At 60.7% G+C, this 55,842-nt stretch carries 54 protein-coding genes and 1 riboswitch (1 of these 55 only partly in view); of the genes, 19 read left to right on the forward strand and 35 right to left on the reverse strand.

From position 1 onward, the window contains the following. The 3 genes from GSQ92_RS02125 to GSQ92_RS02135 form a co-directional block, all read right to left on the reverse strand. On the reverse strand, window positions 1–1,201 hold the 5' portion of the coding sequence (locus GSQ92_RS02125; protein ID WP_158804139.1) for a regulator. It extends 377 nt beyond the left edge of the window; the window shows 1,201 of its 1,578 coding nt (coding positions 1–1,201); the start codon lies at window positions 1,199–1,201; its stop codon lies off the left edge, out of view. Window positions 1,202–1,210: 9 nt separating this feature from the next. After that, entirely contained in the window at window positions 1,211–1,897 is a 687-nt protein-coding gene (locus GSQ92_RS02130) for a cysteine hydrolase family protein (protein ID WP_254065745.1), read from the reverse strand. A 316-nt stretch (window positions 1,898–2,213) separates the two neighbouring features. Further along, window positions 2,214–3,425, reverse strand: coding sequence for an alpha-hydroxy acid oxidase (locus tag GSQ92_RS02135; protein WP_159012918.1), 1,212 nt, complete (start codon window positions 3,423–3,425; stop codon window positions 2,214–2,216). Window positions 3,426–3,585: 160 nt separating this feature from the next. Here GSQ92_RS02135 and GSQ92_RS02140 point away from each other — a divergent pair, with 160 nt between their 5' ends. After that, complete coding sequence (locus GSQ92_RS02140) at window positions 3,586–4,272, forward strand: RraA family protein (protein ID WP_158804137.1); 687 nt, start codon at window positions 3,586–3,588, stop codon at window positions 4,270–4,272. Window positions 4,273–4,317: 45 nt separating this feature from the next. Here GSQ92_RS02140 and GSQ92_RS02145 read toward each other — a convergent pair whose 3' ends face one another. From GSQ92_RS02145 to GSQ92_RS02165, 5 genes are all read right to left on the reverse strand, one after another. Further along, window positions 4,318–5,406 (reverse strand): Ldh family oxidoreductase, encoded by a 1,089-nt coding sequence (locus GSQ92_RS02145; RefSeq protein WP_158804136.1) that lies wholly within the window; start codon window positions 5,404–5,406, stop codon window positions 4,318–4,320. Between the two features lie 71 nt (window positions 5,407–5,477). Further along, a complete protein-coding gene (locus GSQ92_RS02150; protein ID WP_159012919.1) occupies window positions 5,478–6,449 on the reverse strand; it encodes an ABC transporter permease in 972 nt (323 codons plus the stop codon). A 38-nt stretch (window positions 6,450–6,487) separates the two neighbouring features. Beyond that, complete coding sequence (locus GSQ92_RS02155) at window positions 6,488–7,987, reverse strand: sugar ABC transporter ATP-binding protein (RefSeq protein ID WP_159012920.1); 1,500 nt, start codon at window positions 7,985–7,987, stop codon at window positions 6,488–6,490. Window positions 7,988–8,008: 21 nt separating this feature from the next. After that, window positions 8,009–9,154 (reverse strand): substrate-binding domain-containing protein, encoded by a 1,146-nt coding sequence (locus tag GSQ92_RS02160; protein ID WP_159012921.1) that lies wholly within the window; start codon window positions 9,152–9,154, stop codon window positions 8,009–8,011. Between the two features lie 247 nt (window positions 9,155–9,401). Then, on the reverse strand, window positions 9,402–10,145 hold the full coding sequence (locus GSQ92_RS02165) for an FCD domain-containing protein (protein ID WP_159012922.1): 744 nt from the start codon (window positions 10,143–10,145) through the stop codon (window positions 9,402–9,404). Between the two features lie 263 nt (window positions 10,146–10,408). On the opposite strand from GSQ92_RS02165, the gene GSQ92_RS02170 reads away from it, so the two are divergent. The 6 genes from GSQ92_RS02170 to GSQ92_RS02195 are packed head-to-tail and all read left to right on the forward strand — an operon-like array spanning window position 10,409 to window position 17,101. Next, window positions 10,409–11,362 carry an alpha/beta hydrolase gene (locus GSQ92_RS02170; RefSeq protein ID WP_159012923.1) on the forward strand — a complete coding sequence of 318 codons (954 nt, stop codon included), beginning with the start codon at window positions 10,409–10,411 and terminating at the stop codon, window positions 11,360–11,362. After that, window positions 11,359–12,384: an aldo/keto reductase gene (locus GSQ92_RS02175; RefSeq protein ID WP_159012924.1), complete on the forward strand. Its 1,026-nt coding sequence runs from the start codon at window positions 11,359–11,361 to the stop codon at window positions 12,382–12,384. Before GSQ92_RS02170 ends, GSQ92_RS02175 begins: the two co-directional genes overlap by 4 nt. Continuing rightward, the gene (locus tag GSQ92_RS02180) at window positions 12,381–13,961 is read left to right on the forward strand and encodes a sugar ABC transporter ATP-binding protein (protein WP_216856721.1); all 1,581 of its coding nucleotides are present in this window, start codon (window positions 12,381–12,383) and stop codon (window positions 13,959–13,961) included. The genes GSQ92_RS02175 and GSQ92_RS02180 overlap by 4 nt, the downstream gene beginning before the upstream one ends. Next, window positions 13,958–15,007, forward strand: a complete 1,050-nt coding sequence (locus GSQ92_RS02185) for an ABC transporter permease (protein ID WP_158804129.1) — start codon at window positions 13,958–13,960, stop codon at window positions 15,005–15,007. Before GSQ92_RS02180 ends, GSQ92_RS02185 begins: the two co-directional genes overlap by 4 nt. Beyond that, window positions 15,004–15,969, forward strand: coding sequence for an ABC transporter permease (locus tag GSQ92_RS02190; RefSeq protein WP_158804128.1), 966 nt, complete (start codon window positions 15,004–15,006; stop codon window positions 15,967–15,969). Before GSQ92_RS02185 ends, GSQ92_RS02190 begins: the two co-directional genes overlap by 4 nt. A 37-nt stretch (window positions 15,970–16,006) precedes the next feature. Further along, window positions 16,007–17,101, forward strand: coding sequence for an autoinducer 2 ABC transporter substrate-binding protein (locus tag GSQ92_RS02195; protein ID WP_159012925.1), 1,095 nt, complete (start codon window positions 16,007–16,009; stop codon window positions 17,099–17,101). A gap of 138 nt (window positions 17,102–17,239) precedes the next feature. Here GSQ92_RS02195 and GSQ92_RS02200 read toward each other — a convergent pair whose 3' ends face one another. The 7 genes from GSQ92_RS02200 to GSQ92_RS02230 form a co-directional block, all read right to left on the reverse strand. Then, window positions 17,240–18,184, reverse strand: coding sequence for an ABC transporter permease (locus GSQ92_RS02200; RefSeq protein WP_159012926.1), 945 nt, complete (start codon window positions 18,182–18,184; stop codon window positions 17,240–17,242). A 2-nt stretch (window positions 18,185–18,186) separates the two neighbouring features. Beyond that, window positions 18,187–19,185, reverse strand: a complete 999-nt coding sequence (locus tag GSQ92_RS02205) for an ABC transporter permease (RefSeq protein WP_254065744.1) — start codon at window positions 19,183–19,185, stop codon at window positions 18,187–18,189. Continuing rightward, complete coding sequence (locus GSQ92_RS02210) at window positions 19,178–20,629, reverse strand: ATP-binding cassette domain-containing protein (RefSeq protein ID WP_159012927.1); 1,452 nt, start codon at window positions 20,627–20,629, stop codon at window positions 19,178–19,180. Before GSQ92_RS02210 ends, GSQ92_RS02205 begins: the two co-directional genes overlap by 8 nt. A 46-nt stretch (window positions 20,630–20,675) precedes the next feature. Then, window positions 20,676–21,698 (reverse strand): ABC transporter substrate-binding protein, encoded by a 1,023-nt coding sequence (locus GSQ92_RS02215; protein WP_158804223.1) that lies wholly within the window; start codon window positions 21,696–21,698, stop codon window positions 20,676–20,678. A 215-nt stretch (window positions 21,699–21,913) separates the two neighbouring features. Beyond that, on the reverse strand, window positions 21,914–23,110 hold the full coding sequence (uxuA, locus tag GSQ92_RS02220) for a mannonate dehydratase (RefSeq protein ID WP_159012928.1): 1,197 nt from the start codon (window positions 23,108–23,110) through the stop codon (window positions 21,914–21,916). A gap of 3 nt (window positions 23,111–23,113) precedes the next feature. After that, entirely contained in the window at window positions 23,114–24,586 is a 1,473-nt protein-coding gene (locus GSQ92_RS02225; RefSeq protein WP_159012929.1) for a mannitol dehydrogenase family protein, read from the reverse strand. Further along, window positions 24,579–24,728 (reverse strand): hypothetical protein, encoded by a 150-nt coding sequence (locus GSQ92_RS02230; protein ID WP_159012930.1) that lies wholly within the window; start codon window positions 24,726–24,728, stop codon window positions 24,579–24,581. The genes GSQ92_RS02225 and GSQ92_RS02230 overlap by 8 nt, the downstream gene beginning before the upstream one ends. A gap of 152 nt (window positions 24,729–24,880) precedes the next feature. Between GSQ92_RS02230 and GSQ92_RS02235 the strand changes: the two genes are divergently transcribed. Continuing rightward, the gene (locus GSQ92_RS02235) at window positions 24,881–25,591 is read left to right on the forward strand and encodes a GntR family transcriptional regulator (RefSeq protein WP_159012931.1); all 711 of its coding nucleotides are present in this window, start codon (window positions 24,881–24,883) and stop codon (window positions 25,589–25,591) included. A 52-nt stretch (window positions 25,592–25,643) separates the two neighbouring features. On the opposite strand, the gene GSQ92_RS02240 is transcribed toward GSQ92_RS02235, so the two are convergent. Together GSQ92_RS02240 and GSQ92_RS02245 are read right to left on the reverse strand one after the other, a co-directional pair. After that, entirely contained in the window at window positions 25,644–26,561 is a 918-nt protein-coding gene (locus tag GSQ92_RS02240; RefSeq protein ID WP_159012932.1) for an aminotransferase class IV, read from the reverse strand. Between the two features lie 160 nt (window positions 26,562–26,721). Beyond that, window positions 26,722–27,660: an NADP-dependent oxidoreductase gene (locus tag GSQ92_RS02245; RefSeq protein ID WP_158804119.1), complete on the reverse strand. Its 939-nt coding sequence runs from the start codon at window positions 27,658–27,660 to the stop codon at window positions 26,722–26,724. A 442-nt stretch (window positions 27,661–28,102) separates the two neighbouring features. Between GSQ92_RS02245 and GSQ92_RS02255 the strand changes: the two genes are divergently transcribed. Then, window positions 28,103–29,047 (forward strand): M24 family metallopeptidase, encoded by a 945-nt coding sequence (locus GSQ92_RS02255; protein ID WP_216856722.1) that lies wholly within the window; start codon window positions 28,103–28,105, stop codon window positions 29,045–29,047. 122 nt (window positions 29,048–29,169) lie between these two features. On the opposite strand, the gene GSQ92_RS02260 is transcribed toward GSQ92_RS02255, so the two are convergent. From GSQ92_RS02260 to GSQ92_RS02285, 6 genes are all read right to left on the reverse strand, one after another. Continuing rightward, window positions 29,170–30,183, reverse strand: a complete 1,014-nt coding sequence (locus tag GSQ92_RS02260) for a zinc-binding alcohol dehydrogenase family protein (protein WP_159012933.1) — start codon at window positions 30,181–30,183, stop codon at window positions 29,170–29,172. A gap of 59 nt (window positions 30,184–30,242) precedes the next feature. Next, window positions 30,243–30,881, reverse strand: coding sequence for an ABC transporter ATP-binding protein (locus GSQ92_RS02265; protein ID WP_254065762.1), 639 nt, complete (start codon window positions 30,879–30,881; stop codon window positions 30,243–30,245). A 90-nt stretch (window positions 30,882–30,971) separates the two neighbouring features. After that, window positions 30,972–32,765: an ABC transporter permease subunit gene (locus GSQ92_RS02270; RefSeq protein WP_159012934.1), complete on the reverse strand. Its 1,794-nt coding sequence runs from the start codon at window positions 32,763–32,765 to the stop codon at window positions 30,972–30,974. Between the two features lie 8 nt (window positions 32,766–32,773). Continuing rightward, window positions 32,774–33,646 carry a branched-chain amino acid ABC transporter permease gene (locus tag GSQ92_RS02275; protein WP_158804115.1) on the reverse strand — a complete coding sequence of 291 codons (873 nt, stop codon included), beginning with the start codon at window positions 33,644–33,646 and terminating at the stop codon, window positions 32,774–32,776. A gap of 58 nt (window positions 33,647–33,704) precedes the next feature. Continuing rightward, window positions 33,705–34,931 (reverse strand): ABC transporter substrate-binding protein, encoded by a 1,227-nt coding sequence (locus GSQ92_RS02280; RefSeq protein ID WP_159012935.1) that lies wholly within the window; start codon window positions 34,929–34,931, stop codon window positions 33,705–33,707. A gap of 114 nt (window positions 34,932–35,045) precedes the next feature. After that, window positions 35,046–35,864, reverse strand: coding sequence for an SDR family NAD(P)-dependent oxidoreductase (locus tag GSQ92_RS02285; protein WP_158804113.1), 819 nt, complete (start codon window positions 35,862–35,864; stop codon window positions 35,046–35,048). 206 nt (window positions 35,865–36,070) lie between these two features. Between GSQ92_RS02285 and GSQ92_RS02290 the strand changes: the two genes are divergently transcribed. Then, complete coding sequence (locus GSQ92_RS02290; protein WP_216856723.1) at window positions 36,071–36,907, forward strand: SMP-30/gluconolactonase/LRE family protein; 837 nt, start codon at window positions 36,071–36,073, stop codon at window positions 36,905–36,907. A gap of 104 nt (window positions 36,908–37,011) precedes the next feature. Here GSQ92_RS02290 and GSQ92_RS02295 read toward each other — a convergent pair whose 3' ends face one another. From GSQ92_RS02295 to GSQ92_RS02335, 9 genes are all read right to left on the reverse strand, one after another. Continuing rightward, on the reverse strand, window positions 37,012–37,809 hold the full coding sequence (locus GSQ92_RS02295) for an SDR family NAD(P)-dependent oxidoreductase (RefSeq protein ID WP_254065740.1): 798 nt from the start codon (window positions 37,807–37,809) through the stop codon (window positions 37,012–37,014). A gap of 70 nt (window positions 37,810–37,879) precedes the next feature. Then, entirely contained in the window at window positions 37,880–39,397 is a 1,518-nt protein-coding gene (locus GSQ92_RS02300; protein ID WP_159012936.1) for an ATP-binding cassette domain-containing protein, read from the reverse strand. After that, the gene (locus GSQ92_RS02305; RefSeq protein WP_158804110.1) at window positions 39,394–40,419 is read right to left on the reverse strand and encodes a zinc-binding dehydrogenase; all 1,026 of its coding nucleotides are present in this window, start codon (window positions 40,417–40,419) and stop codon (window positions 39,394–39,396) included. The genes GSQ92_RS02300 and GSQ92_RS02305 overlap by 4 nt, the downstream gene beginning before the upstream one ends. A gap of 11 nt (window positions 40,420–40,430) precedes the next feature. Continuing rightward, window positions 40,431–41,399 carry an ABC transporter permease gene (locus GSQ92_RS02310; RefSeq protein WP_159012937.1) on the reverse strand — a complete coding sequence of 323 codons (969 nt, stop codon included), beginning with the start codon at window positions 41,397–41,399 and terminating at the stop codon, window positions 40,431–40,433. Further along, complete coding sequence (locus GSQ92_RS02315; RefSeq protein ID WP_158804108.1) at window positions 41,396–42,361, reverse strand: ABC transporter permease; 966 nt, start codon at window positions 42,359–42,361, stop codon at window positions 41,396–41,398. The genes GSQ92_RS02310 and GSQ92_RS02315 overlap by 4 nt, the downstream gene beginning before the upstream one ends. Before the next feature lie 49 nt (window positions 42,362–42,410). Further along, entirely contained in the window at window positions 42,411–43,241 is an 831-nt protein-coding gene (locus GSQ92_RS02320; protein ID WP_158804107.1) for an SDR family NAD(P)-dependent oxidoreductase, read from the reverse strand. Window positions 43,242–43,270: 29 nt separating this feature from the next. Continuing rightward, complete coding sequence (locus tag GSQ92_RS02325; protein WP_158804106.1) at window positions 43,271–44,365, reverse strand: substrate-binding domain-containing protein; 1,095 nt, start codon at window positions 44,363–44,365, stop codon at window positions 43,271–43,273. A 45-nt stretch (window positions 44,366–44,410) separates the two neighbouring features. Beyond that, window positions 44,411–45,544, reverse strand: coding sequence for a transketolase family protein (locus GSQ92_RS02330; RefSeq protein WP_159012938.1), 1,134 nt, complete (start codon window positions 45,542–45,544; stop codon window positions 44,411–44,413). An 8-nt stretch (window positions 45,545–45,552) separates the two neighbouring features. Further along, window positions 45,553–46,410 (reverse strand): transketolase, encoded by an 858-nt coding sequence (locus GSQ92_RS02335; RefSeq protein WP_158804220.1) that lies wholly within the window; start codon window positions 46,408–46,410, stop codon window positions 45,553–45,555. 91 nt (window positions 46,411–46,501) lie between these two features. On the opposite strand from GSQ92_RS02335, the gene GSQ92_RS02340 reads away from it, so the two are divergent. From GSQ92_RS02340 to GSQ92_RS02360, 5 genes are all read left to right on the forward strand, one after another. After that, window positions 46,502–47,644, forward strand: coding sequence for a LacI family DNA-binding transcriptional regulator (locus GSQ92_RS02340; RefSeq protein WP_256367068.1), 1,143 nt, complete (start codon window positions 46,502–46,504; stop codon window positions 47,642–47,644). Next, the gene (locus GSQ92_RS02345; RefSeq protein ID WP_159012939.1) at window positions 47,641–48,597 is read left to right on the forward strand and encodes a cyclase family protein; all 957 of its coding nucleotides are present in this window, start codon (window positions 47,641–47,643) and stop codon (window positions 48,595–48,597) included. Before GSQ92_RS02340 ends, GSQ92_RS02345 begins: the two co-directional genes overlap by 4 nt. 220 nt (window positions 48,598–48,817) lie before the next feature. Further along, on the forward strand, window positions 48,818–49,090 hold the full coding sequence (locus GSQ92_RS02350) for a hypothetical protein (RefSeq protein ID WP_158804102.1): 273 nt from the start codon (window positions 48,818–48,820) through the stop codon (window positions 49,088–49,090). A gap of 655 nt (window positions 49,091–49,745) precedes the next feature. Further along, the gene (locus GSQ92_RS02355; protein WP_159012940.1) at window positions 49,746–50,909 is read left to right on the forward strand and encodes an epoxide hydrolase family protein; all 1,164 of its coding nucleotides are present in this window, start codon (window positions 49,746–49,748) and stop codon (window positions 50,907–50,909) included. Between the two features lie 172 nt (window positions 50,910–51,081). Then, window positions 51,082–51,450, forward strand: coding sequence for an AEC family transporter (locus GSQ92_RS02360; RefSeq protein WP_159012941.1), 369 nt, complete (start codon window positions 51,082–51,084; stop codon window positions 51,448–51,450). 72 nt (window positions 51,451–51,522) lie between these two features. On the opposite strand, the gene GSQ92_RS02365 is transcribed toward GSQ92_RS02360, so the two are convergent. Continuing rightward, window positions 51,523–51,813 carry a hypothetical protein gene (locus GSQ92_RS02365; RefSeq protein WP_159012942.1) on the reverse strand — a complete coding sequence of 97 codons (291 nt, stop codon included), beginning with the start codon at window positions 51,811–51,813 and terminating at the stop codon, window positions 51,523–51,525. Between the two features lie 168 nt (window positions 51,814–51,981). Further along, a riboswitch (cobalamin riboswitch) is annotated at window positions 51,982–52,132 on the forward strand. Between the two features lie 31 nt (window positions 52,133–52,163). On the opposite strand from GSQ92_RS02365, the gene GSQ92_RS02370 reads away from it, so the two are divergent. Both GSQ92_RS02370 and GSQ92_RS02375 read left to right on the forward strand, forming a co-directional pair. Next, on the forward strand, window positions 52,164–52,382 hold the full coding sequence (locus tag GSQ92_RS02370) for a CbtB domain-containing protein (RefSeq protein ID WP_158804098.1): 219 nt from the start codon (window positions 52,164–52,166) through the stop codon (window positions 52,380–52,382). Between the two features lie 11 nt (window positions 52,383–52,393). Beyond that, complete coding sequence (locus tag GSQ92_RS02375) at window positions 52,394–53,176, forward strand: CbtA family protein (protein ID WP_159012943.1); 783 nt, start codon at window positions 52,394–52,396, stop codon at window positions 53,174–53,176. Window positions 53,177–53,284: 108 nt separating this feature from the next. Here GSQ92_RS02375 and GSQ92_RS02380 read toward each other — a convergent pair whose 3' ends face one another. Further along, window positions 53,285–54,067, reverse strand: coding sequence for a DUF899 domain-containing protein (locus tag GSQ92_RS02380; protein ID WP_174247795.1), 783 nt, complete (start codon window positions 54,065–54,067; stop codon window positions 53,285–53,287). A gap of 290 nt (window positions 54,068–54,357) precedes the next feature. Here GSQ92_RS02380 and GSQ92_RS02385 point away from each other — a divergent pair, with 290 nt between their 5' ends. Next, window positions 54,358–54,651 (forward strand): DUF1330 domain-containing protein, encoded by a 294-nt coding sequence (locus tag GSQ92_RS02385; RefSeq protein WP_159012944.1) that lies wholly within the window; start codon window positions 54,358–54,360, stop codon window positions 54,649–54,651. A 187-nt stretch (window positions 54,652–54,838) separates the two neighbouring features. Further along, window positions 54,839–55,045, forward strand: coding sequence for a hypothetical protein (locus tag GSQ92_RS02390; RefSeq protein WP_158804094.1), 207 nt, complete (start codon window positions 54,839–54,841; stop codon window positions 55,043–55,045). A 15-nt stretch (window positions 55,046–55,060) separates the two neighbouring features. Here GSQ92_RS02390 and GSQ92_RS02395 read toward each other — a convergent pair whose 3' ends face one another. After that, window positions 55,061–55,441 (reverse strand): hypothetical protein, encoded by a 381-nt coding sequence (locus GSQ92_RS02395; RefSeq protein WP_159012945.1) that lies wholly within the window; start codon window positions 55,439–55,441, stop codon window positions 55,061–55,063. Between the last annotated feature and the right edge of the window lie 401 nt (window positions 55,442–55,842).

Raw genomic sequence — 55,842 nt, forward strand, 5'->3', positions numbered from 1 at the left:
GGCTCTGCGCCCAGTTGGCGATATTGGGCAGCATCGCGAGGATAACCGCCGGAGCATATCGACTGGGCGTCGCCTCGAACGCCTGGGCGCCGATGACGAGGCCGATATAGAGCAGGATCGGCAAGATCGCGACGAGTGGCACGATAGCGAGCAGAAGGGCTGTGAGGCCCAGGAAGCAGACGACGGCAATGACCACGCCTGTAGCAAGCGAATAGCCGATGCGTCCGCCGACAGCCTTCCAGCCCGGATGGCCGATATAGACGGCTGGCGGAAACGGGCTGCCAAGAATGGCACCGGCGACGGCCCCGATACCGTCGGCGAGTAATACCTGGCGCAGATTGTAGTCATCCCCCGCTGCCGAGGCGCTCTCGACGTTGTTCATGCCCTCGGTAAAGTTATAGATCCCGAGAGGGACGGCGGTGACAAGCAGCGGGCCGATATTCGACAGGCCGTGCAGGAAATGCGCGCTCGGCACCGGCAGGTGCAGGCCGAACTGGGCGAAGGCGGAAGCAACCTGGGCGGGCTCCATGACCGGGCTGATGCCGGTGAAGGTCACGATCCAGGCGAGGATCGTGCCGACAACCACAGCGAGGAGGCCACCAGGAATGTTGTAGGGCATGCGGACGCGCGCGCACCAGCTCGCCAGGATGATGCCGAAGGACAGGAAGCCGAGCCACGGAACCTGGAAGTCCTGGAACGCCGGACGCATCGAGATAAAGGCAATGGAAATGCCGGCGAGGGCGCCGAGCATGGCCGCGCGCGGAGTGTATTTGCGCACGGTAGGGCCAACAAAGGCGCCGAGCAGCACGATGACGCCGATGACGAAGGCCCAGGCGAGACCAGCCTCCCAGGCGAGCACCGCGTCATGCGTCTTGATGTAAGTCGGCAGCATGATGACGAAGACGACGAGGAACATATGGGGCACGCTCGGCCCGTATGGCATAGCGGTTACGTCCGACCGTCCGCTGCGCGCCGCCAGCTTATAGGCGAGGTAGGCGTAGAAGAGATTGCCGAGCGGCAGCGCGATGCCGAGCGCGGGCAGGATACGGCCGAATACAATGCCAGCCGGCATCTGGACGACACCAAGGCAGAGCCCCGTCAGTACGATGACGTTCAGCACTACATTGGTAAAGAGACCAAAGAAGCCATTCCAATCGCCGGGAACCCACCACGCCGGTCGCGTCATGACCGTGCTCGACATCGCCTTCTCCTAAACGGTGGAAAGTGCGGAGAGCAGCGCCGTCGAGGGCGCTACCCAGCCGAAGATACCGCCTTGGGCCTTGATCATCGCCAAGCCGGCTTCGTGGAATTCCGGGAAATAGGACCCTGTGCAGTCCGACAGCACAAGGCATTCGAATCCGCGATCATTGGCCTCCCGTACCGTCGTGTTGACGCAAACTTCGGTCGTCACGCCGCATACGATGAGCTGGGTTATTCCTCTGCCGCGCAGGATCGCTTCAAGGTCCGTGGCGAAGAACGCGCCCTTGCCCGATTTGTCTATCACCGGCTCGCCCGCGACGGGGTAGACCTCGGGGATGATGTCGTGCCCCGGCTCGCCGCGCACCAGAATGCGCCCCATTGGCCCGGCATCGCCGATCTTAGTGAGAAAATTCCCGCGCTCATGCTTGCTGGGCGCGAGATCAGAGAGGTCTGGGCGGTGTCCCTCTCGCGTATGAACGACGACCATTCCCGCCGCGCGCGCCATTGCAAGCACGGCGACCAATGACGGCACGGTTTTGCGCAGCAAGGAGACGTCATTCCCCAGGGCGTCGCCGAAGCCGCCTTCCTCCAGGAAGTCTCGTTGCATATCAATAATGAGAAGCGCGGCTTTGTCGCTTGTGAGCGAGAAAGCGTAGGGCTCGGCCTCCACGGTCGCCATCAGCAGCGTGTTGCTCACATCAGTTCCCGACCCAGGTCGATGCGAAGCCTAACTAATAGACAAATCATAATCAATCATGGATTAGCAATCTAGGGCAGCTTAAAATTCAGGCATTTTATGATGATTTAATGAGCAAGTTGTATAGTTGGGTTTCAGCACACGCTACTTTTTCTGCAAGAGCATCAATGCGCCAGGTCGGTGAGGGTCTCGGGTTTTCGGAGAGTGCTCCCGGCGTAAGCCGCGGGAATGATCATTGCTGAGTGTTTGGCTGACGAAGGAATCGCACGCTGCTTTGAACGGCGCCATCGGAGTGCTTGCCTGCGCATGGCCACGTTCAACTTCGAACCAACCTATCTCCGCCCCGACTGGCGTTGGAACCGGACCTGCTCGCCGCCAGACTGGGCCGAAGGAAATGCGGTCCCAGGTCGGCTATCCGGGGGCAGCCAATCTGTCCAAGAACAATCGCTAGTTCTTGCGAAAATATTTCTAGTGTCTTTCTCACTCCTTTGTCGCCACCTGCTGCAACCCCGTAAAGCGCGGGTCGACCGACGAAGACCATTCGGGCGCCCAAACACAGCGCGATCACTACGTCCGATCCTCGACGTATGCCGCCGTCTAATGTGATCTCGATTCTGTCGTCCACCGCCTCACGGATGGCGGGCAACACTTGAAGCGGCGATGGGGCACGGTCCAACTGGCGACCGCCATGATTAGAAACCATGATGCCGTCGACGCCCATCTCGGCCGATCGAAACGCGTCGTCCGGGTGCATGATCCCCTTGATGAAAAGCTTTCGCGGCCACAACCGGCGGATCTTCTCCAGGAAGGTCCATGTCAGATCAGGCGCAGGGAAGACGCTGAACACCAGGTCACCGACCGCCTCGGCAGACGCGCCGCTTGGCGCATAAGGTCTGAAATTGCCCATGTATGGCAGGCCGCCGTTTCGGAGATATTCCAATGTCCAACTAGGATGAGCGATGGCCTGGAGGATCATCGACGGCGTCACTCGCAACGGCTGCGAGAAGCGATTGCGCCGATTGCGTTCCCGATTGGATTGTACCGGGACATCAACCGAGAGGACGAGCGTCTTGACCCCGAGATCGGCTGCCCGGCGTACCATGTCTTCCGTCATTTCCAAACTCTTGACGCCGTAGAGCTGAAACCAGGTGTGCTCCGGTGCCGCTTCTACCGCTTGCTCGATCGACGCATGGCTATTGATGGACAGGACAAAGGGCACATTTGCCGCTGCCGAGGCGCGCGCAAGCAGCCGATCCGCGTCATGGCGAAACATGCCCGCGGCGCCGGTCGGCGCGAGGCCCAGGGGCATGGAGAAAGCTTGCCCCGCCAATTGCGCCGTCATATCCACTTGGGAAACATCCACGAGGTAGCGCGGCATGAGCCGATAGGCCGCGAATGCAGACTCGTTTTCCGCCAAGCCGTCCTCGTCGTCGCAGCCGCCCTCAATGAAGTCGAAGGCCATACGAGGCAACCGCTTCATCGCCAAATGCCGAAGATCCGAGATGTTAATGGCTCGATCGAGGGTCATATCAATCCCTTCCTTCGCGTGCTTCGACGGCAATGCGACACTATGTAGGTCTCACTACCGGCGCCAGCACATGAAGGCCCTAGCGCAGGAGATCCGTCATGTATAGGCGGCGGCGCGATCAAGTGCTTTACTCATAAACTCATCGACCAGGAACTTGAGCATGATCGGCGAGCCGCCCCTCCTGAGAATTCAACGCCACTTCAAGCGGCCAAGTGCCGAGCAGATAGCGGCCTTCACCGGACTCCAGACGGGTTTCGTCGTCGACGCCATGAACGGTCGCGGCGCACTGGATGGACGGATAAAGTCCTTTGGCGCCGTCCACTCCTTCTGCGGCGCAGCCCTGCCCTGCTATACTGGCCCAAACGACAATTTGGCCGCCTTCGGGGCGTTATCCGTCGCCATGCCAGGCGACGTCATCATGTGCGCTACCGACAATTTCGAGCGTTCTGCCGTTACCGGAGACCTTTTGCTCGGGATGATGAAGAATTCGGGCGTAGCGGCCTTCGTTACCGACGGGTTCGTGCGCGACCGCGCCGGCATTCTGGCGACTGGCCTGCCATGCTTCGCCGCCGGTGTGACGCCGAACTCCCCTGTTCGCAATGGCCCTGGAACCGTCGGTCTACCGGCTGTCGTGGGCGGCGTAGCTGTGTCCACCGGCGACATCGTTCTTGGAGACGAAGATGGAGTCGTCATTATTCCGGGAACGCAAATCGATGCCACGATCAAACGGCTCGAGGTCGTGCGAGCCGCCGAGTTAGATCTCGATACCAAGGTAAAGGGCGGGCTGACCGTCCCGGATTTCATCCTCAAACTTATCGCGGCCGGCAAGTTCGAAGAGGTCGATTAACTGAGACCGCGACCCGCTGAGCACATATCCAGCGATATTGCGATGTCACGTGCCGGCTTTGGCTAGAGACAGCGGGATGTCGCATCCCAAACTTGCGGCGGCGGATTGGATTCCTTCGATTGTCTCCCTAGAAAGCAATATGCCCTCCTGCCTATATAGTTCCTGAAATTCAAATTCGAGTTCACCGGGCACGAGGAGGCGGGCCGTCTCGCTCGCTGGCCTCGATTCATGCACCTGCCGCACGATTTCATCGACCCTCGTCTTGACGGCTGAAATTCCCTCAAAAAAGTCGGGGTTGATCACAGCAAAAAAGTGCCCGTCAACGCCCGGCTTCGCGCCATCGATCATATTGCCGGATTGTGTGCCGTAGGCAGCCCCTGACAAAAGCGTTGACAGCATTCCGATCGCCATCGCCAGTCCGACGCCCTTATGCTGCCCAATGGGCTGGATCAAACCTTCCAAGGCAGCCGCGGCAATAGTGGTGGAACGCCCATGCTTGTCGAAGGCCCAGCCTTCCGGGATTGGGCTGCCCTTTTGCTGATAAACCCGGATCTTGCCATGCGCCGTCGCACCGAATGCAAAATCCAGCACGAGGGGAGGTACACTCTCCCCCGAAAAAGCAATGGAAAGCGGGTTAATGCCAATGATTTTATCAATGCCGCCCCAAGGAGCCATAGTCGGCAGCGCATTGGTCCCCGCGATGCCTACCATACCCACACGGGCTGCCATGAGGGTATACCAATCCAGCGCGCCGCAGTGATTGGAACCGCGTACCGCTGCAAAGGCGACGCCGATTTCGCGTGCCTTCTCGATCGCTGCCTGCATCGCAAAGGTTCCAGAGAGCTGACCCATCGCGTTGCACGCATCGATAACAAGCGCCGCACCTTTATCGCGCACAACACGTGGTCGGCCTCGCGGATCAACCCCATCGCGCGTGAGTTTTTTCACATAGTCCGGCACACGGAGCGTGCCGTGTGAATGAACGCCTCGCAAGTCCGCATGAACGAGGGTTCTGGCCAATAGGTCCGCATCCGCCTCCACCATGTTGCAAGCAGAGAAGATGCTGCTGGCGGCCTTCTGCAGGTCCGCAGAATCGACGCGGCGGTCCGTCGTATTGCTTGGGTAAATTGCCATGTTCGCTCCGCGTCGGTCAGATTCGATAGAACTGAGTGGCGTTGCTGCGATAGTTTGTGCAGATCATCCGATCAGCGGCGAGTAGCCTGCCGCTCGCGTCGCCGCGCGGCTGTTACGGAGAGACCGACGGCTAGTACTAACATCAAGCCATTGAACAAGGGTTCGACAAAGAATGGCGCGCCAAGCTGGTTTAATCCGGCAACGGTAACCGCAAGAACGGCGACGGCCAGAAGCGTTCCGATGACATTGGTCCGGCCAGGCCGGATCGAAGTCGCGCCGAGAAGCGCCCCGGTAAACGCCGGCAAGAGGAATTCCTGACCGACAGTGCTCTGGCCTACTTGTAGTTGTGCCTGCAATACAAGGCCGGCAAATGCTGCGATCAAACCGGAGAGCATGAAAGCTCTGGTCACGTACTTCGTGCTGGCAATTCCATTGAGCTCCGCGGCCCTCGGATTCTCCCCGAGCACATAAAGAAAGCGCCCGAAAGGCAGGCGCTCCAGCAAGATCCACAGCAGGGCGCCCATGACCAAGACGTAGACGAAGGCCAATGGAATGACGGTGGATCCGACCCGACCGGCAAGCGCGACGTATGCCGGTGCGAGCGTGCCGATAACCTGCCTCCCCTCCGAGTACCACTGCAAAATTCCGAGCAAGGCGGAGCCTGTTCCGAGCGTCGCAATGAAGGAGCTTATACCGACGCGCGATACCAAGACGCCGTTGACAAGGCCGACAAGGACACCCAACGCGAGGATTAGCATGCACACGAGCCACCAAGGAAGCATTTGCTGGGTCTGCAGCCCGATGGCGAGGATTTGCGAAATGCCGATCATTGATGCGACAGACAAGTCGAACTGATTGGCGGCCATGGGAACCATCACGGCGAGTGCCGCGAGCGCGTAGATTGATCGATTGTTGGCGAGCGAGCTGAAGGTGAAAAGCGTCGGAAAAGTGTGCGGAGCGAGAAGCGAGAAAATCCCGATCAAGAAAGCCAGCAGGATCAGTAGCCCCCAGGTTGAGAGAGCTTTGACGAGTGATGATGACATTCTCTGGCTGCGAGAAGCCATGGCCAGAGGATCTAAGATCATTCCACCGCCCCTGCGGAGAGCGTGGAGACGCGGCCAACGGTCAATTCCGCCGACTCAATCACGGCAATCTGCATGCCGCGGTCAAAAGCGATAGCCCGGTCGCTGAGCCCGACCACTTCATCGAAATCCGAGGATATGAGAACTACCGCTAATCCGTCCGACAGCGCGTCCTCCAGCATTCGATAGATTTCCGACCTGGCTCCGACATCGACGCCAATCGTGGGTTCCTCGAGAACAAGAACTTTGCGGCCTACAGCGAGCCAGCGCGCCAAGACGATTTTCTGCTGGTTGCCGCCGGAAAGCGTAGCGATAAGACGCTCGGCTTCGGGCGGCCGGACATCGAAGTCTCTCAAGACCCCGTCGGACATCGACCTTTCGTGACGCGTTCCTATACTAGCAAGATTGGCGGTGCCGGGATGGATGAATAGGTTCTCGCGCAAGGAGAGACCCATGCAGATGCTTTCCTCGACACGCTTACTCGAAACAAAGCCCAGGCCGGCGGCGATCGAGTCTTCGGGAGACCGGAGGGCCACGGTTTTCCCGTCGACCGAGACACTGCCGCTTACTGGCGTGATATCACCGAAGAGCATCCGTCCCACCACATCGTTCCCAGAGCCACGTAACCCGACGAGGGCAACGACCTCACCTTGTGCGACCGAGAAAGAAGCGGGTCCGACATGAGAGGAGCAAAGATCGCGCACCTCCAGGACGATCTTTCCCGCGCTGCGTGATCTTTTCGCAAAGAGCTGGTCGAGATCCCGGCCGACGATGTGCCTCATCACGCTCTTCGGCGTGAGCTTAGACAGTTCTGCGGTGACCTGGAGTCGGCCGTCACGTAACACGCTGGCGCGATCGGCGAAGCGAAACACCTCGTCCAGCCTGTGGGTGACGTAGAGAATTCCGAGCCCTTCGGCCTTAAGACGAGCCAGCACAGCGTGGAGCGTCGCGACCTCTCGTTCAGGTAAGGTTGCCGTCGGTTCGTCCAGCACAAGGATGCGAGCCCTGACTGCCACAGCCCGAGCAATGGCAACCATCGATTTGTCGGCCGCCGCCAGCCGGCCGACCAGCTCGTCGGTTCGAATATCGCAACCCATCGCGGAGAGCGCGTCTCTCGCCCTGCGATCTGCCATCGACCAATCGATAAGTCCGCCGCGCCGCACGAAACCCGTGCCGAGAGCGATGTTCTCCGCAACGGACATCGTGGGCACAAGACCAAGATCCTGGTGAACGAAGGAGATACCCGGAATAGGCTGCAGTGGCGGCGTGGAGCCGCAAGGGCCCGTGATTTCCCCGCTGTCCGCGGTATAGATCCCGGCGAGTATTTTGATGAGCGTCGATTTGCCTGCGCCGTTCTCGCCGAGAAGCGCATGAACTTCGCCAGAGCGCAGCGTGAAGCTAACACCTTGCAGGGCCTGCGTGCCGCCGAATCGTCTGCTGACTCCCTCGACCAGTAGCAGCACGCCTTCCCCGTCTTGATGGGTAGCTGGCACCGTCATGTTGCGATTATCTCGACAGACTCAGGGTTCGATGCCCCAAATCTCAAGGTAGTGCTTCTTGTAGTCGTTGCTCGGCGCAAATGCGTCTTTGTCGCCCCCCTCAGCGTTAACATTCTGAGGTGTGACAAGATACGGCGCTTGAATAAATCCGCTCGGCGGCATGTTGTGAAGCGCACGGTTCAGCTCATCAATCGCCTGATACGCTTGCATTTCTGTTGGTTCAGACACTGTTACCGCCTGATACTGACCACTACGGATGCGCTCATAGGCTGAGCGCTGTCCATCCGCGCCGATGAGCTTAACAGCCGAATGGTCGATCATCGCGCCTCGCAAAGCGGGAACCTGGAAGTCAAGCGTATAGTCAGCGACGGCCGTCACATAGAGCGGAGTTCCGTATCTCTGTACCCAAGAGAGAACCAGTTGGGGTTGACGCTGGGCGACTTCAGCGATGGGTGAGTTAACATAGTCGAGAAGTTTGCACCCGGCGCAGGCTTTCAGGCGCTCCACAACCGCTCGGCTTTTAGTTTCAGCGATAGCAAATTCATTGTGACTGGTTACGACAACCCTTGCATGGCCATTCGAGTCCGCGATGATCCAATCGGCTTGTGCTTTGCCAATGTCGCGAGGGTCCTCCTGAATGTTCGTGAACAATCCAAGCTCCTTGTCTGGCCCTGGAAGCGCCGCGGCATGAATGCCGACAATTGGAATATTGCGTGCCTCTGCTTCGGCGATCGCATCCTTCAGACTTTTTGCGTCGGCGGAGGTGATGATGCCATCGACCTTCAATGCAATTGCCTGATTAAAGGCCGTGTTCCAGCCTACGGGAGTCGCTTTGCCGTCGATGACAGTCACATCCCAGCCGATTTTCCTCCCGGCTTCGGTGATCGCGACACCCCAGGCATGGTTGGCATCATTGCTTTCATCGTTTGAGATGAACGCGATCTTCTTTCCGGCGATCGGTTTGGGCGCGCTGGTTGGCCCATGCCAGCCATTTTGCGGCCCGGCATAGATGACGAGATCATGCTGTGCGCTCGCAACAATGTCGTCAGCGAAGGCGACGCCCGATATCGTGGAAAGAAGTATCGCGCTTGCGACAAACTTTAACCCCGTTCTCATCCCGGCCTCCCAAAGGGGTCTTTTGCTCAGACCCTTCCACAGCACGCTCATATCAGGCGCGATTGATATATGGTCTTACAGGATTTTTCGCGTTTTTCAAGGGAGATGATAAACCTTCTGGGCTGAGACATGGACGGTTTATTCGCTATCATCAACCGAGACGACGACCACCACCGGCCGAACACTAGTCGGCCTGCCGGTTTCGCCCAGGATGGTCTGACAGGTGTGATTTTCAGCGCACGTGCGAGTTGCCGCCGCCTGACGGGCGGCCCTGTCCAGCGTCAGGCGGCGACCTCGGCTAGTACTCCGTCCCCGTTTCCAGCGGCTGAAGGGCTTTCCAGTAGTTGCGGTACACGGCCGCGAGATGCACCTCCATTGCCGCCTGGGCGCCGACGGGATCGCGGGCGAGGATGGCGTCGTAAACGGCTTTATGCTGTTGATACACCTCCATCCGGGTTGCACCTGCACGCGCAGACATGGAGCGTTGTTCAGCAAGCCATTCGTTCAGGGCGTGGTTTAGCGACGTAAAAATTGGATTGTGGGCGATCATCGCGAGCGTGTAGTGAAACATGAGGTCGGTGTGCTCAAAGGCTTTCTGGCTACCTTCGATAGCCGAGCGATTAGCCTCAAGTGCCTCGCTCAGAGTCGAAAGATCATCGTCACTGGCGCGTAAGGCAACCTCACGCGTAAGACCAATTTCCAGCAGAGCACGGGCATGCTGGAGATGCCGGGCACCATTGGGCTGATTCAGAAAATGGCGGGCAGCGCCTGAGAGATCGCTGACAATCGTTTGCGGCGTCGGCTTGGTCACGCGAGCCGCGGCACCAGCACGAGCCGAGAGAAGTCCTTTGCGCTGAAGTGAGAAGAGCGCTTCCCGCACCGTCGATCGACCAACCCCGAACTGCTCCATCAATTCACGCTCGGATGGAATCTTTTCTCCCTCCAGGAGCCGACCCGAGAAGATCTGCAGTTCAAGGTGTTCCGCAATTTCCTCATAACGTTTGCGGCGCGCGGCTGGAAACCTTGCCGGTGTATCAGCCATCGTCAGTCGCCCTGCCCATGCTTCGAGACCCTTGACCTGTCAGACCAGATTATGCAGTATCGCGCCTAACGATAAAAGCCCCTGTAGAGGGCTAGCGCGGAAAACGGGGGAAATTCTGTGCCAACGCCTTGTTCTGGTCAATGGACCGGAGACTTGTCTCCGATCTGTACAATCGACTACCGGCGTGAGATTAGCCGTCTCGGTCAATATCTCATCAGACCGGATGGACGGAACACGCTCGCAGATCGCTTTGCGGCTTCCCATTGAGCGAGCCGCGCGCCATCGATCTTGACCCAGAGATTGCAAGCTTCGTCCGACTGGCCGAAGGGTTGGGGCAGATTGACGCCAGTGCAGTGCCGTTGGAGACGCTGCGCGAAAGCGCGCGAGCGCTACGGCTCCCCTGGAATGATGGGGGACCAACGATGGCCGCGACGCGGGAGATGGAGCTTGAGGGCCTGCGTTGTCGCCTGCACCATCCCGTTAGCACGGACGCTCTTGAGCCGGCCACGATCTACCTCCACGGGGGAGGATGGACGCTGCTCGACATCGACACGCACGACAACTTGGCTCGAAGGCTTGCACTGGAGAGCGGAAGGCCCGTCATGTTGGTCGACTATCCGCGGGCGCCCGAAAGCTCGTTTCCGCTACCACTGCTCCGATTGCAAGATTTTATCGCAGAGCTTACCCGACGATCCGCCGATTTTGGTTTGGCCAAGAGTTTCGCTCTGTGTGGAGATTCCGCTGGTGCCAATCTTGCGCTGGCCCTCGCGCTGATGTTGCGAGATGCGGCCGAGAACAACCTTCGCGCGCTAGGCCTCATCTACGGTTCTTATGTTGATCGATACGACTCACCATCCCACCGTGCGTTCGGGGGTGGCGATCTACCGCTATCCACAGCGCGCATGCGCTGGTTTTGGGATAATTATGTGCCGAATGCCGCTGAGCGCGGGGACCCGCTAGCGAGCCCGTTGCATGCCGATCTTACTGGCTTGCCGCCGGTCATGATGACCATCGCTCAATACGACATACTCTATGACGAGAACATCGCCGTCGCTGACAGGCTGGGCGCTGCGGGGAACGAACTCTCGGTGAGAGTGTACCCCGGAACCGTACACGGCTTCGTGGAAGCCGCTGGCGCCGTGGGAGCCGTCATAGCTGAGCGCGCTATTCACGACATGGGAAAGTTCCTTCGTCACCAAATCGGAAATCACGAATGATCATCGATCCTCTAGCCACCCGGGAAATCGGAACGACGGGTCTGAGGGTCAGCCAGCTTGGGCTGGGAGGCGCTCCTCTTGGCGATTTCTCGAGCCGTCTGGTCGAGGAGGAGGCTCTCGCGACGGTCGAAGCTGCATGTCAGATCGGGCTGAAGCTTTTCGACACCTCTCCGTTATACGGTCACGGCCTGTCTGAGCATCGCTTCGGCCATGTCCTGCGAAGCAAGGAACGTAACAGCTTTGTTCTGTCAACCAAGGTCGGGCGCTGGTTGCGTCCGCGACCGCCGGGCGAAATCGATCGGGGCTGGTTCGTCGGCGGTCTCAACTTCGAGCCGGTGGTTGACTACAGCTATGACGCCACGCTGCGGTCTCTGGAACAAAGTTTCCAGCGCCTTGGGCTGAACACCATCGACATACTGCATATCCACGATGTCGACGTTTGGACCCACGGACCTGAAAGCTACGAACGGCACTTTCGTGTCGCTGTTGACGGGGCATACAGAGCACTGGAAGAGCTTCGCCGCGCCGGAGTGATCAGGGCCATCGGACTCGGCGTCAACGAGATCGAGCCATGTCTCCGCTTCGCACGCGACTGTGATATCGATTGCTTCCTGCTTGCTGGACGATACACCTTGCTTGAGCATGCGGCGCTCGACGAGTTATTGCCGCTCTGCGAGCGGCGCAACATCAGCATCCTTCTGGGCGGACCCTATAATTCCGGAATTCTTGCAACCGGTGCTGTGGCTGGCGCGACTTATAATTATAAGTCTGCGCCGCCGGAGATCATGGAGCGCGTCTCGGGGATCGAGGCGGTCTGCCGACGTCACCGCGTTCCGATCGCCGCGGCGGCACTTCAATTTCCCTTAGGCCACCCCTGCGTTGCGTCGATGATCCCCGGCGCCATTTCTGCGGAGCAAGTGCAGCGAAACGCTGGCCTCATGCGGACGGAGGTTCCGCCGGATCTTTGGGCCGAGCTAAAGCGCGAAGGGCTGATGCCGGACGCCGCGCGGGTGCCTGCGTGATAGCCACGCCCGGTACGGTGCTGGAAGGTTCAGCCGGATCGGGCGTGGCCCGGCTGTCCGTATCGCAGTTAAGCAAAAGCTTTGGGGGGATTCACGCCCTCCGCGCTGTCAGCTTCGACATTGCGCCGGGCGAAATTCATGCCTTGCTCGGTGAAAACGGGGCAGGAAAATCGACACTGGTCAAGATTGTCTCCGGCCTTCACGTCGCTGACCACGGCGAAGTCTTCCTAGACGGTGTTCCCCGACTATTCCGAACACCCATGGAGGCTCGGCGGGCTGGGGTTGTTGCCGTCTACCAGGACCCGAAGCTGTTTCCACATCTTGATGTGACTGAGAATATCTTCATGGGAGTCCAGCCGCTGCACCGCCTGGGCACTATCGACCGGCGACGTATGTATGACCGCTCTGCCGAACTGCTTTGCGATCTCGAAGCCGGACTTAGCCCAACCGCAATGGTAGCCGGCCTTTCGATCGGGGAGATGCAGTTCGTCGAATTCGCCCGAGCAATGGCCGAAGGCGTCGATCGGCTCCTTTTTCTCGATGAGCCCACGGCGGCTTTGACGCCTTCAGAGACCGAACGCCTTTTTCGGGTGGTTCGGCGACTGCGTGATCGAGGCACCTCGATTGTCTTCATCTCCCATCGCCTTGAGGAACTCGAGGACCTAGTCGACAGTGTCACGGTGTTACGCGATGGTCAGCATGTAACAACAAGGGCGGCAGCCGAGCTCGACGAGGCCGCCGTCGTTCGCCTAATGGTTGGCCGCTCCATTGAGGACCTCTATCCCGGCCGTACCGAATTGGCGGCTGAGACGCCACGCGCTGTGCCGAGCCATCTCGGCGAGGTTCGTCTCAGCGTCCGCGGTCTTGCCCAGCGTGGAGTCTTCGAGAACGTTTCATTCGACGTTCGGGCAGGTGAAGTCGTCGCGATGGCTGGACTGGTCGGCGCAGGGCGTAGCGAGATCGCGCAAACGATCTTTGGCGCGACACCGCCGACTTCCGGGCAAATCTTTGTCGACGGCAAACTGACCAAAGTTTCCAATCCGCGTCAAATGCTATCCCTGGGCCTGGCCTATCTACCCGAGGACCGTGACGGCGAGGGCCTCATTCCCCGCCTCTCCATCATGCGGAACCTTGTGCTGCCGATAATGGGCCGGCTTTCGCATTTTGGTGTCGTAAGCCCGGCCCGAGAGCGGGATGTGAGCCGCCGCTACGCCGCGGACTTACAGATCAAGGCGCAAACCATCGATCAAGCTGTGGCGACGCTCTCAGGCGGCAACCGCCAGAAGGTCGTTCTCGCAAAGTGGCTAGCGATGAATCCGGGCGTGCTGATTCTCGATGAACCGACGCACGGTATAGATATCGGCACCAAGGCGCAGGTCCACGCTATCGTGCGTTCATTGGCCGAGCGCGGGCTCGCCATCTTGCTTATTTCCTCCGACCTGCCGGAAGTTCTGCGGATGGGAGACCGCGTTATAGTGGTTGCGGATGGACGCATCACGGGTGTCTTCAGCCGCGCCGACGCGACGCAAGAGGCTATCATGAGCGCGGCGTCGCGGCGCAGAGAACTGGGCCGATGAAAAGGCGCTCCACACCGGGCGCCCTGCAGGCGGAATCCCTCGTGGTGGCGCCCCTGAACCGGGCAGGCGTTGGCCTATTGCGGAACCGGGCCCTTGGAGTTTCGGTATTCCTGGTTCTGCTCGGATTGCTCTTCTCAGGGCTCGCGCCCAATTTCGCGACCCTCGGCAACGTCAATACCATCGCGCTAAACGGGGCAATCCTGGTCGTCGTCGCTTGTGCTGAGGCGATTGTCGTCATCACGCGGAATTATGATCTTTCCATTGGCTCAACCGTCGCACTCGCCTCGTATGTCGGCCTCGACATTGTGCGACACTTTCCCCACGCCGGACCTATTCTGATTTTGGCGCCAGTCGCGATCGGCACAATCTGCGGGGCGATCAACGGCGTGCTCGTAGCTTATGGCCGCCTTCCTTCAGTGGTGGCGACGCTCGGCACGATGTCGGTCTTTCGAGGTCTCGCTTTCCTTTACGCAAATGGCGGCCAGATTAACGGGTCGGACCTGCCTCCTTGGGTCGAACGCACGGCGACCAGTCACATATTCGGCATATCGACACTTTTGCTCGTTGCTAGCGCCGTGGTCGTACTTGCGAGCCTGATGCTTGGAAAGCTGCGCATTGGTCGTCAAATCTACGCAATCGGGTCGAACCCGGAAGCCGCAGTGTTCTATGGCCTCAATGCACGCCGGGTGGTTTTTACCGCTTACACGATGGCCGGAATGCTCACCGGCCTCGCCGCCTTCCTTTTCGCGGCGCGCGCGAGCTGGATCGTGCCCTATCTGGCTCAGGGCCTGGAACTGACGGCGTTGGCGGCTGTCGTCGTGGGCGGTGTCAGCGTTCTCGGTGGATCCGGCACAGCGCTTGGCGCGGCCATTGGTGCGGTCACGCTCGCGACGCTCGACAACGGTCTCGTCCTGCTCGGGGCATCGGAGTTCGCCCGCGAGCTTATGCAGGGCGCCGCGATCGTTGTGGCGGTCGTCGTTGACGCTTTGCTGCAGCGTCGACTCAGGATGGTGCTCAAAATGATGCGCGATCGGAGATTCTCGTGATACGCCGCCTTCCTGGCTGGGAGACAACGCTGGTCGTTCTCCTTGTGTTCGCGGGTGCGGTAGCTAGCTTCACCTCGCCCTTTTATCTCTCATTCGACCAAATTTCCTATTCGTTGCAACAGTCAATCGCGGTTGTCGGGCTGATCGCGCTGGGGCTGATGGCAGTCGTCGTGATCGGTGAAATCGATATCTCGCTCCCCGCCATTATGGCGCTTGGCAATATCCTGTTTGCCCAACTCTCCCAGGCCGGGTTCTCGGTCTGGCTCGCATTTCCCCTAGTGCTCTTTGTCTGTGGACTGTGCGGGCTTCTCAACGGCGTCTTGGTGGTCCTTTTGGGTCTTCCGTCCCTCGCGATTACGCTCGGCGCAATGGGTGTCTACCGGGCGATCGCCTTGCTGCTAGGCGGTCAGCAGGGCTTCGCAGACTTCCTCCCCGGGTATTTCTGGCTAGGTTCCGCGTCCATATCGGGCATCGTCCCCGTTCCTTTGGTCGTATTGTTGATCGCGGCGCTGCTGTTCGGGTTTGTCATGCACTGGACAGTGCTCGGCCGGGCACTTTTTGCCTGCGGTTTAAACGCCCGGACAGCCTTTCTGTCGGGCATCCGCGTTTACGCGGTCAAGATTGTGGCCTTTACCATCGCCGGCGCAATGAGCGGACTCGCGTCCCTTGTCTACATTGGTCAGTTCCAGTCGGCGCGCGCCGACAATGCGAGCGATATGTTGCTCTTCACTGTCACCGCGGTCGTGCTGGGAGGCGTGGACATTTTTGGAGGGAGGGGAAACGTCGTTGGACTCATCCTATCGCTGTTGCTTCTTGGCACATTGGAGAATGGCATGGGACTCGCGAACGTTTCCGGATCTGTGCAGACTCTGGCGATCGGAACAGTGCTGATCGTCAGCGTGCTCATCGCGCAGGCCGGGTCATGGTCCACCGTGATGAAACGGCTGGGCGTGAACTCGTAGAACTAAGATCTCATAAATCGCTTTAGGGAGAGCTAAGATGGATAAAGAAATGATCCGGCGCTGCACCGAAGCTATGAATGAAGGGAGGATGTCGCGGCGCAAATGGCTACAGCTGATGCTGGCCAGCGGGCTTTCGATGTCCACTATCAGCGCCATGCTGGCAAATACCGGTGTCTTGGTTGGTCGTGCGGACGCAGCCACGCCACTGAGAGTCTTCAACGTGCCAAAGTTCACCGGCTTTGTCTATTTCGAGCTGGCCAAGGCCGGAGGCGAAAAGGCTTGCAAAGAACTAGGAGCGCAGCAGATCTATATCGGCACCACAACCGCTGATGTGGAGGGTCAAGTCCATGTGTTGCAAAACATCGTGCCTCAAAGGCCGGACTGCATAGTGATCGCGGCGCTTGATATCAACGCGCCCGTTCCGACCCTGAAGCAGGCGCGTCGGCGGGGCGCGATCGTCGTGACATTCGACGCCGATGTCGCTCCCGCCGGTCGAGATCTCTTCATCAACATGGCACCATTCGACGTGCAGGCGAGGGCGATGCTGGAGTCGGCTCTGGCTAACGCCCCTGACGGCGGCAAGGCGATCTGGATCGCGCCGACGCCCACTGTGGCGAATTTCATTTCACAAAAAAAGGCGATCGACGATCTCATCGCCAAAGACCCAAAATTCAAGTCGATCCAATTCGTGGATACGCTCTACGCCAACGACGACGCCGATAAGAGCTACTCCATCGGCACATCTGCGATGCAGGCACATCCTGACCTCAAGCTCTTCATATCCGGATCCGGCATCAGTACTCCAGCAATCAACAAGGCGATTCAGGATACGGATCGTGTCGGTAAGGTCTTCGCGACGGGTTTTGCCCTACCAAGCACGATGAAGACCTATCTGAGCAGCGGCACTTGCAAACAATACGCGCTCTGGAGCCCATACAAATACGGCTACATGGCGACCTACTTCGCGATTCTTCTCAAGTCCGGCAAGATCAAGAACGCAGCGGGTGTTGCCGTCGACGTGCCGACCATAGGCAGTCGAACAATCGAGGAAGGCTCAGTCGCCGATTTGTCTTCGATGCTCTTTTTCAGCAAAGGACACGACGACTTCGACACGGCTACTCCGATGACCTGACCTCAGAGGCTCCACCGAGCGGTGCGAACGGACGGAACGCGGGATACGGTGTCTTGTCGACCGGTTGGTGGGTCTCTCGATTGGCTGTCGGACTTTCGCAATTCCTTGATCGACATTCGTCTGGTATCGTTCGTTCTCTCAGGTTCGCGTCAAAGGACGCGTGGCGGCTGTTACAATCAGAATGATGATGGCACCCGTTAGCAGGTAACGCAGGCCCACGGGTGTCCGGAACGAGTTCAGCATGATGGTCAGCAAATTAAAGAAGAGAGCCGATCCCCAGATGCCGATCGCATTAGCCTGGCCGCCCGCGACGCTCGTGCCACCCAACACGACGACAGCAATCGACTCCATCAAATAGGTATCGCCCATGTTAAGGGCTGCCCCGCCGGTGAAACCTGCGAGAAGGAACCCCGCAAGTCCCGCAAAAAGCCCGGCGCCCGCGTAGCTGATCAACCGCACCTGCCGTGTCCTGATCCCCGCGAAGCGCGCCGCAGCCTCACTTTGCCCGGTTGCCAGCAAGCGCCGGCCGAACAAGCTGCGCTTTAGCCCAATCGCGAGGCCAATCGTGAGTAATACCACCAGGACGGCCAGAACACTCACCGGTCCGACGCTCAAGCTCGTGAAAGCTGACAGAAGCGATGGCGGCTTTATCGTCGCATCGCCGCCGGCATTCATCGCAAGTGACTGGAAGACAAAACTGGAAGCTAGCGTCGCGATGATCGGCGGCAGGCGCAACAGCAGAATCGCGGCATAGTTAAAGGCGCCCGCAAGCAAGCCCACGGCCGCGACAACCAGCAATCCGACAGGTATCCAGGCGTTGGAACCGTGCATCACGCCCATGCCGAGATAGGCACAGAGCGTCAGAACCGCGGGCACGGACAGGTCGATATTACCCGGACCCGAGGTGATCACGAGCATCTGACTGATCGCCACGAGAACACTGAAGATGCTGAATGCCATGGCCGCATGGAAGGTCGCACTCGCACCGCCCCCGCGGGAGACGATAATGGTCGCGACAAACAAAACAGCCGCGCCGATGAAACCGAAAAGCCAAGGGGATTGGCGGATCGAGTGGCTTTGCATGATTAACGCCCACTGCGCCCGATGAACACTCGGCCGGCAAGAACCAGAAACAGAATGACCCCTTGCGCTCCGACCTGCCAAACTGGCGGAACATTGAGAAAACTCAGAAGTGACCCGGCGAGCGAGAGCGTCATCGCGCCCACCACCGTTCCGACCGGAGAGACGAGGCCACCTGTGAAACTGCCACCGCCCAGGATGACGGCGCCGACGCCGAGCAGGGTGTAGGTCGGCGCGATGTTGGGGTCGCCCGAGGTGGTGAGGCCGGAAAGCGCAAGGCCGGACAGAACGGCAAGTCCCCCGGCAGTGCCGTACATCATGATCCGGGCCTGCAAAAGCGACCAGCCGGCGCGCGCGGCGGCACGAGGATTCGCCCCTGCACCCAGCAGAACAACGCCATAGGCGCTTCGCTTCAGTAGCCAGTGCCCAGCCGCCGCCAAGGCGACGGCAATCACCAGTGGTAGAGGAATCCAGGGCGTTTGCAGCGCCATCGTGGCCGTGAGCCAGTCCGGCGCCGTGCCCCCAGGAGACGGCAAAATCAACAAGGCGAGGCCAAGCCAGACGAAGGACATCCCGAGCGTGACAATGATCGAGGGTAGGCTCCGAAGCTGAATCAGCACGCCGACCGCGGCATAGGCGACGATGCCCGCGGCCAAGAGCAACATCGCGATGAACGGCTTGTCCCGCAGGAAGACAGCCACGACGCAGGTAACAAAACCAACGAAGTTGCCCACCGAGAGATCGATGTCACCGAGGCAGATGACGAGCATCTGAGCCATAGAAGCCAGAATGAGCGGGACCGCCAAATTGAATAGCAGTCCGAAGCCAAAATAGCTGAACGCGGCGGGGCGGATCGCGAAGATGACGACCAGCATGACGACGAGCGCGATAAAGGGCAGCGCGAGCTGCAGATGGTCAGGGTTCATGCGATGGCCCGCGCGACGAGCGGGCTGGCGCTTCTTGCCGATCCCCACCGACGGCGGCGGGCGGACTACCTCAGACAAGGGCGTCCTCCCCGAAGGACGCCTGCACGATGCGGGCGGAAGTCACCTCCGTGCCCTGCAACCGTGTCGTCGCTCGCTGCTGATGAAAGATGTAGACGGTATCGCAGTTGGCCATTTCCTCGATCTCGGAGGCGAACCAGACGAAGCAGCGGCCGGCGGCCGCTTCCTCCCTGATCATGCGATAGACCTCCCGCTTAGTACCCACATCGACGCCGCGCATGGGATCGTCGAGGAAGATGATCGGCGCGTCCGTCGCCAAAGCACGCGCGAACAATACTTTTTGCTGGTTGCCGCCGCTAAGTGTGGTGAGCAAGCGGTCGATCCCGTCGGTTTTGACCTTCATGCGGTCAACCCAATCCCGCGCCATCACACGCTCCCGCACGCGGGAAATCAGTAATCCGTCGCGCAAGGCGGCAATGCTGCGGATGGTCATGTTCTCGCAGATCGACCAGAGGGGAAAGACGCCTTCAGCGCCGCGGTCTCCCGCGACATACGCGGCTTCACCCTCACCACCGGCGGCGAAGAACAGCATGCGCAGCCGCTCGCGCTGACCATGACCGTCTAGGCCGGCAAAGCCCACGACCTCTCCAGCCGACGCCTCTATCGGCAGTTCCTGCCCAGGCGTGCCCGGTGTTGCGATGCGCTTGATACCGAGGCTTCGCCGCGTCGCCTCCTCCGCAAGCGGCGTCTCGATATGGCCCATCATCCCGACGAGATCCCGGCGCCTGAGACCAGCCGCTTCACGACGTCCCACCACCTCGCCGTCGACCATCACCACCACGCGGTCGCAGACTTCGAGGATCTCGTCGAGCCTGTGGGAAATCAGGATGGAAGCAACGCCGCGATCGGCTGCACGCCGGATGAACCGCAGCAATTGTGCGGTGGCCTCATGGCCGAGAGATGATGTGGGCTCATCGAGGATGACGAACCGCGCCGGCAGGTCGGTATCGGTATAGGCGCGGGCAATCTCCACCATCTGGCGCTCCGCCAGAGACAGGTCCTCCACCTTCGCCCTGAGCGGGATGCCATGCTCAGGAAAAATATCCTCGAGCATGCCGTGGATCAGTCGCCCTGCCCGTCCGCGCCAGCCGAAGCCGCGCAGGCTCGCATGCAACATGCGTGTATTCTCAGCCAGATCCAGATTCCGGCACAACGACAATTCCTGGAATACGCAGCGCACACCATGGCGCAGCGCCTTGGCTGGACTGTAGTCTGCGCCGATCGCAGTCCCGCCGATCAGGAAGTCGCCTGCATCACGGCCGACGACACCCGCGATGATGTTCATCAGCGTGGACTTACCGGCACCATTGTGGCCGACAAGCCCCACCACATCGCCGGCAACAATGGAGAAGTCCGTCCCCCGGAGTGCGCGAACAGGTCCGAAGGATTTGGCGGCTGCCCGAAGCTCAAGTGTGGGTCGCTCGCGGAGAGTCGATAGCGCCATCAAACGACCTACCCGTTCTCGCTGTCCGTTCCGATTGCACCAATAGTTAGGGAGCCGGCGGCGGAACCGGCGGCATGGCCGAGTGATTGGTGTTGGCATCGATGATCTTGACAACAAGATCTTTGGGATAGGGCGGGTTGGCGACTCCACCAGGCGGAATCGTCCTGAGATAGGCGTCGAGATTGGTTTGATCTACGCGCAACAGAGGCACGATCACTTTCTTCGGCACGGTTTTGCCGGCTAGGATCTGCTGCGTGACCCAGAAACTGATCTGCGAAATGCTAGGCGTCGCGGAAATGGCGAAGGTCTCGTAGCCATTCTTGTCGTGTTCCTGCTTCCACCACGCCAGTTCGTCCTGCCGATTCCCCATGATGATGATGGGCACCTTGCGATTGGAATTCTGGAAGGCGATGGCCGCGCCGTAGCCGTCCCCACCTTGGGTCACGACGGCATCCACCTGCGGCAGCGACGGCAGGATTCCGCTCACCTCCTTTTGCGCAACCGTTGAGGTCCACTGGCCATAAACCGTGCCCACGATCTTGAGGCCCGGATAGGCGGTCATGGCGGCATGTACGCCGTCGCTTATGTCCTTGTCCGTGGAATCGCCCGCGATGCCGCGAATTTCAAGGATGTTGCCATGCCCATTGAGGCGCTTGGCGATATATTCGATTTCCTGTTTGCCATAGGACGACCAATCGTAGTTGACCTGCCAAGCGCAGGATGCGGTCACGATGCCTGCGAAGGAAACCACGGTGATCCCTTGGGCACAGGCGGATTTGACGACACCATTCAGTGCGGAAGATGACGCGGCCAACACGGCGATGCCGTTGTAGCCCTGCAGAATCATGTTCTGAATCTGCGACGCTTGTTCAGTGACCGAGCTGTTGGCACTGACGACTGTTGCGCCCTTGATCGTCTTAGCGGCGATTTCTTGCGCGGTGACATTCTGCCAATCTTTGACCATGACTTGCCGGAATGAATTCCCATTGTAGGAATTGCTCAAGGCGATGGTCTTGCCCGTGGTGCTGGTTGTGCCGGGTCCATCCGCGGCCTCCGCTGCAAGCGGCATCGCCACAAGAGCAGTGAAAGCTAGAAGCGCTTGCCTGGTCAGGCCGATGCACAGACCACGTAGCGCTTCAGCAGCGTCTGGGTTTACTTGGCTATGGATCAATGGTCGCACTCCCTGTTGTGCGGCGCCGCGATTCGCGCGGCCGAATTTTGAGCCGGATCTCAATCCGAAGAAGCAAAGTATACTACCATGGCAGTTTACCGAAGTGAACTAAATCACAGCGGCAGCCCATCGATTTCCGCCACCGCATTCATGACGCCGCGCAATTCGGCAAGCCCCTTGAGACGACCGATAACCGGGTAACCCGGGTGAGTTTTCTTGCCAACATCGTCAAGCAACTCGTGCCCGTGGTCGGAGCGCATGGGGATGCGCCAGCGCGGGTCGCCCGCCGCACGGCGTCGGCCGGCGGCCTCCAGCAGCGCGCGAACTACCGGCACCATGGCAACGTCGCCACCGAGATGATTGGCCTCCATAAACGAGCCATCCGGCTCCTTGAGGACATTGCGCAGATGAGCGAACCAAGTCCGGTCCGCGAAGCGTCTGGCGATGGCGGGCAAATCATTCGCCGGTCCCGCGCCAAGCGAGCCGGTGCAGAGCGTCAAGCCGTTCGCCGGGCTGTCGATGGCACTCAAAATAAAGGCGATGTCGTCTTCGCTCGAGGCTATGCGACTGAGGCCGAACATGGGACGGGGAGGATCGTCCGGATGGATGCAAAGGCGGATACCCGCCTCTTCTGCTGTGGGCACAACCTCTTTCAGAAACCGTACGAGATTGGCGCGTAGCGCGGTTTTGTCGATACCCTGATAGCTGTTGAGTATGCGTCGCAGACTCGGGACGTCATAGCGGTCGTACGCCCCGGGCAACCCGGCCATGATCGCCGCCAGCAGCGCGTCTCTCTCCGCCTCGTCCGAAGCGTTGAACCAGACCCGCGCGCGGTCAAGCAGCGGCGCGTCATATTCGTCCTCAGCATTGGGACGCGCGAGAACGAAGCAGTCGAAGGCCGCGATCTCGTGGGCATTGTAGCGCAACGCATTGCCGCCGCCCGGTAGCGGGGCCCGCAACTGCGTCCGTGTCCAGTCCAGGATCGGCATGAAGTTGTAGCAGACGGTCCGAACCCCCACGGTGGCCAGGTTCCGCAACGACTGGCGATAGGCGTCGAAATGCCCGTCGAGAGCGCCGCTGCCGCGTTTGATGTCCTCATGGATCGGGAGGCTCTCCACCACGCTCCAGCGCAGCCCAAGCGCAGGATCCGCCTCAATCAACCCCTTGCGCGCCTCGATGCTCTCGAGGGTCCATAGGACGCCGTAGGGAATGTCATGCAGCGCGGTCACTATGCCGGTGGCGCCGGTTTGAGCGACATCGCGCAGCGTCACGATGTCGCTCGGGCCGAACCATCGCCAAGTCTGCTCCATTCGTTATGCGTCCTTCTTGTGCAGGAGATATCGTTCGACGGTCACTCTGGCGCCATCGCGCGCCAGGCGGGCATAGGCGCCTTCGATTGCCCGGATGAAGCCGTCATGGCGCTCAAGGTCGGTGCCAAAAATCGCTTTTTCGGACAGAAGAGCGCGAACGGCCCCTTCGGACCCGGCGCCCTCAATGCGGGCACGGAGGCCAGCGGCAAGAGGGTCGCGCACATCGATCGCAGCGCCTGTTTCATCGATGCCGCCGACGTAGCGGCACCAGGCTGCAATGGTCAGCGCGAGGCAGGGGATCGGCAGGCCACGGGCCAGACGATCGCGGACCGAGCCTAAAAGGCGCTGGGGCAGCTTCTGTGATCCGTCCATGGCAATCTGCCAGGTCCGGTGCTGGATGGCGGGGTTGCGGAAACGCTCCGCCAGACCGCGGGTATAGTCGACCAGATCCGTCTCAGGTGGCGGCGGAACAGTCAAAAGCACCTCCGCCCAGAGGCGATCTACGAACGCCGCAAGAACTGGATCAGCCATTGCCTCGGCGATTGTCTGGCGCCCGGCCAGATAGCCCACATAGGCGAGCGCGGAATGCGCGCCATTGAGTAGACGCAGCTTCATGAGCTCGAAGGGCTCGACATTCTCGGTGAGCATCGCGCCGACTCGTTCCCAACGCGGCCGCAGGCCATCAATAAAATGGTCCTCGATCACCCATTGGCGGAAAGGCTCGTGCGAAACCGGCGCCGCATCAGCGAACCCGGTGAGCATCGCAGCTTCAACCGCATCCTCGGGCACCGCCGCCGGAACAATCCGGTCGACCATGCTGCAGGGGAACGCGCCGTCTGCTGCGATCCAGGCCGAGAGGTCAGGGGCACCGACTTCGGCGAAGTTGGCGACAAGTCCCGCGAGCAACCGGCCGTTGGCGGGAAGATTGTCGCAACTCAGCACGGTGAAGGGTCTGACGCCCGCAAGGCGCCGACGACGCAACGCCTCCACAATGAAACCGACAGCGGTCCGCGGGGCATCAGGCTTGGCCAAATCATGCACGATATCCGGGTGTGACAGATTCAGGCGCCCGCTGGCGGGATCGTGGCAATAACCCTTTTCTGTCACCGTAAGCGTAACAATTGCCGTTGCGGGTGCCGCGAGCGCGTCTAGCACGTTGCTCGGGTTCTCGGGCGCCACCAACACCCCCGAGAGGCAATTGACGATGCGGGCGGTATTGCCGCGAGGTCCGCGCTCGATCGCCGTGTAAAGATAGTCCTGCGGGGCAAGGCGGTCCCGCTGATCCGGTCGCTGCAGACTGACGCCAAGGATATCCCAGGCCTCTCCACCCGCCGCTTCCGCGTCCTCGGCATAAAGTGCCAGGTGAGCGCGGGCGAACGCCCCGATACCGAGATGGACGATACGCCGGTCAGCAGGACCGCGCGGCGACGGATGCGTCTTGCGGGACAACCGTGGTGAGGTTGAGACGTCAGGCATCGAACGCCAACTGTCCCCTCGCTTGTTGCCCACAAATCCCGGTCCTGCTCACGCGAACCAGGACGTCTGTTGCCCCAAGCGCCTCGTCGGGGCCGGAAATCAGCGCCAGCCGATACGGCTGTTCGACGATGACCTCGACCATTTGCCATCTCTCATACTAGTCGGCTAGATTGACCATAGGGGCGCCACCAGGTCAAGCAGACTTGTCGAAACTCGGTGGAGCACTGAAACGGTCAATGGTCGGCGCCGCGCTGTCGTGCCTCGCGTTCGTCGCCTCAGTCTGGGAGTTAGTCGATGAGCATTGGGATCGCCCAGCAGCTTGGACCGTCTGAAGGGCTAGGCCCCATTGGCCTGCATGTGCGTAAGATCATCGAGGAGCGAATTGTCACAAACGTCTTCCGGCCCGGCGAGCGACTCTCGGAGAACGATTTGGCCGAACTTCTCGGCGTCAGTCGCCAGCCGATACGTGAGGCGCTCATTCGACTAACGGAAGCGGGGCTTGTGCGTGTCATGCCCCAACGCGCCACGATCGTGACCCGGATATCCGTCGCGCGTGTCAATAGCGCACGGTTCCTGCGTGCGGCAGTGGAACGGGCGGTCGTTCGTGAGGCCGCGCTTCAGGCCAAACCTCACCACATCGCACAGATGCGCGCGCTGATTCGGGAGCAGACGACGGCTATTCGGGAGGGTGATCATGCGCGTTTTCTCGCGCTCGATGACGATCTTCACCGGGCTTTCGCTGTATCCATGGCCCATGAGGGCGTTTGGCGAACATTGCAGAACGTCAAACTACAGATGGACCGCGTGCGATACCTCAGCCTCCCCGACGCAACGCCGGCATCACGACTGATTCGCCAACATGCTGCAATCGTCGACGCAATCGCGGCACGCGACCCGGATGCGGCGGAGGCCATGATGCAGAAGCATCTGGAAGAGCTTCTCAGCTCCCTCCCCCGACTCGTCGCACGGTTGCCGGAGTATTTCGATAGTTGCGATGTCGCCTGAGGGATCCGGAAAGGAGGTCAATGATGCGCGTCTCGCGCGCCTCCGCCGGTCCTCATGGTATCGCCACGAGGGGGCGGACCTGTGTTCTGTGCCACCCTTCTGCGTGTCGCTGCCAATAGACCTGCTTCAGTTTTGACGAAAGTGCACCGGGTCGGTCGTTGCCAACTATCCGCTTTCCGATGCGTGAGACCGGCATTACGCCACCGGCCGTAGTGGCGCAAAAAACCTCGTCGGCGTCCTCGAGCAAAGCGCGCGGGATTGGCGCAATGGTCGCTGTGATCCCCATTTCTGCACAAAGTTCCAAGACGGACCGACGCGTGATCCCATGCAGGCTGCCGCGGTCCGGGGTCAGAACCCGACCGTCCTTCACGATGAAAATGTTGAAGCCAGGTCCTTCAGTAACGAAGCCATCTGCGTCGCATAGCACGGCGGTATCGTAGCCATTATCGTGGGCCTCAAAAAGGCCGGTAGTCAGATCACTCCATTGATAATTCTTCACCGTTGGATCAACGGAGGCGTCAGGAACACGTGGTGTGCTAGCGATCCAAAGATGGGCACCACGAGCCTGCACGTCCGGCGGAATGACATCAATCCATGGTAGCGCGTAAGCGACGAGATGGTTCTCGCAATCGGCCGGCCGCCGTGAACCGGCTGTGCGCGGCCGCCCTCGCAGCGCGACCATTGCTACATAAGCATCTTGCAATCCGGTGAGAGCAACGCAGCGATGGAGCACTGCCTCAATCGCAGACCTGTCTTCCGGGGGACGAAGACGTCGGGATTCCATCGAACGCTCGAACCGATCTAGGTGGTCACTAAGTCGAAAGAACCCGCCCTGGAATACATGCACAACGTCATAGACCGCATCGGATCGTGTAAATCCCCAGTCCGTCACTGGAATGGCGGCCTCTGCGATGGGGAGGTAGCGGCCCTTCACATAGGCTGCTCCAGCGGTATACGAGGATTGATCCATACTGAGTGTCTCCAAGCAGTTCACGGTCGGCGAACATGGCTGCGGCTGTAATCTCTAGCGGCCAACAAACGAACAAGCCGCAGCAGCCACGACCTCATAGCGCGGCATCGATGGAAACAGCAAATTGGCCGACGGCCAGCGCTGAAACGGCACCTTCCGACTAGAACTGGATGACGAGCCGTCCTCTCGTACCGCCAGCCTCTAGCCGGCGATGGACGTCAGCCGCCATCTCCGGCGGATAGACATCTGCCACGCGAAGCGTGAGTCTGCCGGCCTCGACCTCCTGTCGGAGCCGATCGAGCTTCTCCAGCTCCTGCGCGTAGGAACGCACAAAGGTTGTCGTGAAGTGGATGTCCCGCTGCGGGATGCCTTGGAATCCGCGGACAGACGTGAAGCCGCCTCCGTCACGAACAGCGGAGATGACAGGCTCATTGAGCACCGCTCCGTCTGCTAGTCCGTCGACCCCTTGAGGAAAGTGGCTGCGAATCCGCGACGCGACGTCATCGCCTCGTTTAACAACGATGTCGGCCCCGAGCGATGCAACCAGCTTTTCGTCTTTTTCGGAAGCATCGGCGATGACCGTGAGCCCGTCGGCTTTGGCGAGTTGGATGACGTAGCCGCCGTAAGCGCCCGCAGCGCCGGTCACTGCGATGACCTGGCCCGGAGACAGCTTGAGCAGATCAAGGGATAGCCGGGCCGTCAGACCGTTCATCGGCAAGGTGCAGGCCTCCGAGTGAGGCTTTCCGGAAGGTGCCTTCACAACCGATCGGGCATCAAGCACAATTTGCTCGCGATAGGCACCATGGCTGCCTTTGGGCAAAACGATCGCGATGACGGCGTCCCCAACCTTCAGCCTGTCGGGAACGCCACTTCCAACTTCATCGACGATCCCCGCTGCCTCCATTCCCGGCACGTAAGGCGGCGGATCGGCCTTCTGCTGTTCGGCGCGTGTCCCGTCTCGGGCCAGCACGTCCGTAGGGTTGACCGTCGCTGCACGCACGCGGACCCGCACCTGTCCAGAGCCGGCGTGAACTTCGGGCAATTCGACGACCCGTAGAACCTCAGGACCGCCATGAATGAATAATCCCACTGCGCGCATCGCTTCGTCCTTCGTCCAATAGGCCAAGTCGCGTTTGGCACCCGCAGGAATGGTAATGGACCGACCCGCCTAAGGTCCAGGATGCGATCGGTCAGCGTGGAACTAGCGGTGTCCTGCGGAAGCCGAGATCCGCGGCGCAATGGTCTTGGATCGCGAACTTACCTTGCAACACGCCACGTCGGAACATGATTTTTCGGAAGATGTAGCATGTCCGGCTCAATAGCCGTCGAAAGGGCCGGAGCCCGGAATGAAAGAACTGCCGCCCAGTTCCTTACGGCGCGGGTTCAGCTTGCGTCCCGACCCCGACAGCTACCTTATTTCCGAGCGGGTATCGTCTCTCAAGGCGCTCTGCGCAGCTGTGGCGGCTCACATGGCCGTGAAGCCGTCACGGCAACGCTGAAGCGCGGCACTTATCTCATCAACACGGCACGCGGCAGACTCGTTGACCGCGACGCTGTCTTGCGGGCACCGGTGCGAAATCCTACAAACTGATCTGAGGTACAGCTGCGAGTCCGGCCTTACACAAGTCGACCAACATACCTTCTCTGGGTGGCGTCAAAGGTGTTCGATCTGGAATGCGAATAAAGAGGGGGTCGAGGGCTTTGGCCAAGCCGAGGTCTACTATTGCTGTTGCGCGGGAGAACATCGTGGCGCCATCTCAGGCTTGAAAGGAAAGAGTGTCATGTCCGCGGGAAATGCTGCGACGGAGGAGGATCAACGTGCATCCTATCTGCGCGATGCGCAGAACAAAGCAATTTGCCTGTTTGACGAGATAGAACGCGACCTGATCCGGCCAGGCGTCAGCGAGCAGGGACTCAGCGACCAGATCCACGCGCTTGCCGCCGAGCGCTACGGCGTGACCGCCCATTGGCACAAGCGTGTGATCAGGAGCGGGCCGCATACGCTGATGCCGTATGTCGAAAATCCGCCGGACCGCATAGTCGAGGCGGACGATATCCTGTTTGTCGATCTGGGACCGGTGTTCGAGGCCTGGGAAGCGGATTTCGGGCGAACCTTCGTGCTGGGGGGCGATCCTGTCAAACATCGGCTCCGGGACGCGCTTGAGCCGGTTTTTCTTGCGGCAAAGTCCCACTTTCAATCCAATCCCGACATCACCGGCGAAGCCTTTTATGACATCGCGTGCGAATTGGCGAAACAGGCGGGGTGGGAGTTCGGCGGCCGCATTGCTGGACATCTCGTTGGCTCTTTTCCGCACGAGACGATCCCCAACGACCGGATCACGCTGTACATCACCCGGGGCAACCTTGACGCCATGAGCCGCCTCAATCCGCTGGGACAAAAGCGGCACTGGATATTGGAGATCCATCTTGTGGACCGCGCTCGCCAAATCGGTGGATTCTACGAGCAACTCCTGACAGTCGATTGAGTGGCGACGTCAGAGTTGCCAATGAGCGCAACTATACAAATCGCAGCAGCCGTTGTGATTCGAGAGAACGGGCACTAGCCCGCGCAGTCATGCCGATCGGCCGCACCGAAATTTAAACGACGCTAGAAGAGAATGACGGCCTTTTCCACTACCTCGGGCTTCGCGAGCGCCAGCTCGATCACGTCCGACGCGTCTTTAAGCTCAATCCGGTGAGTGATGATGGTGCGCACTTTGCTTTGATTCTCGCGAACCAGCTTTAGCGCCTCGGGAAACATACGAACGCTATTACGCGAGCCGAAGACCGCCAACTCCTTTTTGGAATAGGTGATAACTGGCACTGCGACGTCACGATCCGAGATCCCTACGATGACAATCCGCCCAGCCGCCGAGACGACATCGAATGCGCTGCGTATGGCGGCCGGCGAGCCTGTCGCATCGATCACCACCGTCGGCCCATCTCCTCCGAGCCAGCGTCTAATCTCGGATACCCAGTCGCCACGCGCATCGACAACTTTGTCGGCCCCGACTGCCGCGGCACGCTCAAGGCGAGTTTGAACAAGATCAGCGACAGCCACTCTCGCGCCGTAGGCCTTCGCACTCAGCAGCAACGCTTGGCCGATGGGTCCGGCGCCGATAATCAATACGCTGTCCCCATCATTCACGCCCGCGCGTTTGACCGCTTGTAGGGCAATGGTCATCGGCTCGGCGAAGGCGGCCAGCTCACGATCGAGATCGCCGGCCTCATTAAGCAATCTCTCCGGTACGCATAGCAATTCCTGGAAGGCGCCAGGTGAGTGCACGCCGATGATATTGAGGTCGATGCAGCAGTTGTATCGCCCGAGGCTGCAAGGATAGCAATGTCCACACCCGATGAGGGGTTCCACCACGACACGGCTTCCGACTGGGATTAGCCGCTCGCAATCCGCGCCGAACCCCAGAACCGTTCCGCAAAATTCGTGACCCTGAACCTGAGGGAAGCGGGAATAGGGATGATCACCGAGATAGAGGTGATAATCCGAGCCGCAAATCCCCGCGGCCTCGATTTTGATCAGCGCCTCCCCGCTAGCTGGCCCTAGAGGCTCCGCTGTCTGGAGCACCTCCATATGCCGCGGTGCCGTCGTCACGAGCGATTGCATCAGGCCGATCCTTACCTTACTCGTGCGGGCACACCACCCGGCTCGACAGATTTCCTCGGTCAGAAAAGATCCCAGTAGTGATCGCGGGCTCTGGCCGCTTTGGCCGATTCCTCTAGGATGATTTTGCCCATCCTAAGATAGTAAACCCGTGAGGACAGCCGTAACGCGCTGCGGACGTTCTGGTCAACGAGGAGAATGGACACGCCGGTGGTCGAGCAGAGGCGGGCGATTTCGGTCATGATCATGGCAGCCGTCGCTGGCGCCAGCCCGATCGAAGGCTCGTCGAGCAGCATGAGGCGGGGTCGGTTGACGATCGCCATGCCGATTGCAAGCATCCGCTGTTCCCCGCCGCTGAGCGTGCCGGCGAGCTGGTCACGACGTTCGCGCAAGCGAGGAAAGATCTTGAATATCTCGTTCAGCCTGTCGTCGAGATCAGGCGGCGAGGTCGAGTAAGCGCCAAGACGCAGGTTGGTTACAACGCTCAGCGGCCGGAAGACCGGTGACTCGGCTGGCGTCATGGAAATCCCGGCCGCGACGTTGCGATAGTAGGACCGGCGGGAAATGTCATGACCGAAGCTTCGAACCACGCCTGAGCGGTCACGCATCATCCCCATGATCGACTGTAGAAGACTGGTCTTGCCCGCGCCGTTGTGACCAAGCACGGTGACGATCTCGCCCTCATCGACATGAAGATTCACATCTGTCAATACCACCCGCTTCCCATAGCGAGCGCTAAGGCCCGATACGGTGAGCGGCGTTCCGCTGTGGTCTTTTGCGAGATCCACAGCTCAGGTCCCGAAATACAAATCGACGAGATCGGGACGCGTGGTGATGGCTTCAACGGTTCCTTCCGCCATGATGGCACCCGCGTTCATAAACAAAATTCGATCCGCCAGTTCCGAGACGACGTGCAAGCTATGCTCGACGATACAGATCGACTTGCCGCTTTGCGCAAGCGTTCGAACGAGCGCGATGATCTGGTCAGCCGCCTGGGGATCAACCCCCGATGTCGGTTCATCGAGCAGGAGAACCTGCGCACCTGTTGCCAGCAGGCGCGCGAAAGCGACAAGCTTTTGCTGGCCGAAAGCGAGATCTTGGGCGGTGCGGTTCGCGTGCGGTGCGATTCCGACATTCTCCAACTGACGCAGCGCCTCGGCCCTCACCTCGGCTTCGCCCCTAGCTACCCGCATAGGCGCAAGAAATGTCATAGCCAGGTTCTCGCCAGCTTGACGAGGAACGCCGATCGCAACGTTGTTGAGGGCGGAAAGACCGGGCAAAATGCGTACATGCTGGAAATATCGCGCCATGCCAGATCTGGCCACTGCGCAGGGATCAGCACCCGCTAAGGATTGCCCGTGCAGCGTCACCTCTCCTTGGTCCGGGCGGATCGCGCCCGTCATCAGATTGAAGATCGTGCTTTTGCCAGCACCGTTCGGTCCGATCAACGCGACGATTTCTCCCGGATGCAGGTCGAAGCTGACGTCCTTTACCGCCTGCAGACCACCGAAACTCTTCGAGAGATTCCTGACCCGGACAATTGGCGAGGCGATCATCGGACTGGGCACGCTACTTTTAGCTAAGGCCGGTTGATCCCGCTCGCCCACCGTCTTTAGGAGCGTGGCTTGTACGACCCTAGGTACTGCGGAGATCGCCTCCCGAGGAAAACGGCGCATCGCAATCAAACCTTCCGGCAGCAGTCCTCGTGGCCTGAAAACCATACCGGCAACTAGGATCGATCCGTAGATGACGGTCTGCCACGGGACCGCGCTGTCGCTCGACAGCGAGGGGACGTTTTCCAGGATCGGGCGCAACGCACCGATAACGATTGCCGCGACAACGCTGCCCAAGATGTTTCCCGGACCACCGAGGGCGACGCAGGCCGCAACCAGAATCGCGAGATCGAGGCTGTATGTTGTAGGCGCGACGAACTGCATATAGGCGGCCGAGATTGCGCCCGTCGCGCCTGCCATGGCGGCCGTCATCGCGAAAGCGAGCGACTTCGGCGCGATCGTCCGCTTTCCTAGCGCCTGGATCGCGATCTCGTCCTCACGAATCCCGCGCAGAAGGCGGCCAAATGGTGATCGGCCAATCCACCAACACACCAGCGAGACAAACGCGGCCCAGGCAAGCAGGAACCAAAAAGCTTGATCGGTGGTGTTTATCTCGTAGCCAAAAAATCCGATTGGCGGAACCACGATTCCGTTCGGACCACCCGTCAGCCCGACCCAGCTCGAAGCGATCGTAACGAACAAAAAATGGAAAGCAAGTGTCAGCAGGATCAGATAGTCGCCCCTTACGCGACGGGCCGCTGGTGCCGCGACCACAAGTCCGCCGACGAAGGACACAACGATCGCGCTGGCTAGGCCGCCAAGAAACGGCCAGCCTGGTCCGATGACCGCGGCGCCGGTGAGGGTCATTCCCTGCGCGGTCATGATCGCGCAGGTATAGGCGCCCAGGCCATAGAACGCCGCCGTCGCCATCGACATCTGGCCGGCGAAGCCGAGAAGCAGGTTCAGCGAAACCGCTAGCGCCACCAGGAACGTGATCTGGTTCGCGAGATCGGCGATATAGGACCCACCCATCTTCTATCTCACGCGCCGCTGGGGCTGCGCAATAACCCCTCTGGCCTGAACACGACTACTACCAGGAGCACCGCGAAGACCAAAATCACGCCAAGATTCTGCGACAGGAAAAGGCCGCTGAAAACAAGTAGAAATCCCAATACGAAACCACCTAAAGCCGCGCCACGAATTGATCCGATGCCGCCAAGGAAAACGCCGATCACGCCGAACATGACAGGTTGCAATCCCATCGTTGGATAGGCCACGAAGCTGATCGTCTCAAAGAAGGCGGCAAGCCCCGCCATCGCGCTGCCAATGCCGAAGACGAGGACCGAGATGCGCTCGACCGGGATTCCAACAGCCATTGCCATCGTCGGATTGGTTCGCACCGCCGTTATGGCGTTGCCGGTCCGGGTTCTCGTGATGAACAGGAAAACGAGGAATATCGTCGCGGCCGCGCAGAAGGCCGTCAATACCTGCAGCCTCGTCACTGTCACGGAGCCGAGATAGAGCGTCGCGTTGGGAAATCCGGGGACTTGTTTGACGAGCGGACCGAAAATCAGTTGCAATGCCGCTGCCCCCGCGGCCGCGACGCCGAGTGAGGCCAGAAATATCGAGAGCACCGATGCACCGCGCGCGCGCATGGGCCGATACAGGATTGCGTCGATCGCGCAGCCGACCGCTGCGGCGCTTATCACGGACGCGAAGGCCCCGAGCCAAAGAGACAAGCCAAGCTGCACCGAGATGACGAAAGCCGCATAGCCGGCGACCGCGTAGGTTACGGAATGCGCCAGGTGAAACGTCCGGGTCGTTGCGTAGATGAGCCAGAAACTCGCAGCGAGCAGCGCATAGGTCGCCCCTTGCACAATCCCGAAGGCGATGAGCTGGAGAAGCTGGTTCATCTGCTATGACGGCTCGGCATCTGGCGCCCTTCGCGAGCGCAAAAGGGCGCCATGCTCCTTAGGCCGGACCGAGCGTTGTGGAATTCTTCTCGATCGTCGCGACCTTGGTCAGAACTCCGCCCAGGCCGATCTGAAACACGCCCAAAGGCTTTGTCACCGAGTGGTCCTTCAGATTGAAGGTCATGACGCCCGCTGCCGCTGCGGATCCGCCATAGACCGATGGGAAGCTGGGACCCGCTTGGAACGCGTCGCTCAAAACACTGCCCCTGCCCGGTGTCTTCCCGGCTTTGATAGTGCGACCGATGAGGGCGGCCAGGATATTCGTGGCTTCGAAGAAGTTGGCGGCGAAATAGTCCGGCGGAGTCTTGTATTTCGCCTTGAAGGTCTCGACGAACAAAGCGTTATAGGGATTCGGATTTTGCGGCTGATAGCCGTCTACGGCGAGAAAGCAATTATTGGCGATGGCGCTGCCGGCGATGTCCGGTACGGTTGGTGTTCCGAGGTCGATCGACATGATGGGAATGTCGACACCAGCCTCGCGCACCTGCTTGATGAAATAGCCCTGATCATTGCCATAGATGGTCGTGAAGATGGCATCCGCCTTGGCACTTTTCAGCCGAGCAATCAGCGAGCTGAAATCGGTCGTGCCGATATTGACGAATTCCGTGGAGGCGATTTGACCGCCACTGACCTGAGGCCAGACGCGCGGCGCGATCTCATTGATCGCGGCTGTCCCATTCTCTTGTTGGCCGATGAGTGCCAGTCGCTTGGCGGAGGGAAACCGCTTGGCCAGATAGGCGAGGCCGCCCGTTGCCGGATCGAGCGCGAAAAGCGCCATCGTAATCCAAACATCGGTCTTTCCAAGACCTGTTGGTCCCGCGCCGCCGCTCCAGAATGTGGTGAGGCCGACATTCGCGATCAGCGGAAACAGCGCTTCGGTCGCGGGTCCATAGGAGGAACCAAGCGACTGAATCCGCTCCTGAGAAATAAGGCGACGAACGCCCGTCACGGCAGGTGGAACGAGGCCGCCCTGATGGTCGTTCAGCTTCAGCACGATAGTCGGCCCACCCGACGCCCGAATGAGATCCGTGGCCGTCGTGGCGCCTCGAGTCATGGCTTGACCGAAGCTGGCGCCCGTTCCCGTCAAAGCAAGATTAAGACCATGATTCCACGTCAATCCCGCCCCGGCACTCTTGCCGCCCTTGCCAAACCAGGGCTCCAGAGGCCCCGAAACATCCTGCGCCCGCGCTACCCCCGAAACGCCCAGAGACGCGCTTATGGCCATCGCACCTGTCCCAAGCATTACTGCCCGACGTGACAGTCCGTCCTGCCACTTTCCTTTTGTCGTCACTCGATGTTCCTCCCTTTTTTGCTTTTTTATGCGCCGTCACCCTGCGCATCACGCCTGTCTGAGAATTTCCGCGATCTGGTCGTTCGTCGGCGGACCCATATTGGGATCGCCGCCGATAATTCCGCCGTCCACGGGCAGTATCTGCCCCGTCACGAAGCCCGCATCGTCCGAAAGCAGAAACGCTATCACAGAGGCAACATCGGCTGGCTTCCCGAACCGCGCCATTGGTGTTCGATCGAGCAGCGCTTTCCGGTATTTCGGCATACTTAGAATTCCTGTCGTGAGCGGGGTCTCGATATAGCCGGGGCTAACAGCATTGACGCGAATGTTGTCGCCGGCCCATTCGGTGGCGAGGCAGCGGGTGAGCATGGCAACACCGCCTTTGGACGCGGCATAGGAGATCAGATTCGTTGTTCCGAAATGGGCAAGCATGGACGCTACGTTGACAATCGCGCCGGGCAGCCCTCTTTCCACCAGAATCCGCGCGAATGCGCGCGCTGCCAGTAACGTCCCGAGGAGATTGACATCGAGGACGCGCCGCCAATCCTCCACTTTCACATCGAAGGCGGAGGCCCTCACATTGGTGCCGGCACAATTCACAAGCCACTGGGCGGGCTTCGACCGAAACGCGAGATCGGCAAAAAGCGCGTCACAGGCTGCCTCCTCGCTGACATCGACGCCCGCCGCCTCGACGCTCAGACCCTCGGCGGCAAGCACCGTCGCAAACGATCGCGCGGCTTCCTCTGAACGGTCCGCGACCACGACGACATGCCCGCGCCGCGCAAGCCACTCCGCGGTTGCCGCCCCGATTCCGGATGCGCCACCAATCACCACGACCACAGGCGGCGAATAAGCCGACTTTTGCATGAAGTCTCTGACGTCTCCCAGCGTTGAGGTTTAGTTGTCGCCAATTTCCGACAACGTATTCAGATCATTGTTCCCCGGTCAAGCGATCATAGGTTCTACCTTCCAAGACGAGCCGTGTTATATCCGTTGATGACAGATGAAAGGGAGAAACCATGCCGAACGCAATCTTCGGTGAGGGAATTGTCGAGGGCGAAGGCCCGGTCGCCATGCAGGATGGCACTGTCTGGGCCGTCGAGATGGCTGGATCACGCGCTTGCGTCACCAGTGTCGATTTGGATGGGAAGGTTGAGACGCGGATCAAAGTCGGCGGGCGGCCGAATGGCATGACCGTCGATGGCGATGGTCGGATCTGGGTGGCGGAGGCCAGGGAAGGTGTGGTGCTCTGCTTCGATCCGGACGGACGCCTGGCGAAGCGCATAACCCATCCGACAGACCGCTTCCTCTGGCCGAATGATCTGAGGTTTGGTCCCGACGGGCACTTGTATTTGACTGATTCAGGAATTCTCGACACTGTTTTCATCACAGGCCTGGATATCAACCCAGACTATGCAACGCTTCCTTATCGGGGCTGCTCCTACGAGATTGATCCAATAAAAGGTCAGGTCGTTCGCCAATTCGATGAAAACATTAAATTCACAAATGGCATCGCCTTTGGTCCAGACAATTTTCTCTACGTCAATGAGACCTTGGGGGGTTCTGTGTTCCGCTACGATATTTTCGGAAGCAAGACGCCACAGCGGGAAGTTTTCGGAAACGTCAACAAGCTGGGCGACTCTCCCGTTTGGAGAGGGCCGGATGGTATGGCATTCGGCACTGATGGCAACCTGTATTGCACGGTTTACGGCCAAGGCGATGTGACGATACTGAACCCCGCTGGCGAGGTCGTCGGCCGTCTTCCGACGAATGGTCCGAAGCCCACGAACATAGCTTTCGCGTCGGAGGGTCGACGAGCCTTTGTCACGGAGGTTTCGGCGTCGAGAATCGAAGTCCTAGAGACACCCTGTGAAGGTCTTCCTCTTTTCAAGCCGCGTCTGGCCATCTGAGGAGACGGCCGTCGGACTAGGCCTCTCCTGATATCCGGGCGGCGGGACTCGCCCGGATACGTCCCTGCACTCCCACAAAATGCCCCGGACATAACGACTCCAGCTCATACCGAAGGAAAATTTTCGAGCGGGTAGGCGTCGCTCGGCGCGCCCCAGGCGCAATAACCGCCATCGACAGGCAGCGTCACGCCCGTGATGAATTCGGCGCGGTCAGACGCCAGAAACAACATTGCCTCGGCGACATGTTCGGCTTTCCCTAGCTTCCCCATTGGGGTCCGGCGGCGAATGCGATCTCCATCGACTTTTCCATCCTCGATTAACTTGGCGAGCAACGGCGTCAACATATAGCCAGGCGCGACAGCATTGACTCGAATGCCGTGAGGTGCCCACTCGCAGGCGAGCACCTGTGTCAGCATGCCGATGCCGGCCTTGGCCGCGCTATAGGCCGTCCGCACCGGTAGGCCGAGAATACCCGCGATCGAGTTGAGATTGAGGATCACGCCCGACCTCTGCTCGATCATATGTGGCGCGACCGTTTTGGAGACGAGGTAGGTGCCTGTCAGGTGGATATCGATCAGCCGCTGCCAGTGTGCGAGGGTCTGATCCACCGTCGGCACGAAGCTATCCGGAATGCCCGCGTTGTTGACCAGGATGTCGATGCGGCCAAAGCGCGCCGCCACATCGGCGACCATGGCGGTGACCGAGGCCTCGTCGGCAACATCGCCGGCAATGGCATAATGTTTCGGTCCCAACAACCGGGCCGCCGTTTCAGCTGCTTCGGCACGCAGGTCATTGATGATGATCAGAGCGCCCGCACCTGCGAAAACGCGAGCAGTCGCAAGGCCCAGGCCACTACCCGCACCGGTGATCAGCGCGACCCTCCCCTCCAATTCGCCCATCATCGGTTCCCTATTTTCCTTGCTTGTAAGGGCGCTTCCCAGGCCACGGTCGCAAGCGCCCAATGCGGCATCTTCAGGCAGCGAACGAAGCCCCAACCAACCGGCTTTCAAATGCTTCGTCGTCGAGGTCTTTGGTCAAGAGCATATCCGTGACCCGGCCACCCAGCATGACGCAAACTCTCTGGCACCTTTTCAACTCGGCGGCTTCTGTCGAATACCAGAGAACGGCGGTGCCCTTTTTCGCCTGAGCACTGACGATTGCGTGGATCTCCAACTTGGTCTCCTCATCGACGCCGCGCGTGGGGTCGTCGAGCAGAAGGACATCAGGCGCATCGGCGAGCGCGCGGCCCACGAGAACTTTCTGCTGCGTGCCGCCGCTCAAGCTGGTGATTCCATCCGCGAGCTCCCCGCGCACCCGCAGAGCATCGCGCCATGTTTCTGCGAGTGATCGTTCGGCATCTCGAGCGATCCAACCGAAGCGAGACAGCACTCCGAGCGCGGAGACCGAGAGGTTGCGTTCGACGCTCCACTGCCGAAATACGCCCTCAGTTGCACGGTCACCGCTCACGAAGGTAAGGCGGCCCGAAACGCGGATGCCAGAATGATGGCGTGCCAATCGACTTGCGGCGAAAATCGCGCGAAGCACGGCCTTCTGCCCTTGACCCTCCAAGCCACCGAGACCGACGACCTCGCCATTCGCAACGCGCAGGTCATCGAGCTTGATAACGTCATTGGAATAGCTTGAGATCGAGATGCCTCCAGCGTGGCCGCGGTCTTCCGCTTGAGAGGCTGCGGCCTCCGCCTGAAGCTTCACCGGCGCTGGTTTCGAAAGCCCTCGGCTGTGCATGGCGGATACCAGATCGCCGCGCGTCGCGCCGGCCATGGAGCGCTCCGCGACCACGACCCCATCCGCCATGACGTAGGCGCGGTCGAGCTCGCGAATGACCTCATGCAGTTTGTGAGTCGAAACCAGCACAGCCAGGCCACGACTTTGTGCCTCCCGCCGCAGCCAGCGATACAGACTTTCCGCGCTGAACGCGTCAAGCGAACTGGTCGGCTCATCCAAAACCAGGCAGGTTGCAAGCTCGCCTTCCGCCCAGAGCCCGGAAAGTGCGACAGCGAGCATCTGCCGCTGAGAGATCGACAGATACTCGATCCTTTGTTCGGCGGACATGCCGTGGCCAGGAAAAATATCACCGAGAATCGCCATGATCATGCGATCCGCGCGGCGGCGCCAGCCGCGCCCGGCCCCTACCGCGCGCGCTCCCGCGAAGATTGCCGCCTCTCGAAGCTGCAGATTCCCAGGCAACTCAAGCTCCTGAGGCACGCTCCGGATACCGAGTTCGAGGGCTTGGCCCGGAGTAAGGCTGCTCGTCACCTCCTCGCCTCGAACAATCATGCGGCCGGCGTCGGGCTGATGTTCCCCGTTGATGACGCGCATGGTGGTGCTTTTTCCGGCACCGTTATGGCCGATGAGTCCCACCAGTTCGCCCGCATGCACTTCAATGGTGGCACTCTGAACAGCCCGGGTCGAACCGAAACTCTTTGAGATGCCGTCTAGCGCGACAAGGACGGGGCCACGATCGCTCATGGATATACCACGATCTTGAGCGCGGCAACGGCGCGGCTGTCGAGTTGCCGCATGATTTCAGCAATGTCGTCCAGCTCACGGATTTCGATGAGGCGCTGCAGGGAGGCCGCGTCATGTGGGACGACGCCGCGAGCGAGAAGACTGAACGCCGACTCGAATTCCTGTCTCCGATACATATGCGATCCGGTAATGGTGCGCTCCTGCCGTTGGAGTTGGACACCACTAAAATTCAGCGCGGGGGCGGCGACGCCAACCAGAACAACATGACCGTCGGCGCGGACCGCGGCGAGCGCGGTCTCCGCCGGCTTGGCGCCTCCCACACACTCAAAGGCGACATCGTACATGTCTGGCTGAACCGGAACCCCCTCGGCAACGTGGAAGCCGAAATACGCCATCGTCGCACGGCGCCCCTCGTCCGGATCGACCATCGTGATTTTCGCGACACCACGGGCTCGCAGGACGAAACCCACCAGGGCTCCGATTGGGCCGCAGCCCAGCACGACGCAATCATCCTCCGAAGTGAGAGCGACGCGGCCAGCTGCATGCACCGCGACGGCGAGCGGCTCGACTAGAACCTGAAGCAGGCGCGGCACTGAGTCTGGAACACCGATCAGGTTGCCGACCGGCACGACGACAGCTTCGGCAAGGCCGCCTGGGATCTGCCCGCCGATCAATTTCATTTGGGCGCACAGCCGTTCATCGCCGCGCCGGCAGGGTGCGCAATTGCCGCAACCGACCTGCGGCAGGAAGGCAACTCTCGCTCCGGGCACAAAACCTCCCGCCGCCGGTCCAGCAATCTCACTGATTGTGCCGATGACCTCATGGCCAAGCACGATGGGCGGCCTGATGACAGGATGGTTCCCGCGGTACATCGTGAGATCCGAGCCACATACTCCGCAGACCTCAACCGCGATCCGGGCGTAGCCTTCCGGCAGCGACGAAAGCTCGCCGCGAACTACTTCGACACGGCGCGGGTCCAGCACCGTCGCCTGGCGAACCGAGGCTGTCGCTTGGGACTGCATGATGAGCTCCTTCACCGCTTGGGCATGGCGGCAAGCACACCGACAATGACCGCACCCTCGGCGATATGCTGAACGCCCGGGCCAGCGGCGGTCAGGCTGACGAGCGTCGCGAGCAGGGTGAGCAGCAAAGCCGCCCACCAGCCGCCCGCGACATTCGAGCGGCCACCGGCGATCGCGGAGCCGCCGAGCACGACAACAGCGATGGCCCCGAGCTGATACTGCTCCGCCATGTCGAGCGAAGGACCATTGGAATAGGCACCCAACAGCAGTCCGCAAATCGCGGCGGTCCCACCACTCAGCATATAAGCGCGGAGAACAACCCGAGACGTTGCGATTCCCGCCAGCCGCGCCGCTTCCGGCGATTGGCCGGTCGCCAGGACCTCTCGCCCGTAGCGGGCTCGGGTGAGCAGGATGCTCGCGACGATGCCGACCCCGACGACCAGAAGCGACAGCGGTGACACGCCGATGAAGTGCCCCGCGGCGAAATGGATCAGCGCTGGGCTAGGTGCCTTCGCACCCGTCGCCGCCAGCAATTCGACGACCGTCCGCAAAACGAATCCAACGGCGAGCGTCGCGACAAGCGGCGGGATCGAGAGCAGACGAATGATACTGAAGTTCACGAGGCCGACAATGGGGCCGAGCACCAGAATGGCCGCCAAAGCTGGCAACAGCATGGCGTCTGAACCGCGCATGATGCTGGCACTGAGGTAGGCGGAAAGCGTCACGACATAGGGCACGGATAGATCGATATTGCCGCTGCCCGTGCTGATGACGAAGACCTCGCCGAACCCGACCAGCGCCAGGAAGGACGCGACGATGATCGACTGCTGCAGGGTGCCGAGAAAGCCCTGCCCCGCCACCGCCCCTGTCGCGACCCAGACGAGGAGGGCGCCCAGCGCCGCCGGCAGCCAGTCAGCATGCCAGCGCCGCGAGCGGCTAGCACGCGCGGAGCCGGATCCGGTGAGCGCCTTACTCGTCATGGGGCGGCAAGCGCTCTGGATGGCGGGCGGAGGCGCCTGAAGGCGACGACCCGCACACCCAACGCGACGACCAGGATCAACCCTTCGACCGCGCTCGTATAGGCGGCGGAGACGTTAAGGAAGGCCATGATGGAGGTGATGAGGCCGATCGCCACCGCCGCACAGACCGCGCCGACCGCATCGACCCGCCCGCCCCGAAACTCTCCGCCACCCACGATGACCGCCGCCACGGTCGAGAGAACGAGCGTGGCGGCGCCATTCGCGTCGCCTGAGCCCGTCGAGCCAGTGAGAACGAGGCCAGCGAGAAGACCCATGAGCGCGGCCAAACCATAGAGCGTCATCTTCAGTCGGATGACTGAAAGGCCGACGCGCGTGGCCGCCTCCGGGCTCGCACCCACGGCGCGCAAACGGATGCCAAGCCGCGTCCGGTTCAGCAGGAGATAGACGACGACGGTCAGAACGGCGAAGACGATGATCGGAAGGGGCACCAGCGGAGGCTCCGCATTCGCGGCCGCGCTGAGCCAGCCCGGCGCCTCACCGCCTGGCGTTGGCATGATGAGCAGCGAAACGCCGAGCCAGATCGACCCCATGCCAAAAGTCACGACGATCGAGGGAATCCCGCGATAGGTAATGAGCGCACCCATGAGAACATAGGCGACCGCGGCCAGAGCGAGACCGAGGATGGCAATGCCGGGTTGCGTCCCGAGGCTGGCCGCCGCGGTGACATTGACGAGGCCAACGAACTGGCCAATGCCGAGGTCGATATCGCCGGCCGCCATGATGAAGAGCTGCGCCATGGTGGCGAGTACGACTGGCATCGCACCCACCAGGATGAGCGAGAGCCCGTCATATGTCAGCGCGTCGGGCTGGATGATGCCGATGGCGACGAAGGTGCCGACCAGCAGCAACACGGAAATCGCACTCGGCGTCCTGGCCAGACTCATGCGCGTCACAGCGGACATGCCTCGTACCTCGTGGCCGATCGCCGCGCCCGGTGATGCACCGCTGCCGTCAGGAAGCGGCCCTGAGTTCGCTCTCATGCGCGCGCTGAAGCGCGCCGGAGGCGCCGCCCCAGTTGATCGCACTGATGAAACCGCCATCGACCACGATGTTCGTGCCGGTCACGAATTCACCAAGGTCGGAGGCCAGAAAAAGCACCGCCTTGGCAATATCCAGCGGCAGTCCGATCCGGCCGAGCGGCGTGTGGCCGATCGTCGCGGCGCGGATCGCCACCTGCCCCAGCGTGTCCTGATTGATGCCCGTCTCGATGACGCCCGGTGAGATCGAGTTGATCCTGATGCCCATCGGCGCCAGCTCGGAAGCGAGCTGCCGCGTCATGGAGAAAACACCGCCTTTCGCCGCCGTATAGGACGGGTAGCCGTAACCAACCTGCGCTGTGACCGAGGCGATCTGCACGATGCGGCCCGATCCCGTCCGCGCCCGCTTCAGGGCGGGTACCGCCGCCTTGAGCACGTTGAAATACCCGGTCAGGTTGACGTCGATAACCCGCTGCCACTCCTCATGTGTCGTTTCCATCAGCGTCTTGCGCACGATGATGCCCGCGGCGTTGACCAAAATCTCGAGCGGCTGATCACCCAGCCCGCTTTCGACCTGACCCGGCACCGTGACGTCGATCGCCAGCGGTTCGGCGCTGCCCCCCTCGCCCTTGATGCGATCGACGGTCCCCTGCGCCGCCGCCATGTCCCGGTCGAGCACCAGGACATGCGCTCCGGCGGCGCCCAGCAATTCCGCCGTGCCGCGGCCGATGCCCGAGCCTCCGCCGGTAACCAGGGCGCGGTTTCCGGAGAGATCGACAAGGTCACCGACGGTCTGTGCGGGCATGACTATTCCTCTCGCGACTTAGAGACGGCTCAGAATTTAAAGCCGCCGGGGGTGGCTTTGACGCTTTCCGGCACCGTTCCCGCCAGGTTGCTCTTCAACAACGCGTCGCCCTGCGCCTGCGTCAGATCGGTGCTTGCTACCCCGTCAGGCGGCGTGTGCTGAACCCAGACGTCAAGCGTGTCTTTCGTGACCGCAAGGAGCGGAAAGCGGATCTGCTTCGGAAGTTTCTGTCCCTGCAGAATGGCGATCGCCGTCCAGACGCCAGCCGAGCCGATACCGGGCATGGACATCGTGGACACCGCCACGTAGTTCGGATTCTTCTTCAGCTCGTCGGACCAAATCCGCAATTCATTGCCCCGGTTTCCGAAGCCGATCATCGGCATCGGCCGGCCGGCCGCCTGAAAGGCGCGAGCCGACCCAGCGCCATCGCCGCCCTGGCCCACGACCGCATCGACCTTCGGCAGGCTAGGCAACATCGCCGCCACCTTTTGCTGGGCGACGGTATCGGTCCAGTCCGCATAGGTGGTGCCGACGACCTTCATGTTCGGCGAGGACTGCAGGCCCTGCTCCATGCCATTATGCATCTGTTGATCCGGCAAGGTCCCTGCGGTGCCACGCACTTCCAACACGTTTCCTTTGCCGCCGAGCGCCTTGGCAAAAGTCTCCGCCTGTTCCTTGGTCGCGGCCTCGAAGGTCTCATAGACATTGTAGGCGCAGGGAGCCGTGACTGTCTGGTCCACACCGACGACGACGACACCATGCGCGCAGGCTTGCGCAATCGCGCCGTTCAAAGCGGAAGCCGATGTCGCATCGACGATGATCGCCTGATAGCCCTGCACGACGAAGGCGCGGATCTGGCTAGCCTGGACCGAGGAATCGCCATTGGCATTGGCCGATGCGTATTTCGCGATCAGCCCAGCTTTCTTGGCTTCATCCACCGCGGTTTCGATGCTGTGGATGTAGCCTTGGTGCCAACTATTGCCGATTGTCGCGTTGGAGAAGGCGATCTTGAACGGACCAGTTTTTCCCGCATCCGCCGCCCTGCCCGGTGATAAGGCTGAGCTTGCGAGGAGCAAGCCCAGGCTCGCCGTCAGACCGCCAAGTTTTTTATATGTCACGACCATTCTGCTTTCTCCCGTTCTTACGTCTTTTTGAAGCATTGTTTTGGCCTAGCGCACGGCGTCGGCGAAACGTCCCGATGACGAGGTCTGCCGCTCAAGATCGGCACGCCCCTGCTCCGCAAGGATCCTCGCCATATCAGCAGAGCCCCAGAGCGCCTCGCGATAACGCGTGGATGCGGGCTGCTCTAAACGCTCCGCCGCCCTGCGAACGACTATTGCCATGCCAAGCGCGTCGAGACCGTAGTAGCGATACATGTGAGACGGCGGCCCAACGATCGCGAAATCGCGCAAGCCATGCTTGAATACCGGCGTATCGACTCCGCATTCGAGAAGCGCCTGCTGCACCGATGTGCCGATGCCACCATCAATCACATGATCCTCCGCCACCACGACTGCGTGGTGCCGGGCGGCGAGCGCCGCGATGCGCTCGATCGGAAAGGGCCGGATTGTGTGAAGATCACCCACAGTGACCGACAACCCGCCCTCCTCTCCTAGCGCCCGAGCCGCATCCCGCGCCGCATGCACCCCGATGCCAGTCGTCAGCAGCAGAATATCGCGGCCTTCATGCACCTGGGTCACTTCACCGAAGCGCACCTCATTCGGAGTTTGATAGACGGGCGGCCCATCGGCGCCACGGCCGAAGCGGATGTAAACCGGCCCCGGGAGATCATGCACGTCGCGGAGCAGGCCCTCCATCGCATTTAAATCCGCCGCTGCGACAACTGTAAGATTGGGAATCGAGCGCAAGGCGCCGATATCCTCGATCGCGTGGTGCGACGACGCGAAATAGCCCATCGAGATGCCGCAATGAGTGCCGATCGTCCTGACCGGCAGGTTGGTATAGGCGTGGTCGTTGCGGATCACGTCGAGGCTTTGCAGGCTGGCAAACGCCGAGAAGGTCGTGACATAGGGGATGTAGCCGGAAGCCGCGAGACCGGCGGCGAACCCCAGCATATTGCGCTCTGAGATCCCGGCCTGAAAGAATCGCCGGGGATGACGCTCGAGAAATTCAGCCACGAAGGTCGACCAGGCAAGATCGGCCGTTGCCACAACAAGCCGCGAGTCAGTGTCCGCGCGGTTACTCAGGATCGTGCCGAGCGTGCGCGCAGGAACACCGGCACGGCCCTCGTGATCGAAAGATGCTTCATCCTGTAGAACGGTTGGTTGCCGCACGAGTTTCATGATCTGCCTCAATGCGCCGACTGGGTGCGTCGGATACTTTCGAGGGCACGCTCGACATCCACGCCGCCAAGGAAGCCGATGTGCCACTCGGCCTTGCCCTCGATGAAATCGACGCCTTTGCCGGAGATCGTGTCACCGATGAGGACCGTGGGTGGACCGCCTTCCGCCCGCCGCCGCTCAAACTCTGCGTAGTGGTCGAGCAATTGGCTCAGCGAATGACCATCGACGCGTTCCGCGTGCCAGCCGAAAGCGCGCCACTTTGCGTCGATGGGCTCCATATCGAGGACCGCCTCCGTCGCGCCATCGACACAAACTTTGTTCGCATCGACAATAGCGAGAAGATTGGAAATCTTATTGGCCCCCGCATAGGCGGCCGCTTCCCAGATTTGGCCCTCATTCAGCTCGCCGTCGCCCAGCAGCGCGACGCAGCGACGATTGCTTTCGTCCAATCGCGCCGCCAGCGCCATGCCGAGCGCGATCGAAAGACCGTGGCCCAACGCCCCCGCCGAGAAATCGACGCCCGGGACCTTGCGCATATCCGGATGATCCCCTAGCCGGCTGCCCAGGCGCGTGAAGGTACGCAACTCCTCCTTTGGGAAAAAGCCAAGATCCGCGAGGATCGGATAAAGCGTGGAGCAGGCGTGCCCTTTGCTCAGAATGAAGCGATCGCGGTCGGCCCAGGACGGCTCGTTGGGATTCAGCCGCATGAATTGATAGTAGAGGGAAACCAGGATCTCGACGCAGGAGAAACTCGGCCCATAATGGCCACTGCCACAGATCGCCGCCGACTGCATGATGGCTTCGCGCACGGCAACGCAATGTGCGGCCAGCTCAGCTGGGGTCTGATTGGACCGCTCGACGGCCATTTGCGTCACGCCCTCCCGCATCGTTCTTCTTGCCGGGATATGAATACGTAACCACCAAGGGTGTCAACACAGAAGACGAACAACTTTACGGATGGCGGCAAATCTCGTATCAATTGTGACTACGCATTGCCCTCCAGCCAAGATATCGGGAGCCAGTCCGATCGCCTCAGCTTCAGGTTCACGGGCCGCGAATGCTTCGCGGCTCCCGACCAGTATCGACGTCGCCAAAGCCGCCGGCGTGTCGCAATCCTCCGTCTCGCGATACTTGAACGGCAAGAACGTCTCGGAAGAAGCGTTCGAGGCCATCAGCCGCGCGATCAAACGGCTCGGCTATCGTCCGAATAACAGCGCACGCAGCCTCGTCACGAATCGCACCAACCTAATCGCCGTGGTGCTCGGCGACATGTTGAATGGCTATTACGGCGAGATTTTCACCACAATCCACAAGGCTCTCACGGAACGCGGCCAGCGACCGCTCATTATCGACGGCCGCGTGAGCGACAAAGAGAGTCCCGGACAGCTTCTTTCCGAGGTCCATGTCGATGGCGTCATTGTCGCCACCTCGCTCATTCCGCCCGATCAGGAGAAGCGCATCCTGGCACGTCATCTGCCGACAGTCGTCATCAACCGCACGGAAATGCGGGGCATCGACATGGTCGGCACGCAAAACCGGCACGGCGGAACCCTCGCCGCCGAGCATCTCATCGAACTAGGCCATCGCCACATCAGCATGATCACAGGCCCCGCGGGCGCCGAAGCGATCCGGGAGCGGAGCGCAGGGTTCGTCAGCGCGCTTTCCGCGTCTGGTCTCTCTCTCGCGGCGGAAGAGGTAGAGGTCGCCGGGTTTGACTATGATCGTGCGTATCAGGCTGCCAAACGCCTCATGCAACGGCGCTCACCGCCAACAGCCATCTTCTGTCACAACGACCAGATCGCCATAGCCGCGCTCAATGCCGCCATGGCGAACGGCATCCGCGTGCCCGAAGATCTCTCGATCATGGGCTTTGACGATGTCCGAATGGCCGGTTGGGACCGCATCGCCCTGACCACAATCCGGCAGCCTCTGCGCGAGATCGCCATCACGGCTGTCGAGTTGCTTCTCGCGCGGTTGGAGGACGCCGGGCGCCCCCCGCGCACCGTCATTCTGCCGTGTGAGCTTATTCGCCGCGCCTCGACCTCGCTTCGCCAAAGCGCTGTCCCGCCCGTTCCTTCCGGAAAAAAGAGAATCCCATGAAAGATCCTCCTCGCTATCGCGATTTGCCACTAGATCAGTCGATGCCGCCACGTTCCGCCTGGGGACTTTGGGGCAAGGATGATGAACTCGGAACCCTGAACCTCCTGGGGACAGAGCAGGTACAGCGCGGAATGCAATCGGTGCGTTCCCACAAAGTGTTTTCGCTCAACTGGAAGCTCGAAGAACCTAATCCCCCCTTCTATGGGCGAGGCGCCATCCAGCATCACCCGTTTCCAAATGAAGTCGGTTTTGACGACAGCTACGACAGCTTCTATCCGCAAAGCTCGACCCAATGGGATGCTTTGGGCCATGTCGAACATCCGGAATACGGCTTCTACAATGGCCGCAAGCGCGAAGACATGGCCGCCGCCAATGGGGCGCGAAACGGCATGCACAACTACGCGCGCAAAGGCATCGTCGGCCGCGGCGTTCTGCTCGATGTCGCCCGCTACCTCGCCTCTCAGGGACAGCCCATTGACGGCAGCCAACGCCGCGATTTCACCGTCGCCGATCTCGAAGCGACACGGCAGGCGGCCGGCATCACCTACGAGACGGGCGACATCCTGGTGATTCGCAGCGGCTGGATGAACTGGTACGAGAGCGCCGATGCCCAAACGCGCGCGACGCTCGCCGATGACTCAATCAACCTGCTTAAGACCCCAGGCATCTCGGGTGGTGAGGACATGGCCGAATACCTGTGGGACAGCCACGTGGCCGCTGTCGCTTCGGATTGCCCGGCCGTGGAGGCTTGGCCGCACGAGCTGAAGGTCGATAGTTATTTGCATTTCCGTCTCATCCCCCTGCTCGGAATGGCTCTGGGCGAAATGTGGTATCTGGAGCAGCTCGCTGACGAATGCGCGAAGGACCGTTGCTATTCGTTTATGCTTGTGTCCGCGCCGCTCAACAAATTCGGCGGCGTCGGCTCGCCGGCGAATGTGCTCGCGATCAAGTAGCGCGAGAGTTGTCGCGGATCACGGACTCGTTACCGCGTGATTGCGGCGTTGAGTTTGGCCGCCATCAGGGTTCGCTCGTTGCGACCTCGAACTCCACGGCAGAGATAATTCGTTACAAATTATGGACGGTGCTGGGTCTCCCAGCCCGCATGGGGCGGAATAACTCTCATACGGCGCTGCACAGCGCGCGAAGCCCAGCGAGTTGATCAGGAGGCGCGTCATGCGGGTCGTTCGTCTTGCATTAACGGCATTGCTTTTCGCTTTGCCATCGGCGGCAGCCCTTGCTCAGGCGAACCCGCCTGACCCAGGGAAGACGGCCCCGAATGGCCTCACGCAACAGCAAGCCCTCTATGATGCCGGCGTCGCAGGATACAGTATGATGTCAGGCCTCACGAAGGAGAAGGACGGGAGCTGGATGGGCGAAGGCAACAAGGGCGGAGGCGAGAGCCGGTTCAAGGTTGATCCTTCGGGCAATGTCACGCCGTTGCCGTAACGTTTCGGCGCCGGCGGGACTGATCGCTAACCCTCAGCACGGTGAGCTTGCAAAAATTTGCGGGCTTACTACTTCCGCGACACCAACTTGCATTCTCCACGGGTGCAATACGTCGAAAATTCTTCACGGAGGAAACCATGGCCTACCGATGGACAGTCCTACCGCTGGGTCTTCTCTGCGCACTGGGCGCGGGTTCCCTTGCAATGGCGCAGTCACCCTCCGCGCAAAGCGCGTCGGCGGGAGCGACAAACGGCCTCGGGAAGTCGCATAGGTTCGCGACGCCTGATGCGGCGGCCGCGGATTGCCCAGGAGACACGGTTGTATGGTCGAATGGGAGAAGCCTCACCTATCATCTCTCCCCGATATCAGCCGGCTACGGCCACGGGTTCTATACGTGCAAGATGGAAGCTGATTCCGCCGGGTTCACTGCCGCGCCGTGAACAGCGAACCCGGCTGATATCCGCTGCGCGACGGAGCCGTCGTGAGCCCGCGAGCGGCGACGACACCACGCCCATGACCAACCCACGCTCGCCTCGGCCTCTCTCAGAACGGCCGGCGTAGCGTTGCGCCGCCCTCCGGTGTACTTGTTCGCTGTTGGGCGTGATCGGCCCATGTAACGGGTGACACACTCAAGCTGAGCGACAGGGAGACCACGATGAGCCCGAAACCGGTACCGTTCCATTTGGAGGTCGACCAAGGCGCCATCGAGGACCTCCAGCAGCGCCTGGCGCGCACAAGATTTCCCGAGCAACCGCCGGGGGAGCCTTGGGTCACGGGCACTGACACCGCCTATATGCGGGAACTCGTTACCTACTGGCGCGAGACATTTTCCTGGCCCGACCAGGTCGCTCGGCTCAATGAATTTCCGCAATTCACCGTCGAGCTATCGGGGATCGATCTGCATTATCTGCATGTGCCGGGGAAGGGTCCTAACCCGTGTCCCCTGCTGCTATCGCACGGCTGGCCTGGCTCGGTGTTCGAGTTCCTGGACATTATCCCACGGCTGACCGATCCGGCACGCTTCGGCGGTGATCCCGCGGATGCGTTTACCGTCATAGCCCCGTCGCTACCGGGCTATGGTCTGTCGTTCAGCCCTGGGCAACCCCGCTTCAGTGTCGAGGCGATGGCAGATTGCTTCGCGTCTCTGATGTCGGACGTATTGGGCTACAAGCGTTTCGCCGCGCAGGGCGGTGATTGGGGTGCCTCGATCACCTCCCGGCTCGGCGTCGCCTATCCCGAGCGGCTGATCGGGATGCACCTGAACATGATGCCGCTGCCACGCGACCCTGAGAAAGCCGATACTTCCACCGCAGAGGGTCGTGTCTATTTCGACAACCTGGCCGACTGGTTGAAGGAAGGAACTGGCTATTCGGCGATCCAGGGGACCAAGCCGCAGACCCTGGCTTTCGGCCTGTCGGACTCGCCGGTAGGGCTCGCCGCCTGGATCATCGAGAAATTCCGCTCCTGGTCCGATTGCCATGGCGACGTCGAAGCCGTGTTCTCCAAGGACCACATGCTGGCGAATATCAGCCTCTACTGGTTCACAGGCGCCATTGGTTCGTCGTTCTGGCCGTATTACGCCCGCATGCACGGCGGATGGCAGATCACGGACGGCACGATCATAACCGTCCCAGCCGCCTTCGCCGCTTTCCCAGCCGAAATGGTGCGGCCGCCGCGATCCCTGGCCGAGCAGACCTTCACCAACCTGCAGCGCTGGACGGTGATGCCAAAAGGCGGCCACTTCGCCGCTATGGAACAACCGGAAGCCCTGGCAGAGGACGTCCGGTCCTTCTTCCGTCCCTTGCGGGCCATCGCCTAAGTCGCCGTAAGCAAAAATCGTTCCTTAAAGCTGCCGCGAAGGTCGGGCGCAAGAAGAAATCACCCTCGGTGAGACTGATTTCCGGATGGGGAGCATGTAGTGGCGGTTGCAGACCTTATCTTGCCCGTTTTTGCCGTGATTCTCACCGGCTGGATGGCCGGGTATTTCGGGTATGTATCGCGCAACCTGGCTCACACCATGTGCGTTATTCGCGATAGGGCTTGGGCTGTCGCTCGACGGAATGCGAACCGATCTAGGGTCATCCCTGGTGCTGGCAGCGGTTAAGCTGCTCATCATGCCAATTGTCGTTTATGGCCTCGCCTTGGCCTGTGGACTCGACCCGCTCTATACGATCGCAGCAGTCGTCTGCGCAGCGGTGCCAACGGCGAAAACCGTCTTCATCCTCGCGGGCGAATACAAATGTGAGGAGCCGATGGTTGCCACGACAATAGCTTTGACGACGCTGCTGTCCGTCGCGTCGTTGATGCTGTGGCTCTATGCGTTGTCGGGGCTCAACAGCAGCGCAGCCATCGGCAACTAGACACAGCGCTGAATCCAGTCCCGCCCGCCGTCAGGCACCCAGCCGGGCGAGTCCGGAAGAATCTGCCGTTGCCTACTTCTCGAGATGGCCGATCACCTCGCCCACGATGGCTTTAGGTGGGTGGGGCATCAGGTGATTGAGTTCTCCCCGGACCAACTCGCGGATAGCCTGGTTCGCCTCAGCGGCCTGGTCGTAGGTTTCAAAGAAGCTGATTGACACCACCGAGTCATGCCCGGCTTTGACGAGAGTATATGAGATAAAACCGTCACTCTTCTCAAGTATCGAGGAAATATTCGTTTTCGCTCCGTCGGCAACCGCCGCAACATCGGTCACCCCCTCGTAGGTCCGGATTGATGCAAACATTATAACCCCCCTTCTGGCGTGGCTTGCACGGCGAAGCATGCTCCTTGTCCCGGCGGAAGGCGAGCACCCGACGGGGCTTGTCGGCCGCTCTCTGCATCTCCGGTTTGACCCGCCGCCCGCCAGTCGATCGTACGGAGGCGCATCTGGCTCACAGCCCTGCGAACCGAATATCGTTTGACATTGAGGGCCTGCGACTTCTACCCCTTGCGCGCCATGAGTGCGGAAGCCGGTGCAACTCCGGCGCGGTCGCGCCACTGTAACCGTCGGCTCGCTCATCGAGCCTCCGGAAGTCAGACCCGGCCATGGCGTTTTGCAATCCAAGGGGACGCTTGATCCCGGGGAGTATTTGGATGTCTAACACGACCATTGGTTCCGATATCGGAACCGATATTGCCTCCGCACCCATTCCTGTGCGTGAGGTTCTTCCCTGGCTCATTTTTGGGCTGGTGATGTTGCTGGCAATCTACTTCGTCGGCGCCGAGGAAGGTGCCACCTCGATCATCAAGGGCATGTATGTGCATGAATTCGTGCATGACGGCCGCCACCTGCTCGGCTTCCCCTGCCACTAGGGGCCAGACTCATGGTCAGGACTCTCCTCATCCGAGGAATGCTCTGCGGACTGCTCGCGGGGCTCCTCGTGTTCGGTTTCGCCAAGGTTTTTGGCGAACCGCAGGTCGATAGCGCGATCGCCTTCGAAAGTGCCATGGACGAAGCCAAGGTCAAGGCGGATGCCGCTAAAGGCATTCACGACATGCAGGCGCCGGAGCTTGTCAGTCGCCCCGTGCAGGCGAGCTGGGGGCTTCTCACCGGCGTCATGGTTTATTCCACGGCGTTCGGTGGTTTGTTCGCGCTGGTCTTCGCCTTCGCGAATGGACGTGTAGGCAGTAGCCTCAGCCCGCGGACGGTCGCCGCTCTGCTGGCTCTGACGGGGATCGTTGCCGTCTACGTCGTGCCGAACCTTAAGTATCCGGCCAATCCGCCCTCCGTCGGGCATCCCGACACCATCGGGATACGCACGCAGCTCTATTTTACGATGATGGCGCTATCGATTGCCGCAATGGTCGGTGCGGCGGTCCTGCGTAAGCGTTTAGCGCCCAAACACGGTGTGTGGTCGGCGGCTCTCTTCGCCACGGCCTTCTATGTCGTGGTCGTTGCGATCGTGGCGGCCCTGATGCCGCCTATCAACGAAGTGCCGGCCGATTTCCCAGCGGTCGTACTCTGGCACTTCCGGATCGACTCTTTCGCGATGCAGGTCATCATGTGGGCCACCCTCGGGCTCGTCTTCGGTGCCGTGACGGAGCGGGCAGCACAGGCCCGGAACGGATACCGGCTCGGTGGCCCGATGGGTGCCGCTTGGCGATAAGCTCGGTCACTCGCACATATAAGGATATGCTTATTTCTTGATGAGGCAGGCGGACAGGTTGGTGGAGTGTGCTGACCTGTCCGTTCTCGAAGGTTCAGCAGCCCCTGCTCACACCTTCCCGCTCGTCTCGAGTTTCCGGAAGGCGGCTTCCCCGGCGTCTGATACCGAGACCCACTTCGGATCGGGCGAGGCCTCGGCCGTGTAGTTGTCGTGCCAGTTCCACCATTTATAGGTCGGAGTCTGAGGATAGCCCTCCGGAGAATCCTCCCAAACCTCTTGGCGGCCGAGCGGCGTCAGGTCGAGATAGCTCCAGGTGGTCCCCATCGCCTCGTCGCCGCGGTTGTTGATGAAGTAGGTGCGGAACACCTGCTCGCCGTCTCGCAAGAACACATTATGGCCGTGCCACTCATCCACGCCGAAGTCGGCGTCGAAGCTGTCGGTAATCGTATACCAGGGCATATCCCAGCCCATCTTGGCCTTTAGCCGCGCGATATCCGCCTGTGGCGCGCGCGAGGCATAAACCAGCGTGGTGTCGCGGGCGTTCAGATGGGCAAGATGCGCGACCTGATCCGCGCCCAGGGAGCAGCCACGGCAGGCATGATCGGGCCAGCCGAACACGCCGGGTTCGAAGAAGGCACGGTAGACGACCAACTGACGCCGGCCCTCGAACAGATCGAGCAGGCTCGCCCTGCCCTTCGGACCCTCGAACGCATACGCCTGTTCCACCGCCATCCACGGCATCCTCCGGCGTTCGGCGGCCAGCGCGTCATGGGCCCGCATCTGCGACTTTTCCTTCACAAGCAGTTCCCGGCGCGCGGCCTCCCATGCTTGCAGCGAAACGATCGGCGGCCGCTGCATTGTGAGCTGGCCCCCCTCAGGTGATTTAGTCATGGCCGTTAAACCCTCCGAATTAAACGAGCGCCAGTGCCTTCGCGCCGAAGCGCCACGCCATTGCTGCCGGCCGCTCGTTATTGCTCATGAGCCAACCTCGCACCGGATTGTCGGAGGGTGAGAGTTACAAGTGTGGCGGGAAAACTCCACGCCGGGGTGCCCGCACTCTTTTGATTTGAGTGCGCGAGATCGAAGTCCGAGAAATACCAGTGCTTTCGTAGCGTGGTAGAGTCGAAAGCTGCCGCGGGCAAATATCACCATTCCGCCCGGCTCTTCTCAGGGAGGTTTCTATGGCCAAGGTCTACTGGATATCTGTCTACCGCTCTATCACCGACCCGGATCGGCTTGCGGCCTACGCCAAGGTGTCGGGACAGGCTCTGACCGCTGCGGGCGGCAAAATTCTGGCGCGCGGCGAGCCTGCTGTGACCAAGGAGGCAGGGCAGCCGCTACGAACGGTCATCCTCGAATTTGAGAGCGTCGAGGCCGCCCGCGCCGCCTATGACAGCCCGGGATATCAGGAGGCGCTACGAATACTCGGCCCCGGATCCGCGGAGCGAGATATCCGGATCATCGAAGCCATCTAACGGGCGACACGCCGCAAAACCGTCGGGTTTTGCGTTGCCGCTGATCACGACGGCCCGTCCGGTAGCTCCTAAGCAACCTGACGGGGAGCGCCCGCCGGGTATCTCCGTCACGATGCAATCATCGCGTCACATTCCCTCGCGCTTGTTCACGCTAGGATTGCGCAGCCGAAGCACGAGAGGACCGCCGATGCCCTATATCTTATCGATTCCACCTGAATGGGCCGGCGTCGTGGAAGGGATGAAGGCCACCGGCATGCTCGCCGACACGGTGTCTGTCCTCGAAGTCGAGGATGGACACCGCTGTATCGTCTTGCTCAGTGACCCCGCGGAAGCCAAGAAGATCGACGCCATCTGCGGCGAGCCGCGGTTTTGGCGCAACCTTGTACGGGACTAACCCTCTAATTGAGCCTTACTTCGCCTTTTTTCTCTTCTTCTTTCCCTTTTTGTCTTCGTCTTCAACTCCGCCCTCCTCCTCGACGGAGCCGTTCGCGGATTGGACCGCATAGACCACCGAATTCTCGTAAAGCGCGAGGATGTCCTGTCGCAGATGCTCGATCTGATCGTCGTTCAGATGCCTGAGCGTGCTGTCATGCGGTTCCGCGCCCTCGGTCAAAAGCTTGACGATCGCCCCTAAGCGTTTCATCAAAATCGGATCATCAATTTCTTCGTGGAACACGGCAGTCAGGGGCACCCACACCTTGAAGACGCGCTGCCTAAGCTCGCCGTCTCCGGTCAGTCTTCTTACCGCCTCGCGCGTTTTGCGCGTGATGTAATCAGGCTCCGCGGCCATTGCTCACTCCCCCCGGTTGCGTCTGACGGCCAGCATGCCCTCGCACAGCCTCATGGCCGACAGAGACATGAAGCCGTGTGGTCGCGGTTCGCACTTCAGCCAAAAAGCTAGAACAGGAATTTACCGACAAGGTTTTCGACTCGACCCGACATAGGTCACGCCGACGCCTCCCCGAACAGCAAACTTCCTCCTCGTCCGATCTTCATGGGTCCATGCGCGTTAGTCCAACCAGATCCAGCAAGGCGCGCCGGATCTGCTTCCGATCAAGCCTGGCTTGCTCAGCTGGCGAACCACCCCGCTTTCCTAGCTGCACAGCGGAAGGGCGGAAAATGACAGTTTGAAGACGCTCGGCTGCGCCGACTGCCTCAGGCATCGTGCAGCGGTCTTCGGGCATTTTATTC

It is taken from the genome of Acidisoma sp. S159, from assembly GCF_009766125.1.
GTDB lineage: Bacteria > Pseudomonadota > Alphaproteobacteria > Acetobacterales > Acetobacteraceae > Acidisoma.

What these genes read in the sequence shown, in the direction of transcription:
- GSQ92_RS02175 (WP_159012924.1), top strand. Translation starts at nt 11,359, where the DNA reads ATGATCATCGATCCTCTAGCCACCCGGGAAATCGGAACGACGGGTCTG.
- GSQ92_RS02280 (WP_159012935.1), bottom strand. Translation starts at nt 34,931, where the DNA reads ATGGCCATAAGCGCGTCTCTGGGCGTTTCGGGGGTAGCGCGGGCGCAG.
- GSQ92_RS02240 (WP_159012932.1), bottom strand. Translation starts at nt 26,561, where the DNA reads ATGGATCAATCCTCGTATACCGCTGGAGCAGCCTATGTGAAGGGCCGC.
- GSQ92_RS02305 (WP_158804110.1), bottom strand. Translation starts at nt 40,419, where the DNA reads ATGCAGTCCCAAGCGACAGCCTCGGTTCGCCAGGCGACGGTGCTGGAC.
- GSQ92_RS02320 (WP_158804107.1), bottom strand. Translation starts at nt 43,241, where the DNA reads ATGCCCGCACAGACCGTCGGTGACCTTGTCGATCTCTCCGGAAACCGC.
- GSQ92_RS02135 (WP_159012918.1), bottom strand. Translation starts at nt 3,425, where the DNA reads ATGACCCTCGATCGAGCCATTAACATCTCGGATCTTCGGCATTTGGCG.
- GSQ92_RS02385 (WP_159012944.1), top strand. Translation starts at nt 54,358, where the DNA reads ATGGCCAAGGTCTACTGGATATCTGTCTACCGCTCTATCACCGACCCG.
- GSQ92_RS02295 (WP_254065740.1), bottom strand. Translation starts at nt 37,809, where the DNA reads ATGATGGGCGAATTGGAGGGGAGGGTCGCGCTGATCACCGGTGCGGGT.
- GSQ92_RS02395 (WP_159012945.1), bottom strand. Translation starts at nt 55,441, where the DNA reads ATGGCCGCGGAGCCTGATTACATCACGCGCAAAACGCGCGAGGCGGTA.
- GSQ92_RS02140 (WP_158804137.1), top strand. Translation starts at nt 3,586, where the DNA reads ATGATCGGCGAGCCGCCCCTCCTGAGAATTCAACGCCACTTCAAGCGG.
- GSQ92_RS02165 (WP_159012922.1), bottom strand. Translation starts at nt 10,145, where the DNA reads ATGGCTGATACACCGGCAAGGTTTCCAGCCGCGCGCCGCAAACGTTAT.
- GSQ92_RS02260 (WP_159012933.1), bottom strand. Translation starts at nt 30,183, where the DNA reads ATGCAATCGCTCGTGACGACGGCACCGCGGCATATGGAGGTGCTCCAG.
- GSQ92_RS02210 (WP_159012927.1), bottom strand. Translation starts at nt 20,629, where the DNA reads ATGGCGCTATCGACTCTCCGCGAGCGACCCACACTTGAGCTTCGGGCA.
- GSQ92_RS02350 (WP_158804102.1), top strand. Translation starts at nt 48,818, where the DNA reads ATGCGGGTCGTTCGTCTTGCATTAACGGCATTGCTTTTCGCTTTGCCA.
- GSQ92_RS02275 (WP_158804115.1), bottom strand. Translation starts at nt 33,646, where the DNA reads ATGAACCAGCTTCTCCAGCTCATCGCCTTCGGGATTGTGCAAGGGGCG.
- GSQ92_RS02325 (WP_158804106.1), bottom strand. Translation starts at nt 44,365, where the DNA reads ATGGTCGTGACATATAAAAAACTTGGCGGTCTGACGGCGAGCCTGGGC.
- GSQ92_RS02235 (WP_159012931.1), top strand. Translation starts at nt 24,881, where the DNA reads ATGAGCATTGGGATCGCCCAGCAGCTTGGACCGTCTGAAGGGCTAGGC.
- GSQ92_RS02390 (WP_158804094.1), top strand. Translation starts at nt 54,839, where the DNA reads ATGCCCTATATCTTATCGATTCCACCTGAATGGGCCGGCGTCGTGGAA.
- GSQ92_RS02310 (WP_159012937.1), bottom strand. Translation starts at nt 41,399, where the DNA reads ATGACGAGTAAGGCGCTCACCGGATCCGGCTCCGCGCGTGCTAGCCGC.
- GSQ92_RS02300 (WP_159012936.1), bottom strand. Translation starts at nt 39,397, where the DNA reads ATGAGCGATCGTGGCCCCGTCCTTGTCGCGCTAGACGGCATCTCAAAG.
- GSQ92_RS02365 (WP_159012942.1), bottom strand. Translation starts at nt 51,813, where the DNA reads ATGTTTGCATCAATCCGGACCTACGAGGGGGTGACCGATGTTGCGGCG.
- GSQ92_RS02360 (WP_159012941.1), top strand. Translation starts at nt 51,082, where the DNA reads ATGTATCGCGCAACCTGGCTCACACCATGTGCGTTATTCGCGATAGGG.
- GSQ92_RS02215 (WP_158804223.1), bottom strand. Translation starts at nt 21,698, where the DNA reads ATGCCGCTTGCAGCGGAGGCCGCGGATGGACCCGGCACAACCAGCACC.
- GSQ92_RS02315 (WP_158804108.1), bottom strand. Translation starts at nt 42,361, where the DNA reads ATGTCCGCTGTGACGCGCATGAGTCTGGCCAGGACGCCGAGTGCGATT.
- GSQ92_RS02230 (WP_159012930.1), bottom strand. Translation starts at nt 24,728, where the DNA reads ATGGTCGAGGTCATCGTCGAACAGCCGTATCGGCTGGCGCTGATTTCC.
- GSQ92_RS02195 (WP_159012925.1), top strand. Translation starts at nt 16,007, where the DNA reads ATGGATAAAGAAATGATCCGGCGCTGCACCGAAGCTATGAATGAAGGG.
- GSQ92_RS02355 (WP_159012940.1), top strand. Translation starts at nt 49,746, where the DNA reads ATGAGCCCGAAACCGGTACCGTTCCATTTGGAGGTCGACCAAGGCGCC.
- GSQ92_RS02185 (WP_158804129.1), top strand. Translation starts at nt 13,958, where the DNA reads ATGAAAAGGCGCTCCACACCGGGCGCCCTGCAGGCGGAATCCCTCGTG.
- GSQ92_RS02370 (WP_158804098.1), top strand. Translation starts at nt 52,164, where the DNA reads ATGTCTAACACGACCATTGGTTCCGATATCGGAACCGATATTGCCTCC.
- GSQ92_RS02380 (WP_174247795.1), bottom strand. Translation starts at nt 54,067, where the DNA reads ATGACTAAATCACCTGAGGGGGGCCAGCTCACAATGCAGCGGCCGCCG.
- GSQ92_RS02245 (WP_158804119.1), bottom strand. Translation starts at nt 27,660, where the DNA reads ATGCGCGCAGTGGGATTATTCATTCATGGCGGTCCTGAGGTTCTACGG.
- GSQ92_RS02345 (WP_159012939.1), top strand. Translation starts at nt 47,641, where the DNA reads ATGAAAGATCCTCCTCGCTATCGCGATTTGCCACTAGATCAGTCGATG.
- GSQ92_RS02155 (WP_159012920.1), bottom strand. Translation starts at nt 7,987, where the DNA reads ATGACGGTGCCAGCTACCCATCAAGACGGGGAAGGCGTGCTGCTACTG.
- GSQ92_RS02335 (WP_158804220.1), bottom strand. Translation starts at nt 46,410, where the DNA reads ATGGCCGTCGAGCGGTCCAATCAGACCCCAGCTGAGCTGGCCGCACAT.
- GSQ92_RS02375 (WP_159012943.1), top strand. Translation starts at nt 52,394, where the DNA reads ATGGTCAGGACTCTCCTCATCCGAGGAATGCTCTGCGGACTGCTCGCG.
- GSQ92_RS02150 (WP_159012919.1), bottom strand. Translation starts at nt 6,449, where the DNA reads ATGTCATCATCACTCGTCAAAGCTCTCTCAACCTGGGGGCTACTGATC.
- GSQ92_RS02285 (WP_158804113.1), bottom strand. Translation starts at nt 35,864, where the DNA reads ATGCAAAAGTCGGCTTATTCGCCGCCTGTGGTCGTGGTGATTGGTGGC.
- uxuA (WP_159012928.1), bottom strand. Translation starts at nt 23,110, where the DNA reads ATGGAGCAGACTTGGCGATGGTTCGGCCCGAGCGACATCGTGACGCTG.
- GSQ92_RS02330 (WP_159012938.1), bottom strand. Translation starts at nt 45,544, where the DNA reads ATGAAACTCGTGCGGCAACCAACCGTTCTACAGGATGAAGCATCTTTC.
- GSQ92_RS02270 (WP_159012934.1), bottom strand. Translation starts at nt 32,765, where the DNA reads ATGGGTGGGTCCTATATCGCCGATCTCGCGAACCAGATCACGTTCCTG.
- GSQ92_RS02340 (WP_256367068.1), top strand. Translation starts at nt 46,502, where the DNA reads ATGGCGGCAAATCTCGTATCAATTGTGACTACGCATTGCCCTCCAGCC.
- GSQ92_RS02145 (WP_158804136.1), bottom strand. Translation starts at nt 5,406, where the DNA reads ATGGCAATTTACCCAAGCAATACGACGGACCGCCGCGTCGATTCTGCG.
- GSQ92_RS02200 (WP_159012926.1), bottom strand. Translation starts at nt 18,184, where the DNA reads ATGCAAAGCCACTCGATCCGCCAATCCCCTTGGCTTTTCGGTTTCATC.
- GSQ92_RS02290 (WP_216856723.1), top strand. Translation starts at nt 36,071, where the DNA reads ATGCAGGATGGCACTGTCTGGGCCGTCGAGATGGCTGGATCACGCGCT.
- GSQ92_RS02225 (WP_159012929.1), bottom strand. Translation starts at nt 24,586, where the DNA reads ATGCCTGACGTCTCAACCTCACCACGGTTGTCCCGCAAGACGCATCCG.
- GSQ92_RS02160 (WP_159012921.1), bottom strand. Translation starts at nt 9,154, where the DNA reads ATGAGCGTGCTGTGGAAGGGTCTGAGCAAAAGACCCCTTTGGGAGGCC.